The sequence below is a fragment of the Janthinobacterium goodfellowi genome (assembly GCF_051380695.1).
Classification (GTDB): Bacteria; Pseudomonadota; Gammaproteobacteria; order Burkholderiales; family Burkholderiaceae_D; genus Janthinobacterium.
Genome location: NZ_JBNYXN010000009.1, coordinates 1 through 57,671 on the forward strand (window position 1 = coordinate 1; position 57,671 = coordinate 57,671).

A 57,671-nucleotide genomic window follows, 5' to 3' on the forward strand; every position below is an offset into this window, starting at 1 on the left:
CCTATTTCATTTATTTATTCGTGAACATTTGATATTTTAAGTTAGACGCCAATCCGAAAATTGACGCTGCACTTGCATCAAATGCCCACACTTATCGACTGTTAATTGTTAAAGAACGGTATTCGGTTACTGCTTTCGCGCTATCGACAAAGCGTTGTGTTTGCCAGCTGCGAAGAAGGAAGAGTATGAAGCATTTCACTACATCCGTCAACTCCTTCTTTTTTCTCACCGTACTCAGCATTTGCATGCGTCGTTCAGCGAGGGGGCGAATTATAGCCAAGCAACAGCGCGTCCGCAAGGGCCATTTATGGCAAGACAAACGATTTCACCAAGGTCAGCTCGCCGGCGGCCCGCATCGGCACCTGGAAGCTCTGCAGCTTTTCCCGCGGCGTACCTTCATTGGTGATGATCGACAGGCGGGCGACGGTCAGCATGGCGGTATTCTCGCCACTGCCGTAGTAATTGACATAGGCGTGATAATTGCCCTTCAGGGGCGCCGCGCTGGAAAAGATTTCCGGGCCATAGCCGGTGGTCACGTCCACGTCCAGCGCGCCGCCATCTTTCAAGACGCGATTGCCGTACCAGGCGTGGCCGCCGTCCGGCGTGACCACATGCAGATCAAGATCGGTGCCGGCGCTGTCCCACGACAGCACGATACGCAAGCGCGCTTGCGTCTTGCCCTGGTAGCTGTCGACAAACTGGGTGCGCGCGCGGCTCCTGCCATCGGGCGAGCGCACTTCCACGCTGTTCGAGCCGCTGCCGAAGCCATAGGGGCGGCCGTAGCTGCCATCCTCACCCACTTCCATCGGCATCGCCACGCCATTGACCACCAGGGTCGCGGGCTTGCCCTTGATAGCACCCGCGATACGCCCCCGTATCTGCGCCGTCTCGGCCTGACCCGGCTGCAGGTTGACCGACGCGGCGGGATAATTGACCGCTTGCGTATAGTCCTCGCGCGCGCCGGCCGAATTGCGCCAGCCGCTCTTCGGTGCATCGATGGTGACCTGGGCCTGCGCCCAGAGTGGCAATAACATGAGCGCAATCGCGCAACGGATATAAAAACTCACAGAGCCTCCAGGTTAAGGTCGACGAGCCGGCGGGCCAGCCGCTCGACATATTCTTCGTCCTGGCCGCGCGGATGATGGCGCAGGCCAAGGTGCAAATATTCATGGGCCAAGGTGATGCGGTCTTCGCGCGTGGCCAGCGGGCGCATGAAGATGCGGTTGCGCGACTGCTCCGAATACGGCGCGCCGCTGGATAGCGCGCAGACCAGCGGCGCTTGCGGCGGCGCCTCGTAGCCGGCCTCGCGCAGCAGCACGCGCTGCCAGCGCGGCACGGACCGCGCCAGCCAATCCTCGTTCTGCGCCAGGCGACGGCAACGCGCGCCGGTATTGCCAACGGTGCTCAGCGCGCCGCCGGGATAAGCCTGCGCCAGCAATTCATCATAGTGCTTGCCCTGTTTCGCCTGGCGTATCGCCTCGCTCCACGCCATCGTGCCCTCGGACGACTGGTTGCTGTGATAGCGCACGGTGACGCCATCGACGATCAGCTGGTCGGTCCAGCGCGCAATCGCCAGCGCCGCCGGCGTAGCGGGGCTGGGGCTGACGCGCTGGGTCGCGCTGCTGTCGGCGATCTGCTGGCAGCCCGCCACGGTCACCGCGCTCTGCTGCAGATACGTGCGCGCGGCAATCGCCAGCGCCTTGGCCGCTTCCGGCTCATTCGCACTCGCTTCGCGGTCGAGCACGCGCGCCACATATTCATTGACGCCGAAGCGGCCGCGCAATTGCGGGCGGCCGCCCTGCTCTTGCAGCAGCATCAACTCGCCGCTGCTGCGCAAGGCCAGGTTCTGGCCATTTTCAAATTGCACATGGTAGCGGCCATTGAGCGGGCCGGGCGCGGCCAAACCGCGCTCGCCGCGCACGGCACGGATCGGATAGCGCTTGAAGTAATCGACGACCACGCAACCGCCATCATCGGCCGCCCCCACTGGCGGCAGACTGGCGGCCAGCCTGGGCGCCCACTGTTCAAAGACATTGCTGCTGCCGCCTGCGCCGCCAAACCAGATCGGCGTGCCATCGGCCAGCCAGCCGGCCGCGCCGCCAATCCGTTCGTCTGCCCGGCGCTGCTCGTGCCAGGAATACGTCTTCACGCGCAGCTGGCTGCCGAACCATCGCGCCGTACCTGCCCCGCGACCATCGAGCACCACGCGCAACAGCGCCGCTTCGGCATCCATCCGGCTGGCAGCCGGTATGCTGTCCAATGCGCGCAGCAGGCTGTCCAGCCGTACCAGCCGCCCCGGCGCCAGCTGCGCGGGGTCAGCCAGCCAGGCAAAGTCGCCTGCCGGGGCGCTACCTAAACGGGCGGTCCAGTATGTGCGCCACGGCGCGGCCGCGATCATCAGGCGCTGGGGCAAGAAGAAAGGGCCGCAGGACTGCGCCAGCGCCGCGTCGTGGCCGATGCTCTGGCCCGCATCGCAGCAATATACTTCTTCCGGATCGCGGCCGCCGCAGCGGTAGTCGGGCATCGCCACCTTGTTATCTCTGGCGTATACATAGACGAACAGCTTCCACAGGCTGGCCAGCGGCACTTGCCGCGCGCCGTCAAACGGTAGCGGCGCCGCGCCGCCCTGACGCAGCTGGCGCACCTCCATCTTGCCGTCGCGCCACCAGGCCACGTCCAATGACGCCGACCAGGCAGGCATGGCCAGCAGCAGGGCCGCCATCAATGCTGGACGTACAAAGCGCATCACTCGACCTTCAGCGCGCGCGTGCTCTTGCCGCTGTCCTCGAAGGCTTTCTGCTCCGGCTGGTACATGCGATAAAAGCGCGCCGGCGGCAGCACGTAACTGCCCTTTTGCGCAAAGCGCAGCAAATGGCGCACGGTCACGGCGCCTTCCAACGGCTCGACCGGCACGGCATAACCGTCGCGGCGCTCCGTGTGGCGCGCGCGTTCCAGCGCGGCCGGCTTGTCGCCCGCCATGACCATGCCCCAGGTCGTCGATTCCACCATGGCGCCCGGCGGCAGCGCCACTTCCAGCAAGCCAAAGCGGTGTTTCGCGCCCGGCGCCGCTTTCAAGGTGATTTCATCGAGGTACAGCGCGTCCGTGCTGAGCGCCTCGCCCGGCTTGACCAGCTCCGTCGTGTAGCCGCCCTTGCCCGCCTTCATGCGCAGGATGCGACGTTCGACGGCGACCGGCAAGGTTTGCGCTTCGGCTGCGTAGCTGTCGTACTGCACCACGGCCACCGTGCCCGCAGGCGCCGGGGCGGCGAGACGCAGTTTGTCAGGCACGCCCTTGGCGTCAAGCCAGCGCCACAGCGGCTGGCCGCTGCGGCTATCGCGTTTTTGCCATGCGCCGTCCGGCGCGACGGCCGGCCCCTTGCCGAACGATACGCCGCCCAGCTTCTTTTGCACCCACATCAACGTCATCGCGCGGTCCATGGTCGGCATCTCGGCGCGCACGCCGGCCAGCACCGCGTCGGCCTGCGATGGCGGTACTTCACCGGCCAGCATCAGCAAGGCCTGCGCCACGGGCGCTTTCGATTCGCGCAAGACTTGCCAGGCGCTGGCCACCTGCAGCTGCAGCCCATGCGGCAAAGCGATGCCATTCTGGCTGGCGACCAGCGCCACCAGGCCAAGGCTCATCGCTTGCGCTTCGCGGTCAGATGCCCCGCCCAGCAGCAGGCTGCCGCTGTCGCCCGCCTGGCGCGGCTTGCCGCCCAAGGTGGCGATGGCGCTGTTGTCCACCAGGCCCGCGGCCAGCGTCTGCGTGGGCAAGCCCATCTCGCGCGCCATCCACAGCACCAGCGCGCGGTCGCCCATCGCGTCCTTCAAGCCATGTTCGCTGTAGACGGCCAGCAGCTTGTTCCAGTGCTCGGGCGGCAGCTCGATGCGCAACGCGCGCGACGCGTACCAGTCCGCGTAATAGGCATACGCCGTCATCAGGGCATTGCCGGCCGTGGCATTGCCCCACCAGCCGAAGACGGCGTTCGGACCCGCCATGGACACCAGACGCAGGCGCTGCGCCGTCAGCAGCGCTTGCAGGGCGCCCGCGTCCGGCCCCAGACTTTGCGTGGCCAGCGCCAGCGGAATCAAGCGGCTGGCCGTCTGCTCCACGCAGCCATACGGATAGTCGATCAAGTCGTCGGCAATGCGTGCGAAATGGCTGGCCGCACCCTGCGCGAACGAGACGCGGAGATTGCGCGCGTCGGCCGGCAGCTTGAGCGGCATATCACCGGTGACGCCATCGAGCGGCAGCACCAGCGAGCGCTGGCTGCTCCAGGCGGCGGGCAGGGTTTGCATGGCCGCCTCTAACGCGTCGACCAGCTTGCCGTTCTGTTTCAGCTCCAGGCGCAGCGGCCCGCTAGCGCCAGCAGCGAGTGGAAATTCGACGTAGTTGACGCCCGGCTTGGCGGACAGTTTTTCCGTCTTCGCTTGCGTGCCGCCTGCGCCGCTGGAGAGCACCACGTCGAGCGCCTGCTCCTTGCCCGTCTGGTTGAACACGGCCACCGTAGCGCGCGGCGCATCGCCGGCACGCATCCAGTCGGGCGCCGTCCATTTGGCATAGAAGTTTTTATCGGAGCGCAGATAGGCGGTGCGCTGGCCCACGCGCCCCTGCTCATCCATCGCGCGGCCCGTGATGCGCCAGCGGGTCAGCGCGTCGGGCATGGTGAAGCTCACGCGCGCATTGCCGTTGGCGTCGGTCTTCAGCGATGGCGCCCAGTAGGCCGTATCGATATTGTCGCGGCGCGGACGCTCGAGCACCTTGACGCCGCGCTCGTTGTAGTTGTGGCGCGCGGGCGCGCCGGCCGTGCGGCCCTGCGCCATGTCGTAGCTGATGAAGGACAGGCTGGCCGTGGTGCGCACGTTGTTGCGGCGCGGATGGTAGAAGAAATCGCCGATGTCGGGCGCGATTTCCGGCTGCAGCACATAGATCATTTCATCGACCACACCCAGCGCCACCATCGTGCTCAAGGGCTTGCCGTCCAGCGTGGCCTTGACGTCCAGCGTGACCTTTTCGCCGGGCTGGTAAACCTCCTTGTCGCTCTTGAACTGCAGTGCGATGCGCGGCTCGATCACTTGCAGCCCGGCGTTCTCGAAGACGAAGTCGCCATTGCGCGTGTACGCCACCGAGAACGTCATGTTCGGGCCATGCTCCTCTTTTACCGGAATGCGCACTCTCCACTGGCGCGGCGCCACGCGCTTCGCCTGGTACCAATCAGCGGCGCCGGCCATCAAGCCATGGTGTTCGACCTTGTCGCGCTCGAGCGTCAGCAGCGCCTGGTCGACCTTGTCGGAGAAGGTGATCAAGGCTTCGGCGGTGTCGCCCGGACGGTAGCGGACGCGGTCCAGCACGATCTCGATGCTGCCCGGCGTCGTCTGCACGCCATCGCCGGCGACCCAGTGGCTGGCGGCGGCCAGCAGGTTGCCCCGTTCGTCGCGCAGCGCCAGCTGATACGAGCCGGAGGCCGGGAATGTCACGTCCCAGCCCTTGGCGTTTGCATCGAAGGCGCCCTCGGTCTTGCTCTGTTTTTCCAGCTGCACCATCTCCCAGCGCACGGGTTTCGCCGCACCCTGGCCATCGGCCAGCAAGTCGAAATGCACGTTTTGTCCCGGATCGGAAAACTGGCGCGTCGCCTTCAATTGATAGCTGCTGTTCGAGCGTTCTATCATCAGCTCGCGCGTCGCCTTGACGCGGTAGGCCGCGCCATCGGTCGCCAGCACGGTCAAGATGTAGCGCGACGGATCGGCGGCGGGCGGCAAGGTGAAGTCCACATTGCCGCTGCCGTCGCTCGTCACTTCCTCGGTCTTCAAGGCCACGGGGAACAGGCCGCTGTAACGCAGCTCCCCCTCGACCATGGTGTTTTGCTGGCCGCGCAAGGACAAGGTCATCTTCGCGTTTTTCACGGGTTTGCCATCGGGGTAGCGCAGCGCGATGCTGCCCTTGACCGCCTCGCCCGTCTTGAATTCCGGTTTCGATGGCTGGACGTTGATTTCAAAGTGCGGCTTGACGTATTCGGCCACGCGGAAGGCCGCGCCATACACGCCATCCTTGTAATTGAAGCGCAGCTCATAGCCGCCGGCGGTCGCTTCCGTCGGCAGGCGGAAGCGCGTGTCGGCGCCCGTGTCGCCGGACAATTGCAGCGTTTGCGTCAAGAGCGGCGTGCCGTTCGGATTGAGCACGGTCAGGCTGACCGGTGCAGCGCTTGCTGCCTGCGAGGCACGCGCGGAGGTGAATTCGCGGCCCAAAAACTTGACGTTGACCTCATCGCCTGGCCGGTACAGGGGCCGGTCGGTCACGGCATAAATCTTGGTGTTATAGATTTCGCTGTCATAGTAAAAATTCTCGGACACGAACACGCCGCCGGCGCCGTCCTGGCCCAGCACATACGTATGTTCAGGACTGCCGCGCTCGAGCGAGGCGACACCGTCTGCGTCGGTGACAGCCGACTGCAGCACGCCGGTGCCGTCCGTCCACGCCACGCTGACGCCGGCCACGGCGGCGCTGTTGTCGCGCCGCGCCGTCCATACCAGCATCTGGCCGGACGAGACCTTGGTGACGGCCACCGTGTCCGACACGAACACCAGGGTGGTGGCGCGGTGCTCGCCGATGATCGCTTCGACCAGGTACAGGCCCGGCTTGCGCTTGCCCAGCGGGATCATCACGTTGCCGGCGCCGGCGACGATGAAGTCGCTGCTCGATCCATCGAGCTTGACGCCTTTCGGCGGGGCGATGGCCTTGGCTTGCCATATCGGATAGCGGAAGCTGTCGACCAGCTCCATGCCCTTGATCGGCTTGTACTGCGGATGGTTGGCAAATACGGTCGGCTTGCGGATCGCGTCCTTCGTCGCCAGCTGCGGCTGTTCTTTCGTGACCGCGAGGCGCGCCTCGCCGGAAAACAGCTTGCGCCAGGCCAGGCGCGACTGCTTCCACCAGCTATCCCACAGAAAGCTCAAGGTGTTGGCCAGGCCCTCGCCCTGGTAATTGCCCTCGACCTGGATGCGGTGCAGATTGCGCTGCTTTTTCAGGAATTCCATCGGCTCGGGCACGCGGTAGACGACGATGTCGGCGCCCGAATACGCTTCCAGGTTCATGCGCCCCATGTCGCGCCCGGGGACTTCGAGCCGCACGCGCGCCTCGTCGCTGCTGCCGTAGCTGGCGTCGGACAGCAGAAAGAAGGGCTCGCCCTTGAAGGTGCTGTAGTTGCTCGGTTCGCGCTGCTGCGCGGAGGCGCCGCCAATGAAGACCAAGGCCAGCAGGCTGGCAAAGAACAGCTTCATGACAAAAATCGGCTTCATGATAAAAATGCCAGCCGGAACACGCCGGCGAAATTCGGATTGTTGACCACAGGTTGCCACCGCGTGTCCTTCCAGCTCGTGAGTTCTTTGATATCGACGGTCCGCAGACCATTGTCGTCGGGGGTGACGGTGCCGGTGTGATAGGCGATGCGCGCGCCCATCCAGACCATCAGGTGCTGTTCGTCACCCTGGTCGAAAAACAGCAGGTCGCCGGGCAGCGCCTGGCTGATCTCGCGGGCGACGAAGCGGCTGTTGTGCTGCACCAGCGCCAGCGCCGTGACGAAGTGGCCGACCTTGCCATCCGTCTGCACCCAGCGGTTGCGCAAGGCAACCTGGTTCGCGTCCAGTTCCAGCTCGGGCGGCAAGCGCCGGTCGCTGGCGATGCCGTTCGCATGCAGCCATTTCGCGTCATGCACGGTGAGCGCTTCGTTGACGGCGAAGCGCACCAGGCCGGCGCAATCGCGGTGCATCCAGCGCGGCGACGGCCCCCGTTCGATCTGCGCGTTGACGATGCGCAGCATCCAGGCCTGGAAGGCGCGGCTCTGGGCTTGCGACAGCTGCACTTGCCCCCCGGCGGCCGCGCGCAGGGCCCAGGCGGGTGCGGCGACAGCGGCGACGCACATCGCCAGCGCAGCGCGCCGTCCATGCGACACCGTCATCGGGCCGTCTCCTGCCATTCCAGCGTTTCCCATGACGTGCCGCTGGCTGGCTGCCGCTTGAGCACCATGCGCAGCGGCGGATATTTTTTCAAGGCGTCCAGGCGCGGCACCAGGTGTTCGTTGGCGGCTGCGCGCAAGACCGGTTCGTTATTCGCCGGCAGGGTATCGAAGGCTTCCAGCTGGATCAGGCGGGCCAGCGAGGCCGGCGCGATCCGGCCGATCGTGTGTGCGCCATCGGGCAGCAGGTCGTTGGCAGCCGGTGCCTGCTTGCGGCGCACGGCCAGCACCTGATCGACCAGCTTGCCGTCGGCCGAGAAGACAACCGTATTGCCGGCCACGGCCAGCGCTGGCGTGGACTGCCCGAGGGCCGTGGCGACGCTGCGCTCCCAGCGAATGGCGCCATCCTTGCCGGTGGTCTTGCGCACGGGGTCCTTGCCGCCGATGGCCGCCGCGAACAGGCTGCCATATACAGCGTCGTCGCCCGCCTGCGCGCTGCGCGTGGCCACGAACACGGGCGTATGCAGGCGCGAATTGCCGTACCAGCAGGCGGCGGCGGGGCCTTGCAAGTGCCCGGCCAGCGGCACCACCGGCTCCGATGTCTTGCTGCCCAGGCGCTTGAGCACGGGCCGCAGCGCGGCCCAGTCCACCGGCACGCTGAAGCAGGCGCTCGGGCTGTGCGGCAGCACGGGCCACAAAGCGCTGCTGTCATAAGCACCGTTTTTCAGTTTATCGGCATTGAGCAGCACCTTCGATTGCCAGGCGCCCTGTTGAAAATCGAAGCGCAGCGCTTCGAGCGCGCCAAAGAAGGGCTGATAGCCGAACGACAGGAAGTCGGCCTTGACGGCGATGCTGTGGCCCTCGGGCGCGGCTGGATCGAGATGGAATTGCGCATGAAAGACGTTTTGTTTCGCCGGCTCCGGCGCCAGCAGGCTGGCCACGGTTTTCTCGGCCGTGCCATCGCCATCCTTGCCGTCGCTGCCGCCATACAGCATGCCGGGATGGGACAGGATGACCAGGCGCTGGCCGTGCGCGGCAAACAGCAAGGTGCGCTGGTAGGCATAATTGAGCGCATACACGGGCACCTGGCCGCCATCGACGCGCAAGCTGCCAGCCACGCGCATCTGCGTATCCTTCAAGGCGATCTTGCCCGCTTCCTCGAGCAGGCGCGTCAACTGGCTGCGCGAGACGGCGATGGCGAAATGCTTGAGCGAGCCGTCGGCGTCGCGCCACAGGGCCACTTCCGCCGGCTGGTCCAGCACCATGCGCAGCAGCTGGTCGCCCCAGCCCAATTCATGTTCATAGGCGATGCGGCGCAAGCTGCCCTTGAGGCCCAGCCGGTCTTCGCTCTGCTCGTAATAGAACAGGAAATCCTCGCGCAGCACATCGCGCGCCAGCGGCACTGTCAGCAGGTCGCGCGGCAAGGCCGACAGGCTTTTCGTGCGGACCAGCGCGTCGGGCCGCGATAAATCCAGCTTCAGGCCGTTGACCGGCCCCAGCATGCCCCAGCCGAAGACCCGGTAACCGACCAGCGCGGCCGCCACCAGCGCCACGCCGGCCAGTGCCCCGACCAGGACTTTTTTCGTGAGTACTTTTTTCGCCAGCACCTTGTATCCCTTTTAGCCTGCCGCAGCATTGACAAGTTAGTAATTGTTGACAAATGGTAACATGGCATTGGCGGCCGCAGCGCACAGCTGACGCGACAGCGTAAAATAGCGGATTCGCCGTTTCCATCGCCTCCCATGACCATCCTGCTCTCCACCCTGAACGCCCGCTATACCCACGCCTCGCTGGGATTGCGCTATCTGCTGGCCAATATGGGCCCGCTGCAGGCGCAGACGCGGCTGCAGGAATTCGTCATCGGCACCAAGACGACGGAACTGGTCGAGCGCATCCTCATCAACAAGCCCCGCATCATCGGTTTTGGCGTCTACATCTGGAACGTCGAGGAAACGACGAAACTGGTGGCCATGCTCAAGCGCGTGGCGCCCGAAGTCATCATCGTGCTGGGCGGGCCGGAAGTGTCGCATGAGGCGGGCGAGCAGGAAATCGTCAAACTGGCCGATTACCTGATCACGGGCTGGGGCGACGTCACCTTCCCCAAGCTGTGCGGCGAGATCCTCCACGGCCCGAAGCCGCTGATGAAGATCCATGCGGGCGTGCAGGCGCCGCTGGCCGAACTGCAGCTGCCTTACTCCTTGTATACGGACGACGATATCCGCCACCGCACGATTTACGTGGAAGCGTCGCGCGGCTGTCCGTTCAAGTGCGAATTCTGCCTGTCGGCGCTGGACAAGACGGCCTGGCCCTTCGCGCTGGAGAACTTCCTGGCCGAGATGGAGTCCCTGCATGCGCGCGGCGCGCGCCTGTTCAAGTTCGTCGACCGCACCTTCAACCTGAACATCAAGACCAGTTTGAAGATCATGCAGTTCTTCTTAGATAAGATCGAGGCGAATCCGGACGATCCCATCTACGCCCACTTCGAGCTGGTGCCCGACCACCTGCCCGACGCCTTGAAAGAAGGCATCAGCAAGTTCCCGCCCGGCGCGCTGCAGTTCGAGATCGGCATCCAGAGTTTCAATCCGGACGTACAATCGCTGGTCAGCCGCAAACAGGACAATCAAAAGGCGGCCGACAACATCCGCTGGCTGTGCGAGGAATCGAACGCCCACTTGCACGTGGACCTGATCGCCGGCTTGCCAGGCGAGGATGAAGCGAGCTTCGCGGCCGGCTTCAACAAGCTGGTGGCCCTGAAACCGCATGAAATCCAGTTCGGCATATTGAAGCGGCTGCGCGGCACGCCCATCATCCGGCATACGGAAAACTATGGCATGGTGTTCGACCCGCACCCGCCCTACACCATCCTGGCCAATAAACAGCTCGATTTCATGAGCATGCAACGCCTCGTGCGCTTCGCCCGTTACTGGGACCTGGTGGCGAACTCGGGCCGCTTCGCCAATACCGTGCAATGGATGCTCGGCGAGTCGCCGTTTGAAAACTTCATGGATTTTTCAAACTGGCTGTATGCCCACACGGACGCCACCCACCGCATCGCCATGGAGCGCCTGGCCAAGCTGGTGGCGCAATGGCTGCAGACGCGCGGCATGAGCGCGGCCGAGGCCAATGCCCTCGTGGCCAGCGACTATGCGGGCGGCGCACAGGCGGCCGCACATGCCAAGCCAAGCGAAGTGAGTACTAGCAACGCCAAGGTGCGTCCGGACGTCGCCCTGCCGCAGCGGCAGGCGCGCCACCTGGCGTCCTGAGGGGCCGGCGATTGAACAGCGGTGGCGGTCTGCGCCATTCTCCCTTAAACTGGCACGATGCCGACTGTACAATCGCCGAAACTGACCCTCTCCCAGACCAGCTCCCAACAGGGAGCCCTTGTCACTGCCAGCGGCACCTGGCAGGTGCACGCGCTGGCGCATGACAATGCCATCAAGGCCATCGAGGCCCAGCTCAAGCCCCTGCAGGGCGATGCCAAGGCGCAGTGGGACCTGTCGGCCATCGACAGCATGGACCATATCGGTGCCCAGCTGTTCTGGAATGCCTGGGGCAAGCAGCGCCCCGCGCAGCTGACCCTGGCGCCGGCGCAGGAAGAGTTTTTCCGGCGCATCGAAGAGACGGGGCCGCTGCAAACGCCGCCCTCGCGCGCCAACCGCCTCACGCCCGTGATGAAGCTGGGCATGGCCATTTTGCTGTTTTTCGAACATTTGAAGGGCTTTATTGCCCTGGTCGGCCAGGTGACGCAGGATATCGGCCGCTTCGCGCGCCATCCCATGCGCGGGCCGTGGCGTGAAATTTCCGCCAATATCTTCCATGCGGGCTTTCAGGCGCTGGGCATCACGGCCCTGGTCGGCTTTTTGATCGGCGTCGTGCTGTCCTATCTTTCCGCGCAGCAACTACGCGCCTTTGGCGGCGACATCTACCTGGTCAACCTGCTGGGCATGAGCGTCATCCGCGAACTGGGGCCGCTCCTGGCGGCCATTCTCGTGGCCGGCCGCTCCGGCTCGTCCATCACGGCCCAGCTGGGCGTCATGCGCGTCACGGAAGAGCTCGACGCCATGCTGGTGATGGGCATTTCGCACGGTTTCCGCCTGATCATGCCGAAAGTACTGGCCCTGGCCATTTCCATGCCCCTGCTCGTCATCTGGACGGATACGGCCGCGCTGATCGGCGGCATGGTGGCGGCCAAGGTGGAACTGAACCTGTCGGCGCGCTACTTCATCCAGAAGCTGCCCGATGCCGTGCCGCTGGCCAACTACATGATCGGCCTGGGCAAGGGCGTGATTTTCGGCATGCTGATCGCCCTCGTCTCCTGCCACTTCGGCCTGCGCATCAAGGCCAATACGGAAAGCCTGGGGCGCGGCACCACCACCGCCGTCGTCACGGCCATTACCGTCGTGATCCTGGCCGACGCCGTGTTTGCCATCGTCTTCAATGGAGTGGGCTACTGATGGCGAACGACACCGATATCGCCTGCAAGGCGAACGAGGGCCAGGACGGCCAGTTCAACCTGCATGGCGACGCGCCCGTGGTGGAAATCACCAATCTGTGGACCAAGTTCGGCCGCACGGTCGTGCACCAGGACTTGAACCTGGAAATCGAGCGGGGCGAAATCCTTTCCATCGTGGGCGGTTCCGGCACGGGCAAGACGGTGCTGCTGCGCCAGATGCTGGGCCTCGAGCATCCGGCGCGCGGCTGCGTCAAAGTCTTTGGCGAAGATATCAACAAGGCAAGTTCCGACCAGCTCCAGCAGTTGCGCAACCACTGGGGCATGCTATTCCAGCAAGGCGCGCTGTATTCGGCCCTGACCGTGTTCGACAACGTGGCCCAGCCCATGCGCGAATTGCGCGTGCTGCCCGAGGCGCTGGTGCATGACGCGGTATTATTAAAGATGAACATGGTGGGCCTGGGCCCGGAACATGCACTGAAAATGCCGTCGGACTTGTCTGGCGGCATGATCAAGCGCGTGGCCCTGGCGCGTGCCCTGGCGCTGGAACCGAAGCTGCTGTTCCTCGACGAACCGACGGCGGGCCTGGACCCGGACTTGTCGGAAAGTTTTGTCTCCTTGATCCAGTCGCTGCACCGCGAGCTGGGCTTGACGGTGGTGATGGTCACGCATGACCTCGACACTTTGTTTGCCCTGTCCACGCGCATCGCCGTGCTGGCGGAAAAACACGTGATCGCCATCGGCCCCACGCGCGAGGTGATCGAAGTGGACCACCCGTTCATCAAGCAATTTTTCCTCGGCGACCGCGGCAAGCGCGCGCTGGCCGTCCTCGATGAAAAACAGGCGGCAGCAAGCAATGCGGCACAGCCAGGCGCTGACGCCGGCACAGACAAGAAAGCGGAGAAGTAATGGAAAACAGATCACATGCCCTGATGACGGGATTTTTTACACTGACCTTGCTGGTGGCCGCCATCCTGTTCGGCGTCTGGTTCAACCGCGACCGCGTGGAAAGAGTCCCGTATTTGCTCGCTACCACCCTGTCCGTGCCGGGCCTGAACCCGCAGGCGACCGTGCGCTACCGGGGCCTGGAAGTGGGCAAGGTCGACGCCATCGATTTCGACACGCAAAAGGCGGGGCAAATCCTCGTGCACATCAGCGTGGCGCCCGACACCCCCGTCACCAACACCACCTTTGCCACCCTGGGCTACCAGGGCGTGACGGGCATCGCCTACATCCAGCTCGACGACGAGCACGTGGGTTCGAAACTGCTGGGCACCAGCAAGGACAAGCCGTCGCTGATCCCCCTGCGCGCGGGCTTGCTCGACCAGCTGGAAAAACGGGGCAAGCGCATCCTCGACCAGGCCGAGCAGATCACCAATAAAGTGAATAATTTGCTCAGCCCCGACAACCAGGCGGCCATGCTGGGCGCCTTCACTGAAGTGGGCAAAGCGGCCAAGGCCTTTGGCGCCATCCCGCAGCAGCTGGAACCGACCCTGACGCAATTGCCGCAACTGACGGAACAGACGCGGCAAACCTTGACGGCCGTCAGCACGGCCAGCAAGAACGTGTCGGACCTGACGGCCACCTGGAAAAAGCTCGGTAACGACATCCAGGCGCCCGGCGGCGTGCTCGACAAGGTCAATGGCACGGTCGATCGGGTCGGCAATTCGGTGGAAACGGTGGCGAATGGCGTATCGCTGGAAGTCTTGCCGCAGGTAATCGAGCTGAGCGGCGAGGCGCGCTCCTCGATGCGCGCCCTGAAAACTACCATGAGCACGCTCAATGAACAGCCGCAGAGCATCTTGTTCGGCGCCCCAGACATCCCGCCCGGCCCGGGCGAGCCCGGTTTTTCGGCGCCCGGCAAATAAGGAGAACACAGCATGCCTATTCCTCGCCATCTCACCGCACTCATCCTTGCCGGCGCTTTTTTGCTGGGCGGCTGCGCCAGCCGCGGCCCCGTGCCCACGTTCTATGATTTCGGCCCGGCCGCGCCGCAGGCAGCGGCACCGGCCGCCGCGCCAGCCGTGCCCGTACTGGTCATCGCCGACGCCAACGGCCCTTCCTGGCTCGACAGCCAGCGTATGTATTACCGCTTGCTGTACGCGGATGCGCAGCAATCGCGGCCGTACGCCTACAACCGCTGGAACACGCCGCCGCTGCAACTGCTGAGCCAGCGCCTGAAAACCCGCGTGGCGCAAAGCGGCGTGAAAGTGCTGTCGACCACGGACGCGGCCGCCGGCATGCCGCTGCTGCGCATCGACGTCGACGATTTTTCGCAAGCGTTTGACACGCAGACCCAAAGCAGCGGCCATGTGTCGCTGCGCGCTTCGCTGTTCCGCGGCCACCGCCTGATCGACCAGAAAACCTTCAGCCGCAGCGCTCCGGCCGGCAGCGCCGATGCGCAAGGCGGCGCGCAGGCGCTGGCGGCGGCCTCGGATGCCATCGCCGCCGACCTGCTCACCTGGCTGGGCACGCTGAATATTCCGAAAGAATGACCGACCCCGCACCCTCCGCCAGCCCGGCGGCGCCGCTGCCGCCCGTCCGTTCCTCGCCCGTATCGCGCGCGACCCTGCTCGCCTACGTCTTCCTGATCGTGTACGCGAGCTGGTTCCCGTTCACGGGCTGGCACAGCAATGGCCTGTCGCCGCTGACCTTCCTGGAAAACACGCGCATGCCCCGTTACTGGACGGGCTTCGACGTGGGCGTAAATATCGTCGGCTACATCCCGCTGGGCGCGCTGATCGTGTATTCGCTGTTTCCAAGAATTACTGGTTTCTTTGCCGTTATCGTCGCCAGCCTGTGCGGCATGTTGATTTCCGGCAGCATGGAAGCCGTGCAAACCTATCTGCCCAGCCGCGTATCGTCGAACCTCGACTTTTATACGAATGCGGCCGGCTGCTGCATCGGTTCCATCATCGGCGCCCTGACGGCGCGCAAGCTGCTCGACCACAGCCATCTGTTCCGCCTGCGCCAGCGCTGGTTTGCCCAGCACGCGAGCCAGGGCCTGGTGCTGGTGGCCCTGTGGCCGCTGGCGCAGATCTATCCGCAAGGCTATCTGTTCGGCCTGGGCCAGTTGCTGCCCATCCTGTCGGACTGGCTGTCGCAGCTGACGGGCATGGACATCGACCTGGCCGCGTATCTGCGGCCCGACGTGATCTTAACGGTCGAGCAATATTGGCTTTCGGAAACAATCATCACGGCCTGCGGCATGACGGGCGCCGTGCTCACCTTGCTGTGCCTGCTGCGCCGCGCCGCGCCGCGCGCCATCCTGATGCTGACCCTGATCGCCGCCGCCCTGACCGTGCGTTCGATGGCCAGCGCGCTGCTGTTTTCGCCCGAAAACGCCTTCGTCTGGATCACGCCGGGCGCCCAGGGCGGCTTCCTGATCGGCCTGATCATGCTGGGCGGCCTGGCCTTCGCGCCGCACGTGGCGCAGCGCCGCATCGCGGCCGCCACCTTGCTGCTGAGTCTGGTGATGGTGAATACGACGCCGATCAACCCGTATTTCATGTCAACCTTGCAAGGCTGGGTACAAGGCAAGTTCCTGAACTTTAATGGCGCGGCGCAATTTTTGGCCTTGCTGTGGCCCTTCGTGGCCCTGTGGTTCCTGTGCCTGCCCTCGCATCGCCTGAACCGGCAGGACGATGTGCAGCGCCAGCGTCGCGAAGACCACCCATAAGCGCTATCATGGCGCATTGATGAATCAGCAGGAGCATAGTATGAGCGACGCACCGTATTTTGAACGTCACGTTTTTTTCTGCATGAACAAACGTGAAGATGGCCGCAACAGCTGCGGCGACCATGGCGCGGAAGCGGCGCAAAAGCATTGCAAGCGCCGCATCAAGGAACTCGACATGAATGGCGCGGGCAAGATCCGCATCAACCAGGCCGGCTGCATGGACCGCTGCGAGGAAGGTCCGCTGCTGGTGATCTACCCCGAAGCGACCTGGTACACCTATGTCGACACCAGTGATATCGATGAAATCATCGATACGCACCTGGTGGGTGGCAAGATCGTCGAACGTCTGAAAATCTAAGCCGCATATTTAATCCTAATTTAAGCCTACGCCACCAGTATGAGCATCATGAACAGAAACTCGGAAAAATTTACCCTCGCCGGCCATGCAGGCAGCATGGAAGGCTTGCTCGATTTCCCGGCAGACACCCCGCGCGGCATCGCCCTCGTTGCCCATCCGCACCCGCTGTACGGCGGCACGATGGACAACAAGGTCACGCAAACCCTGGCGCGCGCGTTTGTCGCCCTCGGTTACGTGGTGGCGCGCATCAACTTCCGCGGCGTCGGTGCTTCCGAAGGCGTACACGACCATGGCGCGGGCGAGACGGACGACATGCAATTGCTGTATGAACACATGATCGGCCTGTACCCGGGCTTGCCCGTGGCCTTGTCCGGCTTCTCGTTCGGCACCTTCGTGCAATCGAAACTGCAGGAACGCCTGGCCGCCGCCGGCACGCCCGCCGAGCGCCTGGCGCTGATCGGCAGCGCGGCCGGCAAATGGGCCATGGCCGATATTCCGGCCGACACCATCTTGATCCACGGCGAACTGGACGACACGATTCCCCTGTCCGCCGTCTTCGACTGGGCCCGTCCACAAGACATCCCCGTGATCGTGATCCCTGGCGCCGACCACTTTTTCCACCGCAAGCTCAACCACATCAAGAACCTCGTGATTGCGCTGTGGCATGGTGACAAACCCGCAATCGCAGCAGATGATCATTGAAGTGTGGGCTTACTAGCGCCTCCACGGCTATAATTGATCCGTTTTTTCCACGCGGCCACGTACGCAGCAACTGCGTGGCCCTCAGCCTTCATCTTTTTCGCAGACCAGCCTCCATGAAAAAACTTTTAGCGGCACTGGCCTCCAGTGTACTTTTCCTATCCGCCGCCTACGCGCAAACCGTTCCAGCCCCGACCATCGCCGCCAAGTCCTGGCTGCTGCTTGACGCCACCAGTGGCCAGATCATTGCTTCGCAAGATCCGGACGCGCGCATCGAGCCGGCCTCGTTGACCAAGATCATGACGGCCTACCTGACGTTTGCCGCCATCCGCGAAAAGAAACTGGCGCTGGACCAGAAAGTGAACGTGTCCGTGCGCGCATGGAAAGTCGATTCGAGCAGCTCGAAGATGTTCATCGATCCGGCCACGCCCGTGTCGATCGACGACTTGCTGCACGGCCTGATGATTCAATCGGGTAACGACGCCGCCGTGGCACTGGCCGAAGCCGTCGCCGGCGATGAAGGCACCTTCGTCGTGCTGATGAACCGCGAAGCCCAGCGCATGGGTCTGAAAAACACGCGTTTTGCCAATCCGCATGGCTTGCCTAGCCCCGAGAACTATTCCACGGCGCAAGACTTGTCCGTGCTGGCCAAGCGCGTGATCGCCGACTACCCGGAATTCTACAAAATCGATTCCATCAAGAGTTTTACGTACAACAAGATCACCCAGCCTAACCGCAACCGCCTGCTGTGGCTGGACCCGACCGTCGACGGCATGAAGACGGGCCACACGGAAGCGGCCGGCTATTGCATGATCGCCTCGGCCCGCCGTCCAGGCGGCACCGGCGAGCGCCGTTTGATCTCCGTGGTGCTGGGCACCTCGTCCGACCAGGCCCGCACGCAGGAAAGCCAGAAGCTGCTGAACTGGGGCTTCCAGAACTTCGATACGGTCAAGCTGTACTCGAAAGGCCAGGCCGTGGCCACGCCGGAAGTATGGAAGGGCTCGAAAAGCACCGTGAAAATCGGTTTCGCCCGCGACGTGCTCGTCACCGTACCCAAAGGCATGGCTGCCAAGATGAAACCTGTGCTGGAACGCAAGGACCCGCTGGTCGCGCCGTTGGCTGAAAACGCCCCTGTCGGCAAGCTGAAAATGATGGTTGACGACAAGGTCCTGCTGGAACTGCCCGTCGTGGCGCTGGAACCGATCAACCAGGCAACGATCTTCGGCCGCGCCTGGGATTCGATGCGCCTGTGGATGAAATAAGCCGTCAGCATTCCCCATAAAAAATGCCCGCAGATGCTGCGGGCATTTTTTTCGTCCATCGACGTTACTTCGCCGGCGCATCCTTCAGGTGCGGCTGGCGCGCCACGGGCGGGAACGTGCCATGGCGGCCTGCCGCAAACGTCGCTTCCGTCTGCGACGCTTGCACCGGCACGGACAGCTTGCGCACCTTGGCCACCTGCGCCGCCGTCACGGGCGTGCCACGGTTGCCCCAGCTGGTTTGAATAAACGTCACCACTTGCGCAGTCTGCTCGTCATTGAAGATGTCGGCATACGGCGCCATCGTCAGCGCCGACGGCGCCGTGCGCGTGGCCGGCACGGCGCCGCCCGACAGCACGATGTTGATGGCCGAGGTGGGATCGTTCGTCTGCAGCACGGCGTTACCGGCCAGCGCAGGGAAAGCCTTGTCGTAGCCCTTGCCGTCGGAACGGTGGCAGCCGGCGCAGCGGTCCAGGTACAGTTGCGCGCCCTTGGAGTTGACGATGCCGCTGAACAACTGCTTGCCCAGCTTGTCGTCGGCCACGAAGGCGGGCGTGGCCGGGTTCGACGGCGGCAACGATTTCAGGTATTTCGCCATCGCCGCCAGGTCGCCATCCGTCATGTGCTGCATGGAATGGGCCACCACGTCGTTCATGGCGCCAAACGACGCCGTATGGCTGTTGCGGCCCGTCTTCAGGAATTCGGCGATCTCCGCCGCGCTCCAGCGCGCCAGGCCGCCGCCATGTTCATTGCGCAACGATGGCACGGACCAGCCGTCGATCACGCCGCCGCCCGCCAGGAAGGTCGTATTGCCCTCATCCGTCAGCGATTTTTCCTGCATGCCCACGCCGCGCGCCGTGTGGCAGGCGCCGCAGTGGCCCAGGCCCTGTACCAGGTAGGCGCCACGCAGCAATTGTGCGTCGCCCGTGGCCGGCGTTTTATACGGCTGCGGCGTGGGGGCAAACGCCCAGCGCCAGATGGTCAGCGGGAACCGCATCGACAGGGGCCATGGAATGTCGGCCGCCTTGTTCGGCGTCGGGTCCGCCTTCACGCCATGCATGAAATAGGCGTACAGCGCCTGCATGTCCGCTTCGCTCAGGCGCGAGTACGACGGATACGGCATGGCCGGATACACGGTATAGCCGTGCCTGGTCACGCCGGTACGCATCAGCTTGTCGAAATCAGCAAAGCTCCAGTCGCCGATACCGGCCTTCTTGTCGGGCGTGATGTTGGTGGAATACACCTTGCCGATCGGCGTTTCCATGCCCAGGCCGCCCGCGAACGGTTTACCCTGCGTGCCGGCCGTGTGGCAGGCGATGCAGTCGCCCGCGCGGGCCAGGTATTCGCCCTGGCGTATCAGCTGGGCGTTCGGGACGGTGGCGGCGGTGGCGGACCAGGCGGCGCTGGGGGTACTGGCGGCGAGCGCCAGCAGCAGCGCCCCCACTGTATGGGTGAATGTGTTGTTCATCTTCTTGTTCTTTATCAGGCGACCAGGGGACGGGGATCTTTCAGGTATTGCTCGCGGATGGCCTTGGCCGACCAGTAGGTCAGCGCGCAGGCGAGGCCCGTCGGGTTGTAGCCGATGCCGACCGGGAACACGCTGGAGCCGACGGCAAACACGTTGTGCACGTCCCAGCTTTGCAGGTAGCGGTTGACGACGCTGGTCTTGCGGTCCGCGCCCATGGCCGTGCCGCCCGCCCAGTGCGTGGTCTGGTAATTGCGCAAGTCGAGGTGGTCGCCCACGCTCTTGACGGACACCTTGATCGATTCCGGATTCATGGCTTCGGCCACCTTCATCATCTTATCGGTGACGAAACGGCTCATCTTGATGTCGTTTTCCTTCCAGTCGAAGGTAAAGCGCAGCAATTGCTGGCCATACTTGTCCGTGTAGGTCGGGTCGAGGTCGACATAGCAGTCGCGGTAAGTCATGTTCGCGCCGTGGCAATCGAACGACACCGTGTTCAAATAGCTCTTCTTGACGGCCTTTTTCCAGGCAGAACCCCAGGCGGGCGTGCCGTCCGGCGTGGCAATCCCCGAGATCGGCTTCGAACCGGCCGGGTTGCACCAGGCGGGCGAGCCGCCGACAAAGCCCAGCGGGCCATGGTCGAAGTTGTCGCCATTCCAGTCATCGAGCGCGACACCGGTGCCGCCGGCGCCGATGAAGGGGTTCGTGTTCGTGTCTTCCTTGAAGAAAGTCTGGATGGTGGACATCATCTGGTAAGCGATATTACGCCCCACCACGCCCTCATTGCTGACGGGGTCGTATGGCTTGCCGATGCCCGACAGCAGGAACAGGTGCGCATTGTTGTAGGCAAACGCACTGGCGATGACCAGGTCGGCCGGTTGCTCGACGGCCTTGCCGTCCGCATTGATGTAGGTCACACCCGTGGCGCGTTTCTTGCTGCCGTCGAGGTTGATGCGCACGACGTTGCAGTTGGCGCGCAGCTCGAAGTTCGCCACCATGCGCAGGGCCGGCATGATGTTGACGTTGGGCGACGCCTTGGAATAGTTGTAGCAGGCGTAGCCGGAGCAGAAACCACAGAAGTTGCACGGGCCCATCTGGCAGCCGTACGGGTTCGTGTACGGGCCGGAGGCGTTCGACGAGGCGTTGACGAAGGGGTGGTAGCCGACGGCCTTGGCCGCGCGGCGGAACAGTTCGGCCGTGTACGGCACTTTTTGCGGCGCCAGCGCGTAATTGTCGGAGCGGTCGCCCTCGAACACATTGCCATCGCCGACGACGATGCCGTTCACTTTGTACGCCTGGCCCGAGGTGCCAAAGACTTTCTCGACGAAATCGAAGTGCGGCTCCAGCTCGGCATAGGTCACGCCAAAGTCCTGGATCGTCATGCCTTCGGGGATGAATTTCTTGCCGTAGCGGCGTTCGTAGTGGCTGCGGATTTGCAGCTCTTCCGGCAGGACGCGCCAGTGCATGCCCGACCAGTGCAAGCCCGCGCCGCCCACGCCCGTGCCGGGTTTGAAGGCGCCGATCTGGCGGTAGGGCACGGCCACGCCCGTGATGCTGTGGCGGAAGGTGAACGTGCTCTTCGACATATCCTGGAACAGCTTGCTGCGCTGGATATAGGTCAGCTCGTCGAGGGTCTTCGGATAGGCGCCGTCGGGATAGGTGTCGCGGTACTCGCCCCGTTCCAGCGCAACCACGTTCAAGCCCGCTTCCGTCATTTCCTTGGCCATGATGGCGCCGGTCCAGCCGAAGCCGACAATCACGGCATCGACAGGCTTCATTTTTACATCTGCTTTGATATCACTCATGATGGTTTTTCTTTTTCTTTGATCTGCTACGAATAACTGAAAAGGTTCAGGGCAAGGCGCATTGCCGCAGGCAGTACGCTAGTACGACCAGGCAGTGCAACGCCGCCATGGACGTTTTCAGGCGATGGATACTGGAGGCAACGGGTATTTCTTGCCGTACTGTTCCACCCAATCCATGTAGTCGGCGCGGGCGCCAGGAAAGCCCACCATCTTCCAGGCCAGCATGTCCTTGTTACCGCCGTGCACGGGGTCGCAAAAATAGCCTTCGCGCGTGTTTTGCAGCAGCTGGTTGAAAAAGACCTTGGCCGGCACTTCGCCGATGTCCAGGCTGCCCTTTTGCAATTGCGTGATGACGGCGTCGCGCTCGGCCGCGTTCAGCTGGACGAAAGGCTTGCCGGACTGCTTGTTGACGGCCGCATTGACGCCGGCCAGGGCGCTCTTGTACAGCTCGCGCGGCGCCATGTGGAACTGGTAGCCGAACTGTTCGATCGAAGGGACGAACGGGCCCTGCATATACCACAGCGCGCCATACGCGTAAGGCGTGTTCATCTGCGCGTCGATGAATTCATGCGCACCCGATTCCAGCGCGCCCGGCCCTTCGCCATCGGCGGGGATCAGCCGGTCGACCAGCGCCGTCAAGGTGGCCCATTCGGTGGCGTCGAAAAAGCGCGGTTTATAGGCAGGCTGGTCTTTGGAGACGGCCATGGCCAGACCGCCGCCGGCGCCGGCCAGCAAGGCCACGGCAGGCGCGGCGCCGACGGCCTTGCGCAAGAAGTGTCGCCGATGGGGCGAAATCCCGATGATTTTCATAGGTTGTCCTCAGGCGGCACGAGCCGCCACAGTGATGGATGTGGGAGTCAGAAAGAAAATGCGGACATGCGCCGCTGAGATGGCAGATTTCACGTAGAGATGGCTCGGGTATCGCGGCGCGGTGCATCCGCCTGCCGGTTAATTGATCAAGGTGATTGACAAGCGGTAGCATTACATTTACGGTGCGCATCGTACCATAATTAAAAGAAACATTCAGAGACAGGTTAGACGTGATCAAAAAAGAGGCGCCGGTGCGGGGCCGCCCGCGCAAGGCGGGCGTGGAAGATGCGGTACTGGAAGCGATCGTCATGCTGGTGCGCCAGCATGGACTCGATGCGGTGACGATACAGATGGTGGCCGACGCTGCCGGCGTGGGGCGCCAGACGATCTACCGGCGCTGGCCGCGCCGCGAAGACATGCTGCTCGACGCGCTCGTCAAGCGCACGGCGGAAAAGCTGCAGCGCGCGCTCGACATGCCGGACGGCCAGGAAATCGAGGCGATCTGCGCGCGCATCTTCGACAACCTGAACGCCGACGGCCGCTTCACCTGCGACTTATTGGTGCTGATCCACAATGATGCGGCGGCGCAGCTGCGCTTTCGCGAGCAGATCGTCGCGCCGTGGATCACCCTGGTAGTGCAGCGCCTGGTCAACATCGGCGTGCGCGCCGACCTCGACCTGCGCCTGTTCGCCTTCATGCTGCAATCGGCGCTGGTGTACCAGATGCAACTGGGCGGCCAGCTCGACGATGCCCTGCAGGAGCGTTGCTGCCGCTTTATCCGCAGCATGTTGTAGCTCTGGATATAATCGTGGCGTAACCCTCTTCGCCACCACCAGAAAGCCAGTCCATGAGCCATGTATTTCCCGCCAGCCTGCAAGCGCCGCGCAGCCGTTTAAGCAGCAACGGTCCCGAACTGTCGCGCATCGTCGCCGGCATGTGGCGCATCGGCGAGTGGAATATGTCGGCGCAGCAGCGTTTGAGCTTCATCGAGCAATGCCTGGCGCTGGGCGTATCGAGTTTCGACCATGCCGATATCTATGGCGACTACAGCGCCGAAGGCCTGTTCGGCGAAGCGCTGGCCCTGCAGCCGGGCTTGCGCGACAAGATGGAACTGGTCAGCAAGTGCGGCATCAAGCTGCTCTCGCCGCACCGTCCCGGCCATGCCATCCAGCATTACGACACGAGCGCGGCGCACATCACCAGTTCCGTGGAACACAGCTTGCGCCAGTTGCAGACGGACCGCCTGGACTTGCTGCTGATCCACCGTCCCGACCCGCTGATGGATTTCGACGAGATCGCCGGCGCGTTTACCCAGCTGCAGCAGGCGGGCAAGGTGCTGCACTTTGGCGTGTCGAATTTCAGCCGCCATCAGTTCGAGTGCCTGCACCGGCGCTTCCCGCTGGTGACGAACCAGGTGGAATTTTCGCCGCTGCACGTGGCGCCCCTGTTCGACGAAACCTTCGACGGCTTGCAGGACGTGGGAGTGGCGCCGATGATCTGGTCGCCGCTGGCCGGCGGCCGCCTGTTCCAGGGCGGCGACGCGAATGTGGAGAACTTGCGCAATGTCATCAAGCAGATCGCCGACCAGCTGCAGCGGCCGTTTGCCAGCGTGGTGTTTGCGTGGATCATGCAATTGCCATGCCGCCCCCTGCCGCTGACGGGCACGGGCCGCATCGAAGCCGTGGGCGTGGCCGTGGAAGGCACGCAGTTTTCGCTCAGCCGCAGCGACTGGTTCGCCATCCTGCGCGCCGCGCGCGGGCACGAGGTGGCTTAGTCGATCTCGTCCGGGTCATTAAAAACCTGGGGTAAGGCGATACCGCGCCAGCCCAGGTGCCACGCCAGGTTCAGCGCCAGGGTGGCGGCGATGTAGACGGCGAAGAACAGTGCAAAGAAACTGGTCTTCAGCCACACCAGCAGGGCGATGGCAACGATCAGCACCAGCAGCGCGGCCAGGCTTTTCTTTTGCTTGGAGCTGGGGAAGCGCAAGGTCGACACCATCAGGCTGCCCACGCCGACGAGCAGCAGCATCAGCAGATAGCTGTGCAGCATGGAATCGATGGGCGCCGGCCAGGCCACCACCACGGCCGCCACGCAGGCGGCGCCGGCCGTGATCGGCATGCCGACGAAATACAGGGGGTCCGTGCGCCCCACATTCACATTGAAGCGCGCCAGGCGCATGGCGCCGCACGCGACAAAGAAGAAGCTGGCCATGCCGCCAAAGCGCAGCAGCAGCGGATCGTGCACGCCCATCTGCACAAAACCGTAGCAATACAACAAGACGGCCGGGGCGCAGCCGAAATTCATCACGTCGGCGATGGAATCGAGCTGCACGCCGAACTGCGAGCTGGTGCCCGTCAGCCGGGCCACATAGCCGTCGAGCGCATCGAACACGCCGGCGAGCACCAGCAGCGCCGCCGCCAGGCGGTAGGCATCCGCATCGCCGACTCCGGCGTTATCGACGGAAATGACGATGCTGGCAAAACCGCACGCTATCGACAGCAAAGTCACCATGCTGGGCAAGGCGTATTTGGCGCGCTGCAGGCGCGACTTGGGCAATGTGTTCAAATTATGGGCAATCAAAGTAGCGGGATGGGGCAATGCAGCGGCAAACGCTGCGCTACACTCATTCTACCCTGCGCGGCGGCGGCACCGTCCCCGCACGAGCGTGACATATCTTTTCATCGATGCTCTACGAGGTCGCAAAATACCTTAGAATCGTTTTACAGGGCAGTACGCTGTCCGCCCACCTATACAGGAGTCGACTTGATTGCCTCGTCACTGCGTTGGAAATACTGGATACCCGCCCTGCTGAGCGCAGCCCTGCTGAGCGCCTGCGGCGGCGGCAGCGATAGCGGCAATACGTCGCTGAGCACCTCGACCCCGGCCGGGCAACTGACGCAGGAGCCTGGCGCTCCCGTCCTCAGCAATAATATCGCCACCGATGGTTTCAACTGGTTCAATTACCGGCGCAGCCAGATCGGCCTGTCGCCACTGGTGCGCAATAGCCTGATCGACAGCGCGGCCCTGGGCCATTCCAGCTATCTCAATCTCAACAGTACGGTGGCGCACGAGCAGGTGCAGGGCAAGCCCGGCTTTACGGGCGTCAAGCTGGGCGACCGCCTGGCCAAGGCCGGCTACGTCGTCACCTCGCTGCAGGGCGAAGTCATCGCCGGCGCCAGCAACACGTCCGGCTTTTACCTGGCCGAAGAGCTGGTCACGGCCATCTATCACCGCTTCGTCATTTTCGAGCCGCTGTTCAAGGAAGGCGGCGCGGGCGCGGCCGTCAGCGGCAGCGGCTATGCGTATTTCACCACCGACCTGGCCGGCAACCGCAGCTATGGCCCCGGGCTGGCGGCGGCGCAGATCGTCACCTATCCCTTCAGCGGACAGCAGAAAGTGGCCGTCAGTTTCTCCAGCGATAACGAATCGCCCGATCCCGTGCCGAACCAGGACGTGGTTGGCTACCCGATCAGCGTGCATGCCAACTACGGCACGCCCGTCAGCGTGACGGCGTTCAGCGTGCGCCAGCGCGGCGCCGCCACGGACCTGGCCGTGCGCCTGCTCACCAGCAGCAACGATGTGCATACGCCCGTCTCGGCCGCGTCCATCATCCCGCTGGCGGCCTTGAACGCGAACACCAGCTATGACGTGAGTTTCATCGGGAAAGTCAATGGCGCGGACGTCACGCAGAGCTGGTCATTCAGCACGCGCTAGGGCGACTCGCCCCGCCAAGCGGGCGCAGCGTCATGGACGACTGGATGTAAAATGGTGGTTCCTGCTTTACAGCAATTGACAAGTTTTGGGGCGCTCTGCACAGCATGCTGAAACCACACGCCACTTGCGATGATGATGCCGCCGTTGCGGCATCCGACATGGTCCGTATTCTCGACGTCGAGAACGGACTGGGCCGCATCATGGGCGACCGCATCCTGTACCTGAAAATCCTGCGCCGCTTCCTGCATGACCACGGCACCACGCCGTGCCAGATCCGTGCCGAATTCGACACGGGCAACTACGCTTCCGCGCGCCTGAAGGCGCATACCCTGAAAGGCGCCGCCGGCATGATCGGCGCGCGCCACGTACATAGCCTGTCGGAAACCCTGGAAGCGGCGCTGCGCGCGCAGGCGCCCGACCTGGCCCAGCAGATGCAGCAACTGGAACTGGCGCAGGATCAATTGCTCGGCGCGGTCAGCAGCATGCTGGGCACGCCCGAGGCAACGCACACGGCGGCGCAGGACGTGGCGCCCGACCCGGCCGCGCCCGCCATCCAGCTGCTGCTGGCGCGCCTGGCCAGCCATCTGCGCGAAGGCGACGGCGCCGCCATCGACATCCTGGAAAACTCGGCCAGCCTGCTCGCTGCCAGCCTGGGCGTGAACGTCTACCAGGAAGTGGCAGCCGCCGCGCACGAGTTCGATTTCGACGGCGCCCTGGCGGCCCTGCTGCGGCGCCGCTAAGTAATCCTCGGGAAATTATTGTGAATTTATGACGAACAGAACCGGATGCTGTGCAAGGCGCCCGCTGCGACGCAGTGCGAGCACTGCCAGCAGCGGGCAACACCGCAGAGCGCCGGTTATGGAAGTCAGAAAACACAATAATTTATTGGGGGTTACTTGGCGCTCAGCTGTTGAACTGCGCCTCTTCCGCATACGCCACGCAACAACTCTTGCAACAGAAACGGCGCACGGCATCGAGCGGCTTGTCGCAGTACCAACATGCGCCTTTCGGCGGCAGCACTGCGATCAATTGCGGCAGGGAAGGCAATGGCGGCGCCGCCATCCCCCTGCTTTCCACGACTTCCGGCTGTTCGCTGTCCATGGCGCTTCCTTTCCTAGCGGCACTTCAAGGCCGCTCAGCAAGATTACGTCAGCGCAGTTTGAAGCCCATGACATTTCTCAACGGGGCAGATGCTAGCCTTGCTTTCGGAAGCTGCGCACGGCGTCATTGGCGTGCTCATCGATGATTTTCCGCAAGCGCGGCTGCGCCGTATACCTGGCGGCCAGGCGCTTCCATTGTCGCTGCGCCTGGCCGCACGATTGTTCGACGGCTTGCGTGATCTCGCGCTGGCGCGCCTTGTCATTGTCATCCCATTCGCCGGCAAAATGCTCGCACATTTGCGCCTGCTCAATGAACTGCGCCACGTCGCGCGGCAGCTTTTCCTCTGCCTGAGCCAGCAAGGGCAGACTGCACAGTGCGACAGCGATTAATATTTTCATCGTTGCCCCTTACTTGCCGATGCAGAAACGGCTGAAGATCACGCCCAGCAGATCGTCAGGCGAAAACTCGCCCGTGATGCTCGACAGTTGCACCTGCGCCAGGCGCAGCTCTTCGGCGAACAGGTCCAGCGACTGGTCGTCCTGGGCCGCGTGCGCGGCGGCGATATCCAGATGCTTGCCGGCCGATTTCAAGGCGATCAGATGGCGTTCGCGCGCCAGGTACAGCGATTCGCCCGTCTGCTGCCAGCCGGCGATGCGCAAGAGCTCGGCACGCAGCAGATCGATGCCGATGTGCTCGTGCGCGGAAAGATACACGTGGGTGGCGTCCGGCATGTTGTCGACGCCGGGCTTGTGGCCGGAGAGATCGATCTTGTTCCACACGCGCACCACGGGCACGCCTTCGGGGAAGGCCGCGACGATGGTTTCATCGGCCAGCGTGGGGCCATGGTCGGCGTCGAGCAGGTGCAAAATCACGTCCGCCTTGCCAATCTCGCCCCAGGTGCGCTCGATGCCGATGCGCTCGACGGCGTCGATGGTGTCGCCCGCGCTGCGGATGCCGGCCGTGTCGATGATGTTGAGCGGAATGCCTTCGATCTGGATGGTTTCGCTGACCTTGTCGCGCGTGGTGCCGGCGATCGGCGTGACGATGGCCACGTCGGCGCCCGCCAGCGCGTTCAACAGCGACGATTTACCCACGTTCGGCTGGCCGGCCAGCACGACATTCAAGCCTTCGCGCAGCAGCGCGCCCTGCGCCGCCTGAGCAAACACTTTATGCAAGGCTTCGATGACGGCTTTCAATTGGCCGCGCGCGTTCGATTTTTCCAGGAAATCGATTTCCTCTTCCGGGAAGTCCAAAGTTGCCTCGACCAGCATCCTTAAACCCGTCACCTGCTCCACCAGCGCGTGGATCGTGTTGGAAAACGCGCCCGACAGCGATTGCGAGGCGGACTTGGCGGCCGCTTCCGTGGAAGCGTCGATCAGGTCGGCGACGGCTTCGGCTTGCGCCAGATCAAGCTTGTCATTCAAAAACGCGCGGCGCGTGAATTCGCCCGGTTCGGCCAGGCGCAGGCCGCTATCCTTGCCCGCTTCGAGCACGCGCGCCAGCAGCAGCTGCAGCACGATGGGGCCGCCGTGGCCCTGCAATTCCAGCACGTCTTCGCCCGTGTACGAATGCGGGCCCTTGAAGTGGATGGCGATGCCCTGGTCAATGATGGCGCCATCGCTTTCCGTGAACGGCAGATAGGTGGCGTGGCGCGGTTTCAGTTGCTGCGCGCCAAACAGGGCCGTCATCAAGGGTGCGAGGTTTTTGCCAGAGGCGCGTACCACGCCGATGCCGCCGCGCCCGGGGGCGGTGGCGATGGCGGCGATAGGGGAAGAGTCGAGTTTCATGGGGATATTGTAATAGGTACGGCAAGGGAAGGTGCAGCAACGTAGGTCGGCTTGGCGCGCAGCGCGTAAGCCGACGCAGCACACGCTGGCGATAGTGTCGGATTACGCGTGGCCTTGCCACGCTAATCCGACCTACAAGAATTAAAAAGCCCGCACTAGGCGGGCTTTCTGTTCGCTGGCCGGACTTACTTGGCGGCTGGCGCGTATTTCTTGGTGATCACCCATTGCTGGCCGATCGACAGGACGTTGTTGACGACCCAGTAGAGTACCAGGCCCGACGGGAAGAAGAAGAACATCACCGAGAATGCCAACGGCATGAACAGCATCATCTTCGCTTGCATCGGATCGGCCGGGGCCGGGTTCAGCTTGGTCGTGATGTACATCGAGATCGCGTACAGCACCGGCAGGATGCACCATGGGTCATGCTGGGCCAGGTCGGTGATCCAGCCGATCCATGGCGCGCCGCGGATTTCCACGGACGCGTTCAGCACCCAGTACAGGGCGATAAAGACGGGCATCTGGATCAAAATCGGCAGGCAGCCGCCCAGCGGATTGATCTTTTCCGTCTTGTACAGCTCCATCGTGGCCTGGTTCATCTTTTGCGGATCGCCCTTGTAGCGCTCGCGGATCGCCTGCATCTTCGGCGTGACCAGTTTCATCTTGGCCATGCTGCGGTAGCCGGCGGCCGACAACGGGAAGAACGCCAGCTTGATCAGGATCGTGAAGGCGATGATGGTCCAGCCCCAGTTGCCCAGCACGCTGTGGATGTGTTCCATGACCCAGAAGATCGGCTTGGCGATGATGGTCAGCCAGCCGTAATCCTTGACCAGTTCCAGGCCAGGGGAAACGTTTTCCAGCAGGTGCGCGATTTGCGGACCCGAGTACAGCTTGCTGTCCATGCTGGCCGTGGCGCCTGGCGCCAGGGTAGGCAGTGGCAGCACGTTGCCGATGGCGTACAGGTTGGTGCCGAGCTTTTTCGTGAAGATATCGCGCTTGGCGTTTTCAGGCGGAACGAAAGCGGACACGAAGAAGTGTTGCGAAATCGCAAACCAGCCGCCATTCGCCGTGGCCGGATGCAGGCCCTTCATGGCGTTGTCGTTGCCCTTCTTCTCGTCTTCCACGGCCGCTTTTTCGATTTTCTCGAACGTCAGCTTCTGGTACTTGTCTTGTGGCGTGTACAGAGTCGGGCCCGTGAAGCTGCTGTTGAAGAACGAGTCGCCGACCGGTTTGTTGCCGTCATGCGTCAGTTGCAGGTACAGCTGCGGCGTGACAGGGGCCGCGCCCACGTTGGCCACGTCGTGGCGCACGTCGATGACGTAGTCGCCGCGCTTGAAGGTAAACGTCTTGGTCAGCTTGACGCCGCCTTCGACCGCTTCCATCACCAGTTGCACTTGCTTGCCGTCACCCAAGGTGCGCACGCCAGGCTGCACGGTGAAACCGCTCGCGTGGGTGGGGAACGGACCGCCGACCAGGCCCGACTGCGCCAGGTAGGTGTGGTTCGCGCCTTCGTCGAACAGCACTTCGTTTTGCTTGCCTTCATCAGGCTGGCACCATTTGAACAGGCCGAAGCAGCCGCCGAACCAGCCCGGATTGCCCGCGCCCTTGAATTTCAGCAATTCCAGACGCTTGACCTGGCCGCCCAGGGTGTCGATATCGACCTTGATGACGTCGGTGGTGATGGTAATCACTTCGCGCTTGAACGCGGCGGGATCGGTCGCTTCGCCAGGCACGGCGGTCGCGCCGGCAGGAGCCAGGGCGGCCGTCTTGGCCGGGGTGACAGGCGCCTTGGCGGTTTGTTCCGTGTTCGCGGAGAACATCGACGGCTTGCCGTTCGAGATCATCCATTCGTTCCAGAGAATTACCAGCGAGACGGAAAACACGATCCACAGGATGGTACGTTTATTGATATCCATTAGGGTATTTGTCAGGAGTGGTTGCAACCGCAAGCGGTCGTTGAAGATTGTTTGCCATCGGCCGGCGGCACCGGGTCGACGCCCCCTTCATTCCAGGGGTGGCAACGGCACAGGCGCTTGGCAGCCAGCAGGCTGCCCTTGGCCGTACCGTGCACGCGCAGCGCTTCCATCGCGTAATGCGAACAGCTCGGATAGAAACGGCAATTCTGTCCCAGCATGGGGCTGATCAGCAACTGATAAGCGCGCAGCAGGAACAGCAGCAGGGTTTTCATGGCGCGGATGGTGGTGGCGCAGCAACAGAACGGGCCTGGGCGGCGATTTGCGCCGCGAACAGGCGGCTCAATTCCTCACGCAGCTCGGCTTTGAGCTTGCTCGTGGTGGCCGGGCCATCCTTGCTGTTGACGGCGCGCGACAAACGCACCACGCAGTCGACCGGCGGCATCGCGCTGTTGCGAAACAGCTCGCGCGTGACGCGCTTGATCGTGTTGCGGGTCGCCGCGCGCGGCGCGAAACGCTTGGCCACAACGACGCCCAGCCGCGCATGCGGCAATTGATTGTGTCGGGTGTACAGCACAAAATGCGCTGTTTTTTGCGAAGGGCGCAAACGAAAAACGGATGAAAATTCATCCGTTTTAACGATACGCCGAAAGCGCGCGAAGTCGTGTGAACCTTCGCGTTGATTGCCGACTGGAGTACAGCTAGCCACGCGATCAGCTGTCAACGACAAGCCTAGACGGCCAGACGTTTGCGGCCCTTTGCGCGACGTGCGTTGAGCACATCACGGCCACCACGGGTAGCCATACGAGCGCGGAAGCCGTGCGTACGCTTGCGGCGAACGACGGAAGGTTGGTAAGTACGTTTCATGTTGGTCTCGCTAAAAACAAAAAAAATGCAAAATCGGGTCTGACGTCCCGTCAGTTTTTGGTGCCAATGACAATCGCGCACTTATGCCAAAGCACAAGCTGGCCAATCTCATCGCCCGCTTGAACGCGCACCAAATCTACTACGCGGAGTGATTTGCGGCCTCCGGTGCTCACTGTGCCTTCGCACAGTTGCGCGCCTCAGCCACAACTCATCACCGCTCGCTACGATTTGGTACTGCGTCGTTAATCCACGCTTAGTCCATATTGTCGTTCCAAATGAATAAACACGGAATACGGGCGGGGAACCCTGAATTATTCAGCATATGCCCCCCTCTTGTCAAGGATTGCCGTGATCGCCTGGAAATTTGCGCGCGGCTCCCCACCTGCGCCGCAGGCCGCGCCAGCACTGCCTGTGACGGGATAACCGGGGGATAAGTCGCCTCTTATGCACATGGCGCCCCACCCCGCCACACAAAAATAAGCGTCGTGCCTGTGGATAACTTTGTCAGTCGGGAGTAGAATAGCGCGTTACGTGTGGCGAGCCCTCGCGCGACGCCGGCCTTGCAACACGGTGAACGCAGGGCAGAATCGATACGCCCTCCCACACCTTTTCACATAGACATACATGGATAATTTCTGGCAGGCCTGTTCCGCGCAGTTGGAACTGGAGCTGACACCGCAACAATTCAGTGCGTGGATCAAACCGCTTATCCCTCTCGATTACGAAGAGGGCAAGCTGCGCATTGCTGCGCCCAATCGCTTCAAGCTCGATTGGGTCAAGACCCAGTTCGCCAGCCGCATCACCGCGCTGGCCATACAGTACTTCGAAGCGCCGACGGAAGTGCAGTTCGTGCTCGACCCGCGCCTGGCCCTGCCGAAAAAGCCAGTCACCGCCAGCACCCCGGCCAGCGATCCGAATGGCGGCGCGCCCAGCGCGCGCCCGGCGGAACCGCAGCCGAGCGTGCCGGAACTGAGCATCGGCGCCGCGCCGCGCCGCGAGCAGAGCCGCATCAACACCGACCTGACCTTCGACAGCTTCGTGACCGGCAAGGCCAACCAGCTGGCGCGCGCCGCCGCCATCCAGGTGGCGAACAATCCGGGCGTGTCGTATAACCCGCTGTTCTTCTACGGCGGCGTCGGCCTCGGTAAAACCCACTTGATCCACGCCATCGGCAATCAGGTGATGGCCGACAATCCGGGCGCGAAAATCCGCTACATCCACGCGGAACAGTACGTTCGCGACGTAGTGACCGCTTACCAGCGCAAGGGTTTCGACGATTTCAAGCACTACTATCACTCGCTCGACATGCTGCTGATCGATGATATCCAGTTCTTTGGCGGCAAGAGCCGCACGCAGGAAGAGTTTTTCTATGCGTTCGAGGCACTGATTGCCGCAAAGAAACAGATCATCATTACCTCGGATACCTATCCGAAGGAAATCACGGGCATGGACGACCGCCTGATTTCGCGCTTCGACTCGGGCCTGACGGTGGCCATCGAACCGCCGGAACTGGAAATGCGCGTGGCGATTCTGTTGAAAAAAGCCAAGCAGGAAGGCGTGACCTTCTCCGACGACGTGGCGTTCTTTGTCGCCAAGCACTTGCGCTCGAACGTGCGCGAGCTGGAAGGCGCGCTGCGCAAGATCCTCGCGTATTCGCGTTTCCATGGCAAAGACATCACCATCGATATCGTCAAGGAAGCCCTGAAGGACTTGCTGTCGGTGCAGAATCGCCAGATTTCCGTGGAAAACATCCAGAAAACGGTGGCCGACTTCTTCAATATCAAGGTGGCCGACATGTATTCGAAGCGCCGCCCCGCGAATATCGCCCGGCCGCGCCAGATCGCCATGTACCTGGCCAAGGAATTGACACAGAAGAGCCTGCCGGAAATCGGCGAGCTGTTCGGCGGCCGCGACCACACCACGGTGCTGCATGCCGTGCGCAAGATCGCGCTGGACCGTACCAAGAATCCGGAATGCAACCATGAATTGCATGTGCTGGAACAAACGTTAAAAGGCTAAGCGCCGCTTGGGCAAGGCTGGCTCAAAACGTGCTTTACCCTTATTATCTGGGAGAGCGCCGCAGCCGGTCTGTCGGGGCTCCCTATGGCAAGAATTGTTAAATTAATACGTTAAACGTCGTACTGTTCAACCTATACATTGAGGATAAATATGCAATTGGTCAAAACCACCCGAGATACCCTTCTCCGGCCACTGCAGATCGTGAGCGGTATTGTCGAGCGTCGGCACACTATGCCGATTCTGGCCAATATCCTCATCCGCAAAGACGGTGAAAATGTCTCCTTCCTGTCGACCGACACCGAAGTGCAGATCACCACGCACGCGGAAATCGGCTCCGGCGCGGACGTCACGGGCACCACCGTGGCCGCGCGCAAGCTGCTCGACATCCTGCGCGCCCTGCCCGAATCGGGCGACGTCACGATGACCCTGCTCAACAAGCGCCTGACCGTGCAAACGGGCAAGTCGCGCTTCGCCCTGCAAACCCTGGCGGCGGAAGAGTTTCCAACCGTGCAACAGGCGGAAAGCTACAACGCCACCGTCACCCTGCCCCAAAAAACGCTGAAGCACCTGTTCAACATGGTGCATTTCTCGATGGCGCAGCAAGACATCCGCTATTACCTGAACGGCTTGCTGCTGGTTCTGGATGGCAATAATGTCATCGCCGTGGCTACCGACGGCCACCGCCTGGCGTTTTGCCAGGTCGCCACCGAGCAGACGTTCGCGCGCCAGGAAGTGATTATTCCGCGCAAGACCATCATCGAACTGCAGCGCTTGCTGGAAGAGAACGATGAGCCGGTGCAGCTGGACATCGCCGCCAATCAGGTGAAACTGACCTTTGCCGACATCGAGCTGATCTCGAAGCTGGTGGAAGGCAAGTTCCCCGACTACACGCGCGTGATTCCCAAAGGCTACAAAAACGACTTCACCATCGGCCGCGATGAACTGCTGCGCTCGCTGCAACGTGCCGCCATCATGACCAGCGACAAGTTCAAGGGCGTGCGCTGCATCATCACCCCGGGCAGCATGAAGATCAGCTCGACCAATGCGGACCAGGAAGAAGCCGTCGAAGAGCTGGAAATCGACTACGGCGGCGACTCCGTCGACATCGGCTTCAACGTGACGTATCTGCTGGACGTGCTGAACAACCTGAAATGCGAATACGTCAACATCGCGCTGGGCGACTCGAATTCGTCCGCCCTGATCTCCATCCCGGACAATGCCGACTTCAAGTATGTCGTCATGCCGATGCGGATCTAAAGACCACAGCAGTGACGTAGGTCGGATGAGCGCAGCGTCATCCGACATGCTGAGCGCAGTCTGTCGGGTTACGCCGTTCCGGCTAACCCGACCTACGGTCATCAGCCAGCAGCCCCGAATCAATCAGCAATCGTTATTTGAGAAAGCAGTCCATGTCCGAGAATCCACAAGACACCCCGATCCAGGCCAAAACGGAAGAATACGGCGCCTCCTCCATCCAGATCCTGGAAGGCCTGGAAGCCGTACGCAAACGCCCGGGCATGTACATTGGCGACACCTCGGACGGCACCGGCTTGCACCATCTGGTATTCGAAGTGCTGGACAACTCCATCGATGAATCGCTGGCCGGTCATTGCACGGAAATCCACGTCACCATCCACAGCGACAATTCGATCTCGATCACCGACAATGGCCGCGGCGTGCCGACCGGCCTGAAAATGGACGACAAGCACGATCCGAAGCGTTCGGCGGCGGAAATCGTCATGACCGAACTGCACGCGGGCGGCAAGTTCGACCAGAACTCCTATAAAGTATCGGGCGGTTTGCACGGCGTGGGTGTGTCCTGCGTCAATGGCCTGTCGAAATTGCTGAAACTGACCATCCGCCGTGATGGCAAAGTGCACCACATGGAATTCGTGCGCGGCGTGCCGCAAGACCGCCAGATCGTCATGGTCGGCGACATCGCCACCTCCCCGATCAAGGTCATCGGCGAAACGGACAAGCGCGGCACCGACGTGCATTTCTGGGCCGACGAAGAGATTTTCACGCACGTGGAATTCCACTATGAAATCCTGGCCAAGCGCATCCGCGAACTGTCCTTCCTGAACAATGGCGTCAACATCAAGTTGTCGGACCAGCGCACGGGCAAGGAAGAAGTGTTCGCCTTCGAAGGCGGCACGCGCGGCTTCGTCGAATACATCAACAAGGCCAAGTCGGTCTTGCACCCGACCATTTTCCAGGCCACGGGCGAGCGCATGTCGGACCAGAACACGAACATCTCGGTCGACGTGTCGATGCAGTGGAACGATGCCTACAATGAACAGGTGCTGTGCTTTACGAATAACATCCCGCAACGCGACGGCGGTACCCACCTGACGGGCTTGCGCGCGGCCATGACGCGCGTGATCAACAAATACATCGATGAACACGAGTTCGCCAAGAAGGCGAAAGTGGAAATCAACGGCGACGACATGCGCGAAGGCCTGACCTGCGTCTTGTCCGTGAAAGTGCCGGAACCGAAATTCTCGTCGCAGACGAAAGACAAGCTGGTGTCGTCGGAAGTGCGCGGCCCCGTCGAAGAAATCGTCGCCAAGACGCTGGCAGATTACCTGCAAGAAAAACCAAACGACGCCAAGATCATTTGCGGCAAGATCGTCGAAGCGGCGCGCGCCCGTGAAGCGGCCCGCAAGGCCCGCGACTTGACGCGCCGCAAAGGCATCATGGACGGCCTGGGCCTGTCGGCCAAGCTGGCCGACTGCCAGGAAAAAGACCCCGCCCTGTGCGAACTGTACATCGTCGAGGGTGACTCGGCAGGTGGCTCGGCAAAACAGGGGCGCGACCGCAAGTTCCAGGCGATCCTGCCGCTGCGCGGTAAAGTGCTGAACGTGGAAAAAGCCCGTTTCGAAAAAATGCTGTCGTCGGAGCAGATCACCACCCTGATCGCCACCCTCGGCACCTCGATCGGACCGGACGAATTCAACGTCGAGAAACTGCGCTACCATCGCATCATCATCATGACCGATGCGGACGTCGACGGCGCCCACATCCGCACCCTGCTGCTGACCCTGTTCTACCGCCAGATGCCGCAACTGGTCGAGCGCGGCCACATCTACATCGCGCAACCGCCGCTGTACAAGGTGAAAGCGGGCCGCGACGAGCGCTATCTGAAAGACGATGCCGAGGAAGCGAGCTACATGATGACCGTGGCGCTGAACACGGCCGTGCTGGTGCCGCGCACAGGCGCGGAGGGCATTTCCGGCGAGACCCTGACCGAGCTGGTGCGCAAGTTCAACCTGTCGAACACCATCATGACCCGTCTGACGCGCGTCATCGACCGCGCCGCCCTGACGGCCATCATGACGGGCGTGCAGCTGGACCTGTCGACCCTGGACCTGGCGGAAGCTTCCGCCCTGGCCCTGCAGACGGCCATCAACGACAGCGCCGTGAAAGTGCATGTGCGTTCCGACGATTTGTCGGAAAAACACAAGCTGCACATCGAACGCATGTACCACGGTAACGTCAAAGTGACGGCCATCGACGCCGACTTCGTGCAAGGCCCGGACTACGCCGTGCTGAGCAGCGGCGCCGCCACCTTCGAAGGCTTGATCGGCGAAGGCGCGTTCGTGCGCCGCGGCGAAGGCGAGCGCATGAAGGAAATCGCTGTGGTCGACTTCCACCAGGCCATGCAATGGCTGCGCGACGAAGCCGAACGCACCGTCTCGAAACAGCGCTACAAAGGTCTGGGCGAAATGAACCCGGATCAACTGTGGGAAACGACGATGGACCCGACCGTGCGCCGCTTGTTGAAAGTGCAGATCGAAGACGCGATTGCCGCGGATCAGATCTTCACGACCCTGATGGGCGACGACGTGGAACCGCGCCGCGCCTTCATCGAAAACAACGCGCTGCGCGCGGGGAATATCGACGTGTAAGCCAGCTTGCTGGTTTGCGTTGCAGCCAAGGCGGCCCTCTCGGGGCCGCTTTTTTTATGCGCGCCAAAATCCTGCCTTGCATTGACATACTTGCCAAAAGCAAGCAATAATCTGCTATAAGCAAGCATATGGGAGGCGTCAGATGCATACGGACCAACTCGGCGAACGCACGGAGATCGTGCGTCGTTTCAACCGTTTCTATACACGCCAGATTGGCGTGCTGCATGAACACCTGCTGGACAGCGCATTCTCTCTGACGGAAGTGCGCATCCTGTATGAACTGGCGCATCGGGAACAATTGACCAGTGCGGACCTGTGCCGCGAGCTGGGCTTGAATGCGGGCTACCTGAGCCGGGTGATTGCCGGGTTCGAAAAACAGGGGCTGATCGCCAAGACCCGCTCGCCGACGGATGCACGCGCCACGCAATTGCAGCTGACCGAACAGGGGCAAAGCACCCTCGCACCCCTGGTCGATGCGTCGCGGCGCGAAGTGGCGGCCATGCTGGAGCGCTTGCCGCCGACGGCGCAGCAGGAGCTGGTCGCTGCCATGGAGCAGATCCAGGGCTTGCTGGGAGAGCCATCGCCCAGCTCATCGCCCAGCTATATCCTGCGCAATCCGCAGCCGGGCGACATGGGCTGGATCATCCACCGGCAAGCCGTGCTGTATGCACAGGAATATGGCTGGAACAACGAATACGAGGCACTCGTTGCCGAGATCCTCGCCAAATTCGTGCGGGAATTCAATCCTGCCCGTGAACGCTGCTGGATCGCAGAGAAGGACGGCAAGGTGATCGGTTCCGTCTTCATCGTGCGCCAGGACGACACGACGGCCAAGCTGCGCCTGCTGTACGTCGATCCCTGCGCGCGTGGCCTGGGTATCGGCAGCCGCCTGGTCAATGAATGCCTGCACTTCAGCCGCCAGGTCGGCTATACGAAAATGGTGTTGTGGACCAACAGCATCCTCACCGATGCCCGCCGCATCTACGACAAGGCCGGTTTCCAGCTGGTCGAGGAAGAGGCGCATCACAGCTTTGGCAAGGACTTGATCGGCCAGGTGCTGGCGCGCGACCTGTAAGCAGGCGCTTGCCGGCGCCGGGAGTGGAAGCGACTGTGGCGGCGGCAGGACAGTGGCCGCCAATTTCCTCGCCCATATCACCACTGCCCCCAAGAAACCAGTACACTAGTTCCTGAGCGCAACTAATTTTGTACGCGCGCCATGCCGCCTGCCGTTGCCGGGAGGCGCCCCTGCCGCAAGGCGTGTTGTCTCTGGACAAATGCAATGTTCACTTCGCGCAGCCTGTCGCCTGCCTTCTATTACCTGTTCTTTTCAGGAGAACGGGAGCAGCAGCAGCGCTTTTTCAAGGAACTGCATTTCATTTCGATAGCCATCCTGACGTTTGGCCTGGCTTGCTGGCTGGTCACGTTCAGCCTGACCTTGACACATACCTCGCTCGACCATGCGCAGGCGGCGCTGGGCGTGACGGGCATGCTGGTCGGGCTGCTGCTGACCGTGTATGCGAAGTCCTTGCAGGCGATTATCGCCAGCGGCACCATCAGCGTGCTGTTCATCGGTTTCAGCTTTCGCGTGCTGATGCTGGGCACGGAAGACCCCGCTTTCTGGGTATTGCCGCTGGGCGTGATGATCACCCTGACGACGGCGCCCATCTTCAGCGGCATCGCGTATTACCTGGGCGTATCGCTGGGCGTGTGGGCCATCCTGGGGCTGGGGCAGTTTCCCGTGCATGCAGGCCAGGCCGACCAGCATTGGCCCGTGCTGGCCGTCACCATCAGCGTGATCATCGGCCTGGCGCTGAACATCTATTTTCTCGTCTTGCGCATCCACAACTACCGCGCCCAGCGCGAACTAGCGACGATGGCCTACAAGGATGGTTTGACCGGGCTTAACAACCGCCGCATGTTTACGCAAAGCGCCCGCGTCCTGCAGCGCACGGCGCGCACGACCGCATATTTCCTGATGATCGACATCGACGACTTCAAGCAGATCAACGACGTGCACGGCCATGACGTGGGCGATGAAGTGCTGAAAAGGATCGCCGAGGTGATCGCGGGGCTGTCGGGCGAACACCTGTGCGGCCGCCTGGGCGGCGAAGAGTTCGCCGTCATTTACCTGGGCGAAAAGAACGCGGCCTGCGCCTTTGCCGCGCAGCTGGTCGATGCCGTCGAGGCGGCTTTCGTGCCGGAACGCAAGGTGTCCGTCAGCATCGGCGTCGCGGAATTGCTCAAGGAAGTCGACTTGTCGCACAGCTACCGGCGCGCCGACGAATCCCTGTACCTGGCCAAGAAGAACGGCAAGAACCGCTACGTGCTCAACGCCGCCTGAACGCCGGCGTCCGGCGCCGCATCGAGCAGCGCCAGCAAGGCTGGCGGCGCAATCTTCCAGGGGTCGCGCTGCTCGGGGTCCCCCTCGTACCAGCTGTCCTGCGCGCCGATCTTGAGAATGGTCAAAGGAATGTTCTTGCTCTCAAAGAAGGCCAGCATGCGGCGGATCAGACGGCTTACCTTGGCATGCTCGTCCGTGTACAAGGAGCCGGTGTAGAAACAACCCTTCTCCCCCATGCGCAACATCCTGGCCGTGCCGACGCGCGAGCGGCCCAGGTACTTGTGCAAGAACTCGGTCACTTCTGCATCATCGACGGGAATACTGCAGGAAATGGTGATCTGGGCCATGACAACGGGGAAACAGTGATTCAATAGCCAAGCTTAGCAGAAAGCGTTTCATTCCTGAAATGCTAAGATCGCGGCGCGCGCATGCCGGCAACCGGATCGGCATGGCGTCTCGACCAGGATTGCCATTGAACATACGCCTCATTTATCCCCTGCTGTCGCTGTGCGCGGCTCTGGGCACGTCACCGTTTGCGCTGGCGCAAACGCAAGCGACCGAAGACGCCGCCTTCGTGGCCGCCACCGTGCCCGTCTCCGTGCCGTCGCCGCCGCTCAGCCTGAACGAGCATCCGCAAATCCGCGCCGACGTCTTCCGGCTGCTCGGTTATGCGCGCGGCAGCTATACGCAGGGCGATACCCTGATCGCGCTGCAGGTACTCGACAGCATGCGCTCACTGGAACACATCCAGCGCACCATGCTGCCCGACGGACGCTCGGTGCTGGCCTCCATCGATGCCGGCACGCACGGCGTACGGCGCGCCGCCATGCTGTTCGACCCGCAACGCAAGCTGCTGGCCCTGGGCCTCGTCAACGGCCATTGCCAGGCCGCCATCGGCGACGCCGTCCCCGCCTGCCTGCCGCCCACCCACGCCGTGCTGACGGTGTTCCTGCCGCCGGGCACGGACGACGAATCGGCCGCGCCGCTGCTCGTGTGGGCGCGGCAGCTGCCGGCCATGCTGGCACAGGCCGCGCCAGGACAGCGGCAAAGCATTGCTGCGGTGGAATACATCACGACCCGCCCCGGCCAGCCCGGCTGGGAAGCGCGCGACGTGCCACCCGGCTTTCCCGCCAGCTTGCAGCACCTGCTGCTGCCGGACGCGGAATTGACCGGCAGTTCCAGCGGCGGCAAGCTCATCGCACCGGCGGGCCTGGCCGGATTGCCCATGCGCACGCCCACGGAAGCGGCCGAGGCCGGCGACGAGCCCCTGCCCGATGTCAGCATCACCCTGCGCAGCTATGCCGACTTCCACTGGATACTCAACACCTATGCCAAGCTGGCCAAGGGCGCGCAAGTGCAGGGGCATGACGACAAGGTCGTGTTCACCGGCAGCGATCCGAGCGGCCGCTACACGGTGACCTTGCGCGAACCGGAGAAGAAAGACAGCGTGTTCATCACCGTGGCCAGTTGGCGGACAAAATAAGGAAGGCGAACAGGGAAAGCATTGCCATTACGCACAAGAGCATGGCATTTTGGCATTTTGCGGTATGATTTCCAGCCGTGCGGCGCGGCCCGATCCCTGCCTTGCCCACCCAGCCCTTCAAGCCAGCCACGCTTGCGTAGCATCCTGCCCTAAGGAATTCATATGTTCGGTTTTAACTTGCGCGTCGCCAAGATGGTGTGGACGGCTTTCCTCATCGCCTTCCTGCTATTTCTTACCTACAAGGTCTCCTCGACCCTGATCGTGGTGGTCTTTGCCATTTTCTTCAGCTACCTCGTGTATCCGCTGATCGGGCTGCTGGAGCGGTATGGCCCGAAACGCCTGCCGCGCACGGCCGCCATCGGCATCGTCTTCCTCGTGGTGATCTTGCTGGTGGCGGTGCTGGGGTCCATCTTCGGGTCGCGCATCGAGGAAGAGGCGATCAAGCTCAGCGATCAGTTGCCGACCTTGCTCAAAGGGAATAATTTTGCCGAGCGCATCCCGTTGCCGGAATTCATGGAACCGTTGCGCGCGCGCCTGCTGTCGTTCATGCAGACGCAGCTGAGCAGCGGTACGGGACAAGCCATGCCGCTGGCGAAGGAACTGGGCTTGACCGTCATGCATGCGGCAAGCAACCTGATCTATCTGGTGCTGGTGCCCGTGCTGAGCTTTTTGCTGATCAAGGAAGGCCCGGACATGCGCGACGGCTTGCTGTCCCTGCTGAACCGCCCGAACAAGAAACTCTGGGGCGCCATCATCGATGACCTCGACATCCTGCTGTCGCGCTATGTGCGCGCCCTGCTGCTGTTGTCGATCGCCACGTTTGTGTCCTACAGCATCGCCTTTTCCCTGATGGGCGTGCCGTACAGCCTGCTGCTGGCCGGCGCGGCCGCCTTGCTGGAATTCATCCCGTTTGCCGGTCCGCTGGCGGCGGCCGTCATCGCCGTGGTCGTGGCCGGTTTCAGCGGTTTCGAACACGTGTTCTGGCTGATCGGCTTTATCGCCGCCTACCGTTTGTTCCAGGATTACGTGGTCAACCCATACCTGATGAGCGAAGGCGTGGAAGTGAGCCCGCTGATGGTGATCGTCGGCTTGCTGGCCGGAGACCAATTGGGTGGCGTGGTCGGCATCTTCCTGTCCGTGCCCGTGATGGCGGCCATCAAGATCGTCTTCGTGCGTGCGCGGGCAGCCTTGCAGGCGCGCCACGATGCACTGGAGAAAGCGGAACAGGCGGCGGAAGAAGCGCGCGCCCAGGCCCTGGCCGAGGCGGCGCGATTGCAGGAACAGGGCAGCAAGGCCACCCTGCCGGCGCAGTAACTTAGAACTCTTCCCACTCGCCGCTATTGTCTGCGGCGGGCTTGGCAGCACGTGGCTGGGCGGGAGCGGCTGCCGCGGCAGCGCGGCTTGGCGCCAGGCGCAACGCCGGGCGTTTCAAGGCCGTGCTGGCGGCGGCCACGACAGGCTTGCGCAAGACAGGCTTGGCCGCTGCCGGACCGCTGTGGTTGGCGTCAAGCTTGAAGATGCTGACCATCTCGGCCAGCGCCGCCGCCTGTTCCTGCATCGCTTCCGAGGCGGCTGCCGCTTCTTCCACCAGCGCCGCATTCTGTTGCGTCACGGTATCCATCTCCGCCACGGCCTGGTTGATCTGGCCGATGCCCAGTTCCTGTTCGCGGCCGGCGGCGCTGATTTCGCCCATGATGTCCGTCACGCGGCGGATGCTGGACACGATCTCGTCCATCGTCGTGCCCGTCTGGCTGACCAGCGCGCTGCCGGCGCCCACGTTCTGCACCGACGCTTCGATCAGCATCTTGATGTCCTTGGCGGCGGAAGCCGAGCGGTGCGCCAGGTTGCGCACTTCCGTGGCGACGACGGCAAAGCCACGGCCCTGCTCGCCCGCGCGGGCCGCTTCCACGGCCGCGTTCAGGGCCAGGATGTTGGTCTGGAAGGCGATGCCGTCGATCACGCCGATGATGTCGGCAATCTTTTTCGACGATTCGCTGATGGTACCCATGGTATCGACCACTTGCGCCACCAGTGCGCCACCTTTCACCGCCACGTCCGATGCGGAGACGGCCAGCTGGTTGGCCTGGCGCGCATTGTCCGAGTTCTGCTTGACGGTCGAAGTCAGCTCTTCCAGCGACGAGGCCGTTTCTTCCAGGCTCGACGCTTGCTGTTCCGTGCGGCTCGACAGATCCAGGTTGCCCGAGGCGATTTCATTGCTGGCCGTGGCGATGGCGCCGCTGCCGTCGCGCACGCCGCGCACGGTGGTCGACAGGCGTTCCTGCATTTTCTGCAAGCCCGTCAGCAAGGCGCCCATCTCATCGTTGCGCGTGATAACGATGTCGTTGGCCAGGTTGCCGTCGGAAATGGCGCCGAAATGGCGCAGGGCCTGGTCCAGCGGGCCAAAGATGGCGCGCAGCAGCAAGATGCTGGAAATAATGGTCAGCAAGGCGCCGACGATCATGCCGCCGATGGCCATGGTCACCTGGGTGTGGTAGCTGGACTGGCTTTCCTCATACATCTTGGCGGCCGAAGTGGCCTGGTATTGCGTCAAGGTTTCAGCAGCCTGGTCCAGGGTGCGGTACAGCGGCGTCAGCCCTTTCATCATCAAAGCGTCCGCCTGTTCGACGTTGCCTTCACGCAAAGCCTTGCTCATGACCAGCACGCCATTGTTCATGTAATCGCTGCGCTTCTTGTCCATGTCGTCGGACAGGCGCTTTTCGTCCGCGCTTTGCGGCAAGCCCAGGTACACTTTCCAGGACTTGTTCGAAGCTTCCAGGAATTGTTCGGCGCGGGCTAGGGTATCCTTGGCATCGGGCGCATCCGGGTGCACCATCACGCGGTCCATCGTGAAACGGGCACGGCCCAGGGCAATTTGCGATTCGCCGATCGCCTGCGTCGAGGCCAGCTGATTGCTGTAGACCTCGTTGAGACTGTTGTTGGCCGATTTCAGGCTGATGATACTCATGACGCCCAGCAAGGCGATCAGCAAACCCAGCACACTCATGGTGGCAATCAGGCGCATTTTTATTGTTATATTCGACAGCATGCAATTTCCTTGGTAAGGGCGCGACCGTGCCACCGCCAACCGAGTGGAATAGCGGCAAACGCCAGATGGGCGGGTCACGTGAATTGTTCAGGACAGGTCGATACGGCGTGTGCGGCGGCAGGGGGGAAGGCGGCCCGCGCATATCGTCAGGAGTGCAATACAGGGCAACGAGGTTGAGGTTTCCCGTACTTTTAATTTCCTGACTGCAAGATACAGGGAAAGATTACCAGTAGCAACATCCGTCTGGAATTTTCACGCTTTGTAACAAGCCGATGATGTTTTTTGCGCAGAACTGGCATTCCGCTGCCGTGCGCGGTCGCGTGGGAATGCCATTTATGCTAGTCAACAAGTTAATACATGGTTTCTTCGATGAGCTGGCCATCGTCGCGAAAATACTGGAAGCGGCCCGTTTTCCGGCCCATATTGTAGGCGCCGATCTGCTTCGGCTTGCCGTTCTGGAAATGTTCGATATTGACGCCATGCAGCACGCCCTGGCTCCAGTTGCGGTGAAATTGCGGCAGTTCGCCATCGGGATAGAACAGGGCTTCCGCACCATCGCGCTTGCCGTCGGCAAACGTGCCCTGGTAACGCCGCTTGCCATCCGGATAAAAACTTTCCATCGTGCCATCAAGCACACCGAGGCGGTAATGCTCGACCAGTTCCAGCTGGCCGCCGGGCGCATGCTGCTCCAGCTTGCCATCGGGCTTGCCGTCGATCATCGTCAACACTTGCCAGCCGCCGTCCGGCGTCGCCTTCTTCCACGGCCCCTGTCTGACGTCATCGACATACAGGCCGCCGCCACCGGGTTCGACCCACTGGCCCTGCTTCTTGCCGTTCACATAGTTGCCCTGCCATTGCACCACGCCGCCGGCGCGGCGCTCGCTGGGGCCGTCCAGGCGGTCTTTCACGAAATGGTCGTAACCGGTGAAGCTGTGCATGTCCGCTGCGCGCCATTCGGCCACCCCCGGACTCACTTCCCAGCGCCCTGTGCGCTGGCCCTTGACCATCAGTCCCGTCGTCGTTTCATCGCCGCTGGCATACGTCCATGGTCCCTCGGCCTTGTCGTCGATAAAGGCGCCGGACGAGCGGATGGTATTCGGCTCCTCGAAGTGCCATACGCCGGTGCGCTTGCCCTGCGCATACAGGCCGCGGGCAAACACGCTGCCCACGCAGCAATTGACGTCGTACTCGATGAATGGCCCATCCTGGCTGGCGGCAAAGCGCTGCGGCTGCGTTTCCCAGGTGATCCATTTGATATGGTAGCTGGGCGCGCGGCCCCCTTCCCAGCCCTTGCCCAGAAGATAGGTGACGGTCAGATAACGACCATCTTTTTCCTGGTACGTCTTTTTATAGGCAAACGCGGGGGCATCTTCCGGTTTGCCCGGCAGTAACTCGCCATCGATATTGAAATAGCCGATCAGCGTGCCGTGCGCATGCTCGATGGTGTCGAACCCGGCCACGCCCGTGGGCGCGTAAGCGATGCTGTAATCGATCAGTTGCAGGGAGGTCAGCGCCGCGTGCACCCGCGCCTCGTCCATGACCCTCGCGCCGCGCACGATGGCGTCCAGCGCAGGCTGCAGGGTGGCGACCTTGAACATCCTGCCGCCGCTGCGCTCGTAGCGGTAGGCGTGCAAGCCATACTGACCACCGTTGCGGCTGAGCACGAACGTGGTTTCGCCTTCGCTGTCGAGGTCAAGCTGGAACACGGCCTCGATGCTGGCCTGGCCATACTTGTCCAGGTTCATGCGTTTCTCGCTGATGCCATTGCACTGGCAGTAATAGCCGTTGACTTCGCCATTTTCCCGCAGGAAGGCCAGCACCACGCCGCCATCGCGGCGCTCGACGGCGCTGGCGGTGGCCATGGGCACGCCTTCATAGAAACGCGCCGCCTGTACTGGCGCCAGGGCGCCCAGCGCCAGCAGCGCCGCCATCGTGCTCATCCAAAATGTTTGTCGCATGCCAACTCCACTGCCGAAAGCCGCCATTATGCATGGCCATTTAGGCAAGGCCCGACACCCCAGCACGCCGGCCAAACAGGGGGCGCTGCACCGTCTGCGCCAGCAGCACGCCCAGCAGCGAGATGCCGCCGCCGACCAGGTGGTACACATGCATGCTTTCATGCAGCCAGACGATGGCCAGCAAGGCCGTCAGCAGGGGCAGCAGGTTGACGTAGATGCTGCAGCGGTTCGGCCCCAGCAATTTGACGCCTTCGATCCACAGGTAGGACAGCACGATGGACGAGCCGATACCCGCATAGCCGATCAAGGGCAAGGTGGTGGCGTCCAGCCTGGCGCTGCCGGGCGGCAGCAGCAGGAACAGCGGCAGCATGCACGCCAGGGCCGCCAGCGCCTGGCAATAAATAGCTTGCCAGGCGGGAATGGACAAACGCCAGCGGCGCAGCAACACGCCGTACAGGGCAAAGCTCAGGCAGGCCAGCAGCATCAGCGCATCGCCCGCATGCACGCCTTGATGCAGCAAGGCCAGCACGTCGCCGCGTCCCACCAGGTACAGCAAGCCGCCAAACGACAGCACGCCGCCGGCCGCCATGCCCACCGTCAGGCGCTCGCCCAGCAGCAGCACGCTGAGCAGGGCCGTCATCAGCGGCGCCAGCGCCGTGACGATGGCCATGTTCGTCGCCGTCGTCGATTCGGCGGCGCGGTAGGACAGGCTCTGGAACAGCGCCATCGACATCACGCCGCACAGCGCCAGCTGCCACCACTGGCGGCGGATAGCGGCGCGGTTGCGCCACAGCGGGCGGGCGATAAACGGCGTCATCACCAGCAAGACCAGCACCAGGCGGTAAAAGGTGATGGCCGTGGGGGCGATGCTGGACGCGGCCAGCTTGGAGACGACGACGTTGCCGGCCCACAGCAGCATGGCGAGAAACGGATACAGATAGGCGCGCACAGGCATGCGGAACTCCATAAATAATTGCGGGTATTCATCATGCCGCAGGCACGCGGCGCCTTCTCGCGCTAAGATGTCCACACCTATCGCAAAACTGACCCGTTTTCATGGATTGTTCCTCCCCCGCCTTTCAGGAATTGCTGCCCGTCACGGCGCGCGCCATGGCGCTGGCCGTCGACTATGCGCATGGCCACGTGATTTCCGTGCACCGCCACACGCATGCGCAATTGCTGTATGCCATCGAGGGCGTGATGACCATCGAGGCGCAGGGCGGGCGCTGGGTGGTGCCGCCCACGCGCGGCGTGTGGCTGCAACCCGGCATCGCGCATCAGGTGCGCATGAGCGGCGCCGTGAAAATGCGCACGGTCTTCATCGACTGCGCCAGCTCCCCGCTGCTGCCGCGCCACAGCTGCGTGCTCGACATCAGCCCCCTGCTGCGGCAATTGATCGTGGCGGCCGTCGACATCGCGCCCGATTTTACGGAAGGCAGCCGCGACTGGCATTTGCTGCAATTGCTGTTGCACGAACTAAACAGCCTGCCCGTGCTGCCCCTGTATCTGCCGTTACCCGTGGATGCGCGCCTGCGCGGCATCTGCGCGCGGCTGATGGAACAACCGGGCGAGCAGCTGACGGTGGCGCACTGGGCGCAGGAACTGGCGATCACCGAGCGCAGCCTGCACCGTTTGTTCCAGAAACAGACGGGCATGCGCTTCGGCCAGTGGCGCCAACAGGCGCGGCTGCTGCGGGCGCTGGAGCAATTGGCGCGCGGCGGCAAGGTCATCGACGTGGCGATGGACAATGGCTACACGAGCCAGAGCGCGTTTACGGCCATGTTCAAAAAGCATTTCGGCACCACGCCCACCGCGTTTTACCAGGCAAAAGTCATCGCCGCATAAAAAAAATGCTGCTATGCATCAATAATCGTGGGCGATAAGCGCCGCTCTTGTTATCATCGCAAGCCTTATCGCACCGCGCCCATCCTGGCAGCAGTGTTGACCTCAATCACACCACCATGACACAGAATTTCTTCCAGACTTTTATCCTGCTTTTGCTCGTCACTGATCCATTCGGCAACGTTTCCCTGTTCGTCAACGCCCTGAAACGGGTACCGATCGAGCGGCGCTGGAAAGTCGTGGTGCGCGAATGCCTGATCGCTTTCGGCATCTTGCTGCTGTTTATGTTCTTTGGCCGCCATTTCCTGAACGCCTTGCAATTGTCGGAAGTGGCGCTGCGCATCGGCGGCGGCGTGATCCTGTTCCTGATCGCCATGCGCATGGTGTTTCCGCAGCCCAACGCAGGCAATAGCGACCACGAAATGGGCGGCGAGCCGTTCATCGTGCCGCTGGCCATCCCCGCGCTGGCCGGCCCGTCGGCCCTGGCCACCGTGCTGCTGTTTTCCTCGCATGAAGTCAATGAAGTGATCGCCCACGTGGCGGGATTGACGGCCGTGGCCGTCGTCTGGCTGGCCGTCTTCCTGTGCGCCGAACGCTTGCAGCGGGCGCTCGGTCCAAGGGTCATGACGGCGTTCGAGCGCCTGATGGGCTTGATCCTGACGGCGATGGCCATTGAAATGCTGCTGGCCGGCATACGCGCGTTCCTGAAGTCCGTTTAATATTGTCATTCATCCACTAAAGGAGTCCAGCATGAGCCGTTGCGCCCACATTTGCCTGATGGCCGATTACAACCAGTGGATGAACGCCAAGGTCTACGCGGCGGCGGCCAGCCTGCCGCCCGGCGAGCTGGAGCGCGAGCGGGGCGCCTTTTTCGGCTCCCTGCTGGCCACCTTGAACCACGTTATGGTGGGCGACACCTTGTGGATGCAGCGCTACGCGAAACATCCGGCCGGTTTCCCCCTGCTCGATCCCATTCGCGCCATCACGCCGCCCGCCTCGCTGACGCAGCCGCTGTTCGCGGCCGAGGATTTTGCCGCCATGCATGCGCACCGGCTGTGGCTGGACCAGGTCATCATCGACTGGGCCGCTTCCATCCGCGAAGAAGACCTCGATCATTTGCTCGATTACCGCAACAGCAAGGGGCCGAACCGGCGCGAATTCTTCAGCCTGCTCATGCATTTCTTCAACCACCAGACGCACCACCGGGGCCAGGCCAGCACCTTGCTGTCGCAAGCGGGCGTGGACATCGGCGACACGGATTTACTGTTTCGCATCCCTAACCATATCGAGGACTGACGGCAGGCGGTACAGCCATGCTTTCACGGCAATCGCTGCCAGCGCCAGCGCTCCCAGCAGCGCGCCACAGGCCAGCGCCCCCGGCATGCCATAGGACTCGATGGCCATGCCGCCTGCCAGTGCGCCCACCGTCACGCCCAGGTTGATGGCGGCGATATACACGCCGATGGCAAACGCGGGCGCCTCGCGCGCTTCGCTGCTGAGCCACACTTGCGTGACGATCAGTCCGCTCGTATGCGCCGCGCCCCAGAACAGCAGCAACACGGCCAGGGCCGCCCAGCCGATGCCGCTGCCCGCATGCCGGTACAGCAGCCAGTAAGCCAGCCCCAGCAGCACGGGTTGCAGCAAGACCGTACGCAGCACGTGCGTGCCCAGCTGGCGTCCCGCGAACAGATTGCCGACCACGCCGCCCACGCCGAACACCACCAGCGCCAGCCCCGTCTGGCGCGCCGACAAGCCCGCCACCTGCTGCAGATACGCGGCCGCATACGCATACACGGCAAACATGGCGGCAAACACCAGCACGGCGGCGGCAATGGTGAACCACAGGGCCGGTTTGCGCAGCACGGCCAGCTGGCGGCCATACGCCAGCGGCGCTTCGCGCGGCGTGTCCGGCAAGAACAGGTACAAACCCAGCGCCGCCAGCGCATTCACCAGCGCGCAAGCGAGGAACGACGCCTCGTAGCCAACCTGCGCGGCAATCCAGGTGGTCAGCGGAATGCCCAGCACCATGCCCATGCTGGTACCCGTGAACGCATGCGCGCCGGCCCGCGACGCCTCGCGCGGCGGATACAGGGCGGCGGCGGCCACCATGGCCAGCGAGAAATACACGGGGTGGAACAGGGCCGGCACGATGCGCAGCGCCAGCAGCAGCCCGAAGCGCGGCGCATACGCCGAGGCCACGCTGGCCAGGGCGAACACGAGCAGCGAGACGATCAGCACGCTCTTGCGGCGCCAGCGCGTGGCCAGCAGCACGAGGAAGGGGCCGCCCACGGCGATCACCAGCGCGAACAGGCTCACCAGCGAACCCGCCTGCGCGGCCGTCACGCCGTAACGCTGCATGATCATCGGCAAGATGCCCACCACGCCAAACTCGATGCAATACACGCCGAACAGGCCCAGCGCGAGAAAGACGATGGGGTGCGGGCGCGTCATGGCATTTCCTTGGCGCCAGCTTCCTTGCTGCCATAAATCGCCTGGCACAGTTCCGTCACGAACGGCCCCGCCATGCCCTCCAATGCCGTATTCGTGAACGCCACCACGGACAGTTCCTGCGCCGGGTCGACAAACCACGAGTGGCCATACGTGCCGCCCATGCGCCAGCTGCCCGTGGATTCCGGCGTGGCGGCGGCAAGCGGGTCCGTCAAGACCGTGAAGCCCAGGCCAAAGCCACGGCCCGGCCAGAACGGCAGCTCGAAGCCGCCCGTCTGGTTTGCTCCCATCTGGCGCGCCAGCGCTGGCGGCAGCAGCGGCGCGCCGCCAAGTCGCAGGGTTTCCAGCAGGCGCATGAAGTCGGGGGCGGAACCGATCATGCCGGCGCCGCCGGACGGATACGCCTGCGCGTCGAGCGCCCTTGCCGGCGACAAAGTAAAGCCGGCCAAGCCTTCGAGAAACGGCAGATGGTCTTCCCCCGCATCGCGCAAACGGCGCGGCCGGGCTTCTCCCGCCGCGCGGTCCGCATAGGCGACGGCCAGGCGCGCCGGGTCGGTGGCCATAAAACCCGTGTCGCGCATGGCCAGCGGCGCCGTCACCAGGTGTTCCACGGCGTGCGCCAGCGGCATGCCGGACGCCTGCTCGATCACGGCGCCCAGCACGTCGGTGGCGATCGAATACGCCCAGCGCTCACCCGGCGCAGACGCGAGCGGCACGGTGGCCAGGCGGCGCAGGTTGTCCTCCAGTGACATACGGGACGCATCCATGCCGTCCGACACCCCCGCCCGTGCATACGCGCCGCCCGGCGGCTGGAAAAAGCCGTAGTCGAGGCCCGCCGTGTGCGTGAGCAGGTGGCGCACGGTCATCGCCGCCACGGCGCCGTCCGGCTGGCGTGGCGCGAAGTACGGCAGCCAGCGCGCCACCGGGTCGTCCAGCCCCAGGCGGTTCTGTCCCACCAGCGCCAGCGCGGCCGTGGAGACGATGGGTTTGCTGACGGACGCCAGGCGGAAGACGGCGTCTTCCACCATGAGCGTGCCCGCCTCGCGGTCCAGGTGGCCGGCGGCGCGGCGATACACGTCCTGGCCGCCGTGGCGCACCAGCACCACGGCGCCCGCCAGGCGCTGCTGCTGCAGCACGGCATCGAGCAAGGGATTGATGCGGGCAGACAAGGCCGCGGGAGAGAAGTTGTACATCATGGCTCAGCCTTTCAAATGATCAGGCTGCCAAGGTAAGCCAGACGTGATCAAAGAAAAATAGGCTATAGTTTCTCTCTGTGCGGACGCCGGCATCCGCAATCAAAAGGGAAACCATGGATAACCTGGCGGGATTCACGGCCTTCGTGCAGGCGGCGGAAATGCGCAGTTTCGTGGCGGCGGGCCGGGTGCTCGGTATTTCCGCCTCGGCCGTGGGCAAGAGCATCGCGCGGCTGGAAGAACGCCTCGGTGTGCGCCTGTTTCACCGCAGCACGCGCAGCATCGCGCTGACCAGCGAAGGCACCGTGTTTCTCGAGCGCTGCCGGCGCATCCTGGGAGAAATCGAGGCGGCCGAGCTGGAATTATCGAACAGCAAGAGCGCGCCGCAAGGCAGGCTGCGCGTCAGCCTGCCGCTGGTGGGCAGCCTGCTCAACCCCGTGCTGGCGGCCTTTGCGCGTGCCTATCCGCAGGTGGAGCTCGACCTCGATTTCAGCGACCGCCGGGTCGACGTGATCGAAGAAGGCTACGACGCCGTCGTGCGCGCGGGAGAAAGTGCCGACAGCCGTTTGATGAGCCGCCAGCTGGGCCAGTTCCAGCTGCAACTGGTGGCCGCGCCCGCCTACCTGGCGCAGCACGGCACGCCGGAGCTGCCGGCCGACCTGCTGCACCATACTTGCCTGCTGTACAAATTTCCCAGCAGCGGCAAGGTCGAGGCGTGGCCCTTGCCCGAGTGGAATACCCTGCACGCGGCAGGCTTGCCGACTGTGCTCAACTGTAACAACGTCGACACCCTGCTGCACTTTGCCGAAAGCGGCCTGGGCATCGCCGCCCTGCCCGACTTTGCCGTGCGCGCGGCGCTGGCGGCGGGCCGTTTGCGGCCGGTGCTGGACGCGCACCGCCGGCACGACGGCGCCTTCCGCATCCTGTGGCCCAGCAGCCGCCACCTGACGCCGAAACTGCGCGCCTTCATCGACTTCCTCACTGCCCACGTGTTTCCCGGGCACTGATGTTTCCTGCGCTTGCGCTCGTTGTTTCCATGCGACAACTTATTTCATTTGCTGCCAGTTCTTGAACTTTTCGCTAACTTGATACAAGTTTTTGTATTGCAGTGCGGAATTTTGAGGAACAATTACAGGCTGGCCGCCCATACGTACAAACCCGTAGTCCCGGCCCGTCCGACGTTTCCTCACCATACCGCAACACGAAAGCAATCATGTCACTCACACAATTCAAAATCGGCACCCGGCTCGGGATCGGGTTTGCTGTCGTCCTCGGCCTGCTGGTGGCCGTCTTGCTCGTCGGCCTGTATTCCATGGGACAACTGAGCGCACGCACCCACGACATCGTGGCCGACAAGAACGTCAAGATGGCGGCCGCCAACACCATGAGCGACAACGTGCGCAACATTACCCTGGCGATCACCAGCGTGGTGGTGGCGCCGACGGAAGCGCTGGTGCAGGCGGAACTGGCGAAGATCGGCGAAGCGCGCAAGAAATACGGCGCCGCCAAGGAAACCTTGCAAAAGAAAATCTCGACGGACAAGGAAACGGCGCTGATGGCCGAGCTGGACGCGGCCCTGAAAGCGGGCGCGCCGCTGAACAACAAGGTCATCGAGCTGCGCAACGCGGGCCAGACGGAAGAAGCGATCGCCTTTTTGACGCAGCAGGCGGCACCGAGCCTGAAACGCGTGCTGGGCGCGCTCGACAGCCTGGTCGCGTATGAAGGCGAACAGGCGGCACAGGCCGCAACGCAAGCCGAGACGCTGAGCGCCAGCGCGCGCGCCTCCATGATCATCCTGGGCAGCGTGGCCGTGCTGCTGGGCGCATTCGTTGCCTGGATCATCACGCGCTCAATCACCCGCCCCATCAATGCAGCCGTGGCCGTGGCCGAAACGGTGGCCTCGGGCGACTTGTCTTCGCACATCGTCGTCAATTCCAGCGATGAAACAGGCCGCCTGCTGGGCGCCCTGAAAGCCATGAACGACAGTCTGTTGGGCGTGGTGGCGCAAGTGCGCCATGGCACGGATGCGATCGCCACGGCATCGAGCGAAATTGCCGCCGGCAACCTCGACCTGTCGTCGCGCACGGAAGAACAGGCGAGTTCCCTGGAAGAAACGGCGTCGTCGATGGAAGAACTGACCTCGACCGTGAAGCAGAATGCGGACAATGCACGCCAGGCGAACCAGCTGGCGAAAAGCGCGTCCGAGGTGGCCGTGCGCGGCGGCAGCATCGTCGCGCAAGTGGTCGACACCATGGGCACCATCAATGACTCGTCGAAGAAGATCGTCGACATCATCGGCGTCATCGACGGCATCGCCTTCCAGACCAACATCCTGGCCTTGAACGCGGCCGTGGAAGCGGCGCGCGCGGGCGAACAGGGCCGTGGCTTCGCCGTCGTGGCCACGGAAGTGCGCAATCTTGCCCAACGATCTGCCGGCGCAGCGAAAGAAATCAAGGAATTGATCGCCGCCTCCGTCGCCAACGTGGACACGGGTTCGCGCCTCGTCAATGAAGCGGGCCAGACCATGGGCGACATCGTCGACAGCATCGTGCGCGTGACCGACATCATGGGAGAAATCACCTCCGCCACGCACGAGCAGACCATCGGCATCGAGCAGATCAACATGGCCATTGCCCAGATGGATGAAGTGACGCAGCAAAACGCGGCCCTGGTGGAAGAAGCGGCGGCCGCCTCGCAAAGCATGCAGGAACAGGCGGGCGAGCTGGCGCACGTGGTGGGCTTCTTCAAGACGGGTAACCATGTTGCCAGCGTAAGCAAGCTGAGCCCAGCGCGCGCAGCCACGCCGGCGCCCGCCATCGCACGTCCTGTGGCCAAGCCCGCGCCCGTGCGCAAGGCCGTGGCGGCCGCGCCGGCGCGCCGCAGCAATGCCGCCGCCGAGAGCGAATGGGAAGAGTTTTAACTAATAGCAACATCCTCGCCATACGAAAGCCAGGCAGGAAGTTGCTGCCTGGCTTTTTTTCGTCCGCAATCGCCACTTTTTTTGCGGCAAAGCCCGCGCAATAGACAAAAGTGCAAAACGTGCAGCACGCATACGCTTTACAATCCTCGCTCGCTTTACAAAATATTGGTCATCATGAATCAGGCAGAACAGCAGCGCCTCCTGGCTATCCTGGAGTATTGGCACAAGATCGAATTCTTTATCCCGTTTGACCTGAATCAAATCACGGACGTCGAAGACCAGTCCACCGTGCGTCTCCTCCACCGCGAACAGCTGGCGCAATTGCCGCCGCAGTTCGCCACGCAATGGCAAGTCCCTTCCGACCGCGAGATCGACGGCTTTTCCCTCTTCCTCGGCGTGTTCGACAAGGCTGAAATCAACAAAGCTTGCCCGCCGGCCAACGGCCCGGAAAATATTGCCGAAACAGAAAAAACAGAGCTGCTGGGACGCTCGTGCTTTGCCCGCCTGAACCTCAACGCGCTGGGCGAGCCGCAGTTCGATCCCGTGTCCGTATCGACCTTGCCGTGGGCACTGGGGCGCGCCCGCACGCCGGACTGGTCGGGCCTGAGTCTGGACGCCTTCAGCGACAGCCAGCTGGCGCTGCAGGACAGCCTGCGCAACTTCGCGGCAAGCCGCGCGGCGCAGCAGATAACGGACGAAGCGGGCAATGTCTCGTCGCCCCTGTCCGGCATGGAAATCGCGGCCCTGGCCGACCTGCTGCGCGACTGGGCCGGTTTCCACCCGTCCGCCGGCCAGCCGCTGGCCGTGCTGGAATTGCGTACGCGCAAGAAACGCGCGGCCGCGACGGACGCCGATACGCTGGAGTCCAGCCAGACCCGCAGCCTGGACTTCGGCGACGCGGTGGAACCGTCGATCGATATCCTCAACAGTTTTTACCTCGATGACCTGGAGCAGATCATCCGCGCCTTGCGTGGCGGCAAGTTGCCCGCGACGGTCGCCGCCTATCTGACGCCGCTGGCGCAGGATGAGCGCATCGACCTGTACAGCCCGGCCGGACGCCAGGCGCTGGCCGCCATGCTCAATCCGGGCAATATGAACCGGGGACACTGGCTGGAAGACGCCAGCTACGCCATGAGCCTGATGCAGCAGTTCGCCATCCACGGCGCGCGCACGGGCTTGAGCGAGCGCGGCATCTTTTCCGTCAACGGTCCGCCCGGCACGGGCAAGACGACCTTGCTGCGCGAATTGTTCGCCGACAACATCGTGCGCCGCGCGGCCGTGCTGTCCTGCCTGGACCGCGCCGGCGACGCCTTCATCGGCAAGGTAGCCGTGGCCTTCGAAGGCGTGCGCGACCCGATCACCATCGCCCGCTTGCGTCCGGAACTGACGGGCTTTGAAATGGTCGTCGCCTCGTCGAACAATGCGGCGGTGGAAAACATTTCCGGCGACCTGCCGAAACCGAAACAGCTGGGCAAGGAATGGGCGCGCACGCGCTATTTCGAAAGCGTGGCGCGCCGCGTGGTGGCCGACGGCAATGGCGCCAACCGCGCCTTGACCGAAACGGAAGCCCCGTGGGGCTTGATGTCCTGCGCGCTGGGCAATAGCGCCAACCGCCGCCGCTTCGTCAGCAATTTCTATGACGACGACTGGGACAAAACCACGGCGCGCAAGACGCCGAATGCGCAGAATATCCGCCAGTGGCTGGCCAGCTACCAGGGCGTCAGCTTCGCCCAGGCGGCGCGCGAGTTCCGCGAGACGGAACACGTGGTGGAAAAGGCCCTGGCCGAGCACGCCCAGTACGCGGCCCTGTGGCAAGCCGTGGGCACGTGCACGGAAGCGGACTTCATGCAGGCCAGCCAGCAAGCGTTGATAGAAGCCGAGCAAGAAATGGATGCGGCCAATGGTGCCCTGTCCGGCGCGCTGGCGCAGCAGGACACCTTGCTTGCCAGCAAGAAGGAATTGCTGGAAGAAGAACGCCTGGTGGCGCTGACGCAACCCGGTTTCTTTGCCCGCCTGTTCGGAACAAAACCGGCGCGCGCCTACAAGGATGCCGTCGTGGCCAACGCCGAAGCGCAGCGCCAGGCCGCGCGCGACGTGTCCGCTATCAAGCTGCTGCTCAAGGGCGAGCTGGAGCCGCGCTGCGAGCGCGCCCGCAACAGCCTGCATATCGCCCTGCGCACGGCGCAATCGCGCCAGCGCGAATGGGACGACAGCACGGAACTGCTGCGCCGCGCGCGCATGCGCTTCCCCACCATCATCGCGCCGGCGACCCTGGACGAGCTGGACGGCGACGCCCTGCAGATTGGCGGCCTGTGGCATGAACCGGCCCTGGCGCGCCTGCGCTCGCGCCTGTTCGCCAAGGCCCTGGCCCTGCATGAAGCGTGGCTGGCGGAAGTGGCGAAAAAAGGCGGACCCGGCTTTGGCGGCAACTTGCTGGCCGTGTCGAAACTGCTGAAAAACAAGCGCGCCTACGACCAGTCGCACGTCGCCATGGTCTGGCACAGCCTGTTCATGGTGGTGCCTGTCGTGTCGACCACGTTCGCCTCGTTCGCGCGCCAGTTCCAGGGCATGGGCCCGGAATCGCTGGGCTGGCTGTTCATCGACGAAGCGGGCCAGGCCGTGCCGCAAGCGGCGCTGGGCAGCCTGTGGCGCGCCAA

At 63.1% G+C, this 57,671-nt stretch carries 48 protein-coding genes (1 of these 48 running past the window's edge); 26 read left to right on the forward strand and 22 right to left on the reverse strand.

Annotated elements, in window-relative coordinates; genetic code table 11:
- Positions 1–305: 305 nt before the first annotated feature.
- Genes ACQ4WQ_RS26195 through ACQ4WQ_RS26215 form a run of 5 tightly spaced genes read right to left on the reverse strand, consistent with a single transcriptional unit; the run spans position 306 to position 9,559 of the window.
- Complete coding sequence (locus ACQ4WQ_RS26195) at positions 306–1,034, reverse strand: YfaP family protein (RefSeq protein ID WP_436501081.1); 729 nt, start codon at positions 1,032–1,034, stop codon at positions 306–308.
- A 29-nt stretch (positions 1,035–1,063) separates the two neighbouring features.
- Entirely contained in the window at positions 1,064–2,746 is a 1,683-nt protein-coding gene (locus tag ACQ4WQ_RS26200) for a DUF2300 domain-containing protein (protein WP_436501083.1), read from the reverse strand.
- The gene (locus ACQ4WQ_RS26205; RefSeq protein ID WP_436501085.1) at positions 2,746–7,296 is read right to left on the reverse strand and encodes an alpha-2-macroglobulin family protein; all 4,551 of its coding nucleotides are present in this window, start codon (positions 7,294–7,296) and stop codon (positions 2,746–2,748) included. Before ACQ4WQ_RS26205 ends, ACQ4WQ_RS26200 begins: the two co-directional genes overlap by 1 nt.
- Positions 7,293–7,955 carry a DUF1175 family protein gene (locus ACQ4WQ_RS26210; RefSeq protein WP_436501087.1) on the reverse strand — a complete coding sequence of 221 codons (663 nt, stop codon included), beginning with the start codon at positions 7,953–7,955 and terminating at the stop codon, positions 7,293–7,295. The genes ACQ4WQ_RS26205 and ACQ4WQ_RS26210 overlap by 4 nt, the downstream gene beginning before the upstream one ends.
- Positions 7,952–9,559 (reverse strand): DUF2138 family protein, encoded by a 1,608-nt coding sequence (locus ACQ4WQ_RS26215; protein WP_436501089.1) that lies wholly within the window; start codon positions 9,557–9,559, stop codon positions 7,952–7,954. Before ACQ4WQ_RS26215 ends, ACQ4WQ_RS26210 begins: the two co-directional genes overlap by 4 nt.
- 135 nt (positions 9,560–9,694) lie before the next feature.
- Between ACQ4WQ_RS26215 and ACQ4WQ_RS26220 the strand changes: the two genes are divergently transcribed.
- The 9 genes from ACQ4WQ_RS26220 to ACQ4WQ_RS26260 all read left to right on the forward strand — a co-directional run bounded on the left by ACQ4WQ_RS26220 (position 9,695) and on the right by ACQ4WQ_RS26260 (position 18,400).
- The gene (locus ACQ4WQ_RS26220) at positions 9,695–11,215 is read left to right on the forward strand and encodes a B12-binding domain-containing radical SAM protein (RefSeq protein ID WP_230506417.1); all 1,521 of its coding nucleotides are present in this window, start codon (positions 9,695–9,697) and stop codon (positions 11,213–11,215) included.
- A 57-nt stretch (positions 11,216–11,272) separates the two neighbouring features.
- Positions 11,273–12,406 carry an MlaE family ABC transporter permease gene (locus tag ACQ4WQ_RS26225; RefSeq protein WP_326456731.1) on the forward strand — a complete coding sequence of 378 codons (1,134 nt, stop codon included), beginning with the start codon at positions 11,273–11,275 and terminating at the stop codon, positions 12,404–12,406.
- A complete protein-coding gene (locus ACQ4WQ_RS26230; RefSeq protein ID WP_326456732.1) occupies positions 12,406–13,311 on the forward strand; it encodes an ABC transporter ATP-binding protein in 906 nt (301 codons plus the stop codon). Before ACQ4WQ_RS26225 ends, ACQ4WQ_RS26230 begins: the two co-directional genes overlap by 1 nt.
- Positions 13,311–14,270 (forward strand): MlaD family protein, encoded by a 960-nt coding sequence (locus ACQ4WQ_RS26235; protein ID WP_230506419.1) that lies wholly within the window; start codon positions 13,311–13,313, stop codon positions 14,268–14,270. Before ACQ4WQ_RS26230 ends, ACQ4WQ_RS26235 begins: the two co-directional genes overlap by 1 nt.
- Before the next feature lie 12 nt (positions 14,271–14,282).
- On the forward strand, positions 14,283–14,897 hold the full coding sequence (locus tag ACQ4WQ_RS26240; protein WP_436501092.1) for an ABC-type transport auxiliary lipoprotein family protein: 615 nt from the start codon (positions 14,283–14,285) through the stop codon (positions 14,895–14,897).
- Positions 14,894–16,081 (forward strand): VanZ family protein, encoded by a 1,188-nt coding sequence (locus tag ACQ4WQ_RS26245; RefSeq protein ID WP_326456735.1) that lies wholly within the window; start codon positions 14,894–14,896, stop codon positions 16,079–16,081. The genes ACQ4WQ_RS26240 and ACQ4WQ_RS26245 overlap by 4 nt, the downstream gene beginning before the upstream one ends.
- A 40-nt stretch (positions 16,082–16,121) precedes the next feature.
- On the forward strand, positions 16,122–16,439 hold the full coding sequence (locus ACQ4WQ_RS26250; RefSeq protein ID WP_034781335.1) for a (2Fe-2S) ferredoxin domain-containing protein: 318 nt from the start codon (positions 16,122–16,124) through the stop codon (positions 16,437–16,439).
- Positions 16,440–16,487: 48 nt separating this feature from the next.
- Positions 16,488–17,141 carry an alpha/beta hydrolase gene (locus ACQ4WQ_RS26255; protein ID WP_326456736.1) on the forward strand — a complete coding sequence of 218 codons (654 nt, stop codon included), beginning with the start codon at positions 16,488–16,490 and terminating at the stop codon, positions 17,139–17,141.
- Between the two features lie 113 nt (positions 17,142–17,254).
- Positions 17,255–18,400, forward strand: a complete 1,146-nt coding sequence (locus tag ACQ4WQ_RS26260; RefSeq protein ID WP_326456737.1) for a D-alanyl-D-alanine carboxypeptidase family protein — start codon at positions 17,255–17,257, stop codon at positions 18,398–18,400.
- Between the two features lie 64 nt (positions 18,401–18,464).
- On the opposite strand, the gene ACQ4WQ_RS26265 is transcribed toward ACQ4WQ_RS26260, so the two are convergent.
- The 3 genes from ACQ4WQ_RS26265 to ACQ4WQ_RS26275 all read right to left on the reverse strand — a co-directional run bounded on the left by ACQ4WQ_RS26265 (position 18,465) and on the right by ACQ4WQ_RS26275 (position 22,477).
- Positions 18,465–19,865: a cytochrome c gene (locus ACQ4WQ_RS26265; protein ID WP_436501096.1), complete on the reverse strand. Its 1,401-nt coding sequence runs from the start codon at positions 19,863–19,865 to the stop codon at positions 18,465–18,467.
- 14 nt (positions 19,866–19,879) lie between these two features.
- The gene (locus tag ACQ4WQ_RS26270; protein WP_414654701.1) at positions 19,880–21,667 is read right to left on the reverse strand and encodes a GMC family oxidoreductase; all 1,788 of its coding nucleotides are present in this window, start codon (positions 21,665–21,667) and stop codon (positions 19,880–19,882) included.
- A gap of 117 nt (positions 21,668–21,784) precedes the next feature.
- Entirely contained in the window at positions 21,785–22,477 is a 693-nt protein-coding gene (locus ACQ4WQ_RS26275) for a gluconate 2-dehydrogenase subunit 3 family protein (RefSeq protein WP_326456739.1), read from the reverse strand.
- A 230-nt stretch (positions 22,478–22,707) separates the two neighbouring features.
- Between ACQ4WQ_RS26275 and ACQ4WQ_RS26280 the strand changes: the two genes are divergently transcribed.
- Both ACQ4WQ_RS26280 and ACQ4WQ_RS26285 read left to right on the forward strand, forming a co-directional pair.
- A complete protein-coding gene (locus ACQ4WQ_RS26280; protein WP_326456740.1) occupies positions 22,708–23,271 on the forward strand; it encodes a TetR/AcrR family transcriptional regulator in 564 nt (187 codons plus the stop codon).
- A gap of 53 nt (positions 23,272–23,324) precedes the next feature.
- Positions 23,325–24,251, forward strand: coding sequence for an aldo/keto reductase (locus ACQ4WQ_RS26285; protein WP_326456741.1), 927 nt, complete (start codon positions 23,325–23,327; stop codon positions 24,249–24,251).
- Here the strand turns inward: ACQ4WQ_RS26285 and pssA are convergent.
- Complete coding sequence (gene pssA, locus ACQ4WQ_RS26290) at positions 24,248–25,018, reverse strand: CDP-diacylglycerol--serine O-phosphatidyltransferase (RefSeq protein ID WP_414654702.1); 771 nt, start codon at positions 25,016–25,018, stop codon at positions 24,248–24,250. The two genes, ACQ4WQ_RS26285 and pssA, sit on opposite strands and share 4 nt — an antisense overlap.
- Before the next feature lie 222 nt (positions 25,019–25,240).
- Here pssA and ACQ4WQ_RS26295 point away from each other — a divergent pair, with 222 nt between their 5' ends.
- Together ACQ4WQ_RS26295 and ACQ4WQ_RS26300 are read left to right on the forward strand one after the other, a co-directional pair.
- Positions 25,241–26,191 (forward strand): CAP domain-containing protein, encoded by a 951-nt coding sequence (locus tag ACQ4WQ_RS26295; protein ID WP_436501099.1) that lies wholly within the window; start codon positions 25,241–25,243, stop codon positions 26,189–26,191.
- Between the two features lie 104 nt (positions 26,192–26,295).
- Complete coding sequence (locus ACQ4WQ_RS26300) at positions 26,296–26,931, forward strand: Hpt domain-containing protein (protein ID WP_326456743.1); 636 nt, start codon at positions 26,296–26,298, stop codon at positions 26,929–26,931.
- A gap of 163 nt (positions 26,932–27,094) precedes the next feature.
- Here the strand turns inward: ACQ4WQ_RS26300 and ACQ4WQ_RS26305 are convergent, their stop codons facing one another.
- From ACQ4WQ_RS26305 to rpmH, 7 genes are all read right to left on the reverse strand, one after another.
- Positions 27,095–27,292, reverse strand: a complete 198-nt coding sequence (locus tag ACQ4WQ_RS26305; RefSeq protein ID WP_326456744.1) for a hypothetical protein — start codon at positions 27,290–27,292, stop codon at positions 27,095–27,097.
- 92 nt (positions 27,293–27,384) lie between these two features.
- Positions 27,385–27,690 (reverse strand): hypothetical protein, encoded by a 306-nt coding sequence (locus ACQ4WQ_RS26310; RefSeq protein ID WP_436501102.1) that lies wholly within the window; start codon positions 27,688–27,690, stop codon positions 27,385–27,387.
- Between the two features lie 9 nt (positions 27,691–27,699).
- The gene (gene mnmE / locus ACQ4WQ_RS26315; RefSeq protein WP_436501104.1) at positions 27,700–29,079 is read right to left on the reverse strand and encodes a tRNA uridine-5-carboxymethylaminomethyl(34) synthesis GTPase MnmE; all 1,380 of its coding nucleotides are present in this window, start codon (positions 29,077–29,079) and stop codon (positions 27,700–27,702) included.
- Positions 29,080–29,264: 185 nt separating this feature from the next.
- Positions 29,265–30,992: a membrane protein insertase YidC gene (yidC, locus tag ACQ4WQ_RS26320; RefSeq protein WP_326456747.1), complete on the reverse strand. Its 1,728-nt coding sequence runs from the start codon at positions 30,990–30,992 to the stop codon at positions 29,265–29,267.
- A gap of 11 nt (positions 30,993–31,003) precedes the next feature.
- Entirely contained in the window at positions 31,004–31,264 is a 261-nt protein-coding gene (yidD, locus tag ACQ4WQ_RS26325; RefSeq protein WP_034754335.1) for a membrane protein insertion efficiency factor YidD, read from the reverse strand.
- Positions 31,261–31,713 carry a ribonuclease P protein component gene (gene rnpA / locus ACQ4WQ_RS26330; RefSeq protein ID WP_076569540.1) on the reverse strand — a complete coding sequence of 151 codons (453 nt, stop codon included), beginning with the start codon at positions 31,711–31,713 and terminating at the stop codon, positions 31,261–31,263. The genes yidD and rnpA overlap by 4 nt, the downstream gene beginning before the upstream one ends.
- A gap of 8 nt (positions 31,714–31,721) precedes the next feature.
- Entirely contained in the window at positions 31,722–31,856 is a 135-nt protein-coding gene (gene rpmH / locus ACQ4WQ_RS26335) for a 50S ribosomal protein L34 (protein ID WP_010401996.1), read from the reverse strand.
- Positions 31,857–32,480: 624 nt separating this feature from the next.
- Between rpmH and dnaA the strand changes: the two genes are divergently transcribed.
- The 5 genes from dnaA to ACQ4WQ_RS26360 all read left to right on the forward strand — a co-directional run bounded on the left by dnaA (position 32,481) and on the right by ACQ4WQ_RS26360 (position 40,124).
- On the forward strand, positions 32,481–33,875 hold the full coding sequence (gene dnaA, locus ACQ4WQ_RS26340) for a chromosomal replication initiator protein DnaA (RefSeq protein WP_070224767.1): 1,395 nt from the start codon (positions 32,481–32,483) through the stop codon (positions 33,873–33,875).
- A gap of 150 nt (positions 33,876–34,025) precedes the next feature.
- The gene (gene dnaN, locus ACQ4WQ_RS26345) at positions 34,026–35,132 is read left to right on the forward strand and encodes a DNA polymerase III subunit beta (protein WP_092801273.1); all 1,107 of its coding nucleotides are present in this window, start codon (positions 34,026–34,028) and stop codon (positions 35,130–35,132) included.
- A 152-nt stretch (positions 35,133–35,284) separates the two neighbouring features.
- Positions 35,285–37,783: a DNA topoisomerase (ATP-hydrolyzing) subunit B gene (gene gyrB / locus ACQ4WQ_RS26350; protein WP_436501107.1), complete on the forward strand. Its 2,499-nt coding sequence runs from the start codon at positions 35,285–35,287 to the stop codon at positions 37,781–37,783.
- A 142-nt stretch (positions 37,784–37,925) separates the two neighbouring features.
- Positions 37,926–38,858, forward strand: coding sequence for a bifunctional helix-turn-helix transcriptional regulator/GNAT family N-acetyltransferase (locus ACQ4WQ_RS26355; protein ID WP_436501109.1), 933 nt, complete (start codon positions 37,926–37,928; stop codon positions 38,856–38,858).
- Between the two features lie 204 nt (positions 38,859–39,062).
- On the forward strand, positions 39,063–40,124 hold the full coding sequence (locus ACQ4WQ_RS26360; protein ID WP_436501111.1) for a GGDEF domain-containing protein: 1,062 nt from the start codon (positions 39,063–39,065) through the stop codon (positions 40,122–40,124).
- Here the strand turns inward: ACQ4WQ_RS26360 and ACQ4WQ_RS26365 are convergent.
- Complete coding sequence (locus ACQ4WQ_RS26365; protein WP_436501113.1) at positions 40,103–40,471, reverse strand: hypothetical protein; 369 nt, start codon at positions 40,469–40,471, stop codon at positions 40,103–40,105. The genes ACQ4WQ_RS26360 and ACQ4WQ_RS26365 overlap by 22 nt on opposite strands.
- Before the next feature lie 125 nt (positions 40,472–40,596).
- Here ACQ4WQ_RS26365 and ACQ4WQ_RS26370 point away from each other — a divergent pair, with 125 nt between their 5' ends.
- Complete coding sequence (locus ACQ4WQ_RS26370; RefSeq protein WP_436501115.1) at positions 40,597–41,607, forward strand: hypothetical protein; 1,011 nt, start codon at positions 40,597–40,599, stop codon at positions 41,605–41,607.
- Positions 41,608–41,769: 162 nt separating this feature from the next.
- Positions 41,770–42,921, forward strand: a complete 1,152-nt coding sequence (locus ACQ4WQ_RS26375) for an AI-2E family transporter (protein ID WP_436501117.1) — start codon at positions 41,770–41,772, stop codon at positions 42,919–42,921.
- 1 nt (position 42,922) lies between these two features.
- Here the strand turns inward: ACQ4WQ_RS26375 and ACQ4WQ_RS26380 are convergent, their stop codons facing one another.
- From ACQ4WQ_RS26380 to ACQ4WQ_RS26390, 3 genes are all read right to left on the reverse strand, one after another.
- Entirely contained in the window at positions 42,923–44,653 is a 1,731-nt protein-coding gene (locus tag ACQ4WQ_RS26380) for a methyl-accepting chemotaxis protein (protein ID WP_436501119.1), read from the reverse strand.
- A 350-nt stretch (positions 44,654–45,003) separates the two neighbouring features.
- Positions 45,004–46,611, reverse strand: coding sequence for a toxin-antitoxin system YwqK family antitoxin (locus ACQ4WQ_RS26385; RefSeq protein WP_436501121.1), 1,608 nt, complete (start codon positions 46,609–46,611; stop codon positions 45,004–45,006).
- Positions 46,612–46,651: 40 nt separating this feature from the next.
- Positions 46,652–47,566: a DMT family transporter gene (locus ACQ4WQ_RS26390; RefSeq protein ID WP_436501123.1), complete on the reverse strand. Its 915-nt coding sequence runs from the start codon at positions 47,564–47,566 to the stop codon at positions 46,652–46,654.
- A gap of 101 nt (positions 47,567–47,667) precedes the next feature.
- On the opposite strand from ACQ4WQ_RS26390, the gene ACQ4WQ_RS26395 reads away from it, so the two are divergent.
- The 3 genes from ACQ4WQ_RS26395 to ACQ4WQ_RS26405 all read left to right on the forward strand — a co-directional run bounded on the left by ACQ4WQ_RS26395 (position 47,668) and on the right by ACQ4WQ_RS26405 (position 49,749).
- The gene (locus tag ACQ4WQ_RS26395) at positions 47,668–48,456 is read left to right on the forward strand and encodes an AraC family transcriptional regulator (RefSeq protein WP_436501125.1); all 789 of its coding nucleotides are present in this window, start codon (positions 47,668–47,670) and stop codon (positions 48,454–48,456) included.
- Positions 48,457–48,572: 116 nt separating this feature from the next.
- Positions 48,573–49,172 carry a MarC family protein gene (locus tag ACQ4WQ_RS26400; protein WP_070224777.1) on the forward strand — a complete coding sequence of 200 codons (600 nt, stop codon included), beginning with the start codon at positions 48,573–48,575 and terminating at the stop codon, positions 49,170–49,172.
- A 31-nt stretch (positions 49,173–49,203) separates the two neighbouring features.
- Positions 49,204–49,749: a DinB family protein gene (locus ACQ4WQ_RS26405; protein ID WP_436501127.1), complete on the forward strand. Its 546-nt coding sequence runs from the start codon at positions 49,204–49,206 to the stop codon at positions 49,747–49,749.
- Here the strand turns inward: ACQ4WQ_RS26405 and ACQ4WQ_RS26410 are convergent.
- Entirely contained in the window at positions 49,714–50,904 is a 1,191-nt protein-coding gene (locus ACQ4WQ_RS26410) for an MFS transporter (RefSeq protein ID WP_436501129.1), read from the reverse strand. The genes ACQ4WQ_RS26405 and ACQ4WQ_RS26410 overlap by 36 nt on opposite strands.
- Positions 50,901–52,097 carry a serine hydrolase domain-containing protein gene (locus ACQ4WQ_RS26415; protein ID WP_436501131.1) on the reverse strand — a complete coding sequence of 399 codons (1,197 nt, stop codon included), beginning with the start codon at positions 52,095–52,097 and terminating at the stop codon, positions 50,901–50,903. The genes ACQ4WQ_RS26410 and ACQ4WQ_RS26415 overlap by 4 nt, the downstream gene beginning before the upstream one ends.
- A 113-nt stretch (positions 52,098–52,210) precedes the next feature.
- Between ACQ4WQ_RS26415 and ACQ4WQ_RS26420 the strand changes: the two genes are divergently transcribed.
- From ACQ4WQ_RS26420 to ACQ4WQ_RS26430, 3 genes are all read left to right on the forward strand, one after another.
- Complete coding sequence (locus ACQ4WQ_RS26420) at positions 52,211–53,101, forward strand: LysR family transcriptional regulator (protein WP_436501133.1); 891 nt, start codon at positions 52,211–52,213, stop codon at positions 53,099–53,101.
- A gap of 206 nt (positions 53,102–53,307) precedes the next feature.
- Positions 53,308–55,014, forward strand: a complete 1,707-nt coding sequence (locus ACQ4WQ_RS26425) for a methyl-accepting chemotaxis protein (protein WP_436501135.1) — start codon at positions 53,308–53,310, stop codon at positions 55,012–55,014.
- Between the two features lie 174 nt (positions 55,015–55,188).
- A protein-coding gene (locus tag ACQ4WQ_RS26430; protein ID WP_436501137.1) for a DEAD/DEAH box helicase crosses the window boundary here: on the forward strand, positions 55,189–57,671 show its 5' portion. Its footprint extends 856 nt past the window's final position; the window shows 2,483 of its 3,339 coding nt (coding positions 1–2,483); the start codon lies at positions 55,189–55,191; the stop codon falls past the right edge of the window.

Coding starts and splice junctions, on each gene's coding strand:
- ACQ4WQ_RS26195 (WP_436501081.1), bottom strand. CDS start 1,034: ATGTTATTGCCACTCTGGGCGCAGGCCCAGGTCACCATCGATGCACCG.
- ACQ4WQ_RS26200 (WP_436501083.1), bottom strand. CDS start 2,746: ATGCGCTTTGTACGTCCAGCATTGATGGCGGCCCTGCTGCTGGCCATG.
- ACQ4WQ_RS26205 (WP_436501085.1), bottom strand. CDS start 7,296: ATGAAGCCGATTTTTGTCATGAAGCTGTTCTTTGCCAGCCTGCTGGCC.
- ACQ4WQ_RS26210 (WP_436501087.1), bottom strand. CDS start 7,955: ATGACGGTGTCGCATGGACGGCGCGCTGCGCTGGCGATGTGCGTCGCC.
- ACQ4WQ_RS26220 (WP_230506417.1), top strand. CDS start 9,695: ATGACCATCCTGCTCTCCACCCTGAACGCCCGCTATACCCACGCCTCG.
- ACQ4WQ_RS26225 (WP_326456731.1), top strand. CDS start 11,273: ATGCCGACTGTACAATCGCCGAAACTGACCCTCTCCCAGACCAGCTCC.
- ACQ4WQ_RS26230 (WP_326456732.1), top strand. CDS start 12,406: ATGGCGAACGACACCGATATCGCCTGCAAGGCGAACGAGGGCCAGGAC.
- ACQ4WQ_RS26235 (WP_230506419.1), top strand. CDS start 13,311: ATGGAAAACAGATCACATGCCCTGATGACGGGATTTTTTACACTGACC.
- ACQ4WQ_RS26240 (WP_436501092.1), top strand. CDS start 14,283: ATGCCTATTCCTCGCCATCTCACCGCACTCATCCTTGCCGGCGCTTTT.
- ACQ4WQ_RS26245 (WP_326456735.1), top strand. CDS start 14,894: ATGACCGACCCCGCACCCTCCGCCAGCCCGGCGGCGCCGCTGCCGCCC.
- ACQ4WQ_RS26250 (WP_034781335.1), top strand. CDS start 16,122: ATGAGCGACGCACCGTATTTTGAACGTCACGTTTTTTTCTGCATGAAC.
- ACQ4WQ_RS26255 (WP_326456736.1), top strand. CDS start 16,488: ATGAACAGAAACTCGGAAAAATTTACCCTCGCCGGCCATGCAGGCAGC.
- ACQ4WQ_RS26260 (WP_326456737.1), top strand. CDS start 17,255: ATGAAAAAACTTTTAGCGGCACTGGCCTCCAGTGTACTTTTCCTATCC.
- ACQ4WQ_RS26265 (WP_436501096.1), bottom strand. CDS start 19,865: ATGAACAACACATTCACCCATACAGTGGGGGCGCTGCTGCTGGCGCTC.
- ACQ4WQ_RS26270 (WP_414654701.1), bottom strand. CDS start 21,667: ATGAGTGATATCAAAGCAGATGTAAAAATGAAGCCTGTCGATGCCGTG.
- ACQ4WQ_RS26275 (WP_326456739.1), bottom strand. CDS start 22,477: ATGAAAATCATCGGGATTTCGCCCCATCGGCGACACTTCTTGCGCAAG.
- ACQ4WQ_RS26285 (WP_326456741.1), top strand. CDS start 23,325: ATGAGCCATGTATTTCCCGCCAGCCTGCAAGCGCCGCGCAGCCGTTTA.
- ACQ4WQ_RS26300 (WP_326456743.1), top strand. CDS start 26,296: ATGCTGAAACCACACGCCACTTGCGATGATGATGCCGCCGTTGCGGCA.
- ACQ4WQ_RS26305 (WP_326456744.1), bottom strand. CDS start 27,292: ATGGACAGCGAACAGCCGGAAGTCGTGGAAAGCAGGGGGATGGCGGCG.
- ACQ4WQ_RS26310 (WP_436501102.1), bottom strand. CDS start 27,690: ATGAAAATATTAATCGCTGTCGCACTGTGCAGTCTGCCCTTGCTGGCT.
- mnmE (WP_436501104.1), bottom strand. CDS start 29,079: ATGAAACTCGACTCTTCCCCTATCGCCGCCATCGCCACCGCCCCCGGG.
- yidC (WP_326456747.1), bottom strand. CDS start 30,992: ATGGATATCAATAAACGTACCATCCTGTGGATCGTGTTTTCCGTCTCG.
- yidD (WP_034754335.1), bottom strand. CDS start 31,264: ATGAAAACCCTGCTGCTGTTCCTGCTGCGCGCTTATCAGTTGCTGATC.
- rpmH (WP_010401996.1), bottom strand. CDS start 31,856: ATGAAACGTACTTACCAACCTTCCGTCGTTCGCCGCAAGCGTACGCAC.
- dnaA (WP_070224767.1), top strand. CDS start 32,481: ATGGATAATTTCTGGCAGGCCTGTTCCGCGCAGTTGGAACTGGAGCTG.
- dnaN (WP_092801273.1), top strand. CDS start 34,026: ATGCAATTGGTCAAAACCACCCGAGATACCCTTCTCCGGCCACTGCAG.
- gyrB (WP_436501107.1), top strand. CDS start 35,285: ATGTCCGAGAATCCACAAGACACCCCGATCCAGGCCAAAACGGAAGAA.
- ACQ4WQ_RS26355 (WP_436501109.1), top strand. CDS start 37,926: ATGCATACGGACCAACTCGGCGAACGCACGGAGATCGTGCGTCGTTTC.
- ACQ4WQ_RS26360 (WP_436501111.1), top strand. CDS start 39,063: ATGTTCACTTCGCGCAGCCTGTCGCCTGCCTTCTATTACCTGTTCTTT.
- ACQ4WQ_RS26365 (WP_436501113.1), bottom strand. CDS start 40,471: ATGGCCCAGATCACCATTTCCTGCAGTATTCCCGTCGATGATGCAGAA.
- ACQ4WQ_RS26375 (WP_436501117.1), top strand. CDS start 41,770: ATGTTCGGTTTTAACTTGCGCGTCGCCAAGATGGTGTGGACGGCTTTC.
- ACQ4WQ_RS26380 (WP_436501119.1), bottom strand. CDS start 44,653: ATGCTGTCGAATATAACAATAAAAATGCGCCTGATTGCCACCATGAGT.
- ACQ4WQ_RS26385 (WP_436501121.1), bottom strand. CDS start 46,611: ATGCGACAAACATTTTGGATGAGCACGATGGCGGCGCTGCTGGCGCTG.
- ACQ4WQ_RS26390 (WP_436501123.1), bottom strand. CDS start 47,566: ATGCCTGTGCGCGCCTATCTGTATCCGTTTCTCGCCATGCTGCTGTGG.
- ACQ4WQ_RS26395 (WP_436501125.1), top strand. CDS start 47,668: ATGGATTGTTCCTCCCCCGCCTTTCAGGAATTGCTGCCCGTCACGGCG.
- ACQ4WQ_RS26400 (WP_070224777.1), top strand. CDS start 48,573: ATGACACAGAATTTCTTCCAGACTTTTATCCTGCTTTTGCTCGTCACT.
- ACQ4WQ_RS26405 (WP_436501127.1), top strand. CDS start 49,204: ATGAGCCGTTGCGCCCACATTTGCCTGATGGCCGATTACAACCAGTGG.
- ACQ4WQ_RS26410 (WP_436501129.1), bottom strand. CDS start 50,904: ATGACGCGCCCGCACCCCATCGTCTTTCTCGCGCTGGGCCTGTTCGGC.
- ACQ4WQ_RS26415 (WP_436501131.1), bottom strand. CDS start 52,097: ATGATGTACAACTTCTCTCCCGCGGCCTTGTCTGCCCGCATCAATCCC.
- ACQ4WQ_RS26420 (WP_436501133.1), top strand. CDS start 52,211: ATGGATAACCTGGCGGGATTCACGGCCTTCGTGCAGGCGGCGGAAATG.
- ACQ4WQ_RS26425 (WP_436501135.1), top strand. CDS start 53,308: ATGTCACTCACACAATTCAAAATCGGCACCCGGCTCGGGATCGGGTTT.